This is a genomic window from Neptunicella marina (assembly GCF_014270035.1).
GTDB lineage: Bacteria > Pseudomonadota > Gammaproteobacteria > Enterobacterales > Alteromonadaceae > Neptunicella > Neptunicella marina.
Genome location: NZ_JACNEP010000014.1, coordinates 1 through 57,671 on the forward strand (window position 1 = coordinate 1; position 57,671 = coordinate 57,671).

The 57,671-nt window shown below is 44.5% G+C and carries 49 protein-coding genes and 5 tRNA genes (1 of these 54 running past the window's edge); 25 read left to right on the forward strand and 29 right to left on the reverse strand.

Translation table 11 applies throughout. The features are described 5' to 3' along the window. The 3 genes from H8B19_RS14790 to gltX form a co-directional block, all read right to left on the reverse strand. A tRNA-Glu gene (locus tag H8B19_RS14790) sits at window positions 1-76 on the reverse strand. Window positions 77-161: 85 nt separating this feature from the next. Continuing rightward, window positions 162-237: transfer RNA gene (locus H8B19_RS14795), tRNA-Ala, on the reverse strand. Window positions 238-344: 107 nt separating this feature from the next. After that, window positions 345-1,751, reverse strand: coding sequence for a glutamate--tRNA ligase (gene gltX / locus H8B19_RS14800; protein WP_186507669.1), 1,407 nt, complete (start codon window positions 1,749-1,751; stop codon window positions 345-347). Between the two features lie 164 nt (window positions 1,752-1,915). On the opposite strand from gltX, the gene H8B19_RS14805 reads away from it, so the two are divergent. From H8B19_RS14805 to H8B19_RS19260, 10 genes are all read left to right on the forward strand, one after another. Continuing rightward, a complete protein-coding gene (locus tag H8B19_RS14805) occupies window positions 1,916-2,638 on the forward strand; it encodes an AzlC family ABC transporter permease (protein ID WP_186507670.1) in 723 nt (240 codons plus the stop codon). Further along, the gene (locus tag H8B19_RS14810) at window positions 2,631-2,945 is read left to right on the forward strand and encodes an AzlD domain-containing protein (protein ID WP_186507671.1); all 315 of its coding nucleotides are present in this window, start codon (window positions 2,631-2,633) and stop codon (window positions 2,943-2,945) included. Before H8B19_RS14805 ends, H8B19_RS14810 begins: the two co-directional genes overlap by 8 nt. A gap of 160 nt (window positions 2,946-3,105) precedes the next feature. Beyond that, window positions 3,106-3,181, forward strand: a tRNA-Val gene (locus tag H8B19_RS14815). 25 nt (window positions 3,182-3,206) lie between these two features. Continuing rightward, window positions 3,207-3,282, forward strand: a tRNA-Val gene (locus tag H8B19_RS14820). 22 nt (window positions 3,283-3,304) lie between these two features. Next, a tRNA-Val gene (locus H8B19_RS14825) sits at window positions 3,305-3,380 on the forward strand. Between the two features lie 155 nt (window positions 3,381-3,535). Next, window positions 3,536-5,158: a response regulator gene (locus H8B19_RS14830; RefSeq protein WP_186507672.1), complete on the forward strand. Its 1,623-nt coding sequence runs from the start codon at window positions 3,536-3,538 to the stop codon at window positions 5,156-5,158. 84 nt (window positions 5,159-5,242) lie between these two features. Further along, on the forward strand, window positions 5,243-7,030 hold the full coding sequence (locus H8B19_RS14835; protein WP_186507673.1) for an ABCB family ABC transporter ATP-binding protein/permease: 1,788 nt from the start codon (window positions 5,243-5,245) through the stop codon (window positions 7,028-7,030). Continuing rightward, complete coding sequence (locus tag H8B19_RS14840; protein WP_186507674.1) at window positions 7,023-7,235, forward strand: DUF3820 family protein; 213 nt, start codon at window positions 7,023-7,025, stop codon at window positions 7,233-7,235. Before H8B19_RS14835 ends, H8B19_RS14840 begins: the two co-directional genes overlap by 8 nt. A 192-nt stretch (window positions 7,236-7,427) precedes the next feature. After that, window positions 7,428-8,963, forward strand: coding sequence for a bifunctional metallophosphatase/5'-nucleotidase (locus tag H8B19_RS14845; protein ID WP_186507675.1), 1,536 nt, complete (start codon window positions 7,428-7,430; stop codon window positions 8,961-8,963). Beyond that, on the forward strand, window positions 8,953-10,611 hold the full coding sequence (locus H8B19_RS19260; RefSeq protein WP_186507676.1) for a diguanylate cyclase domain-containing protein: 1,659 nt from the start codon (window positions 8,953-8,955) through the stop codon (window positions 10,609-10,611). The genes H8B19_RS14845 and H8B19_RS19260 overlap by 11 nt, the downstream gene beginning before the upstream one ends. Here H8B19_RS19260 and H8B19_RS14855 read toward each other — a convergent pair whose 3' ends face one another. From H8B19_RS14855 to H8B19_RS14870, 4 genes are all read right to left on the reverse strand, one after another. Continuing rightward, entirely contained in the window at window positions 10,612-11,613 is a 1,002-nt protein-coding gene (locus tag H8B19_RS14855) for a LacI family DNA-binding transcriptional regulator (protein WP_186507677.1), read from the reverse strand. A 24-nt stretch (window positions 11,614-11,637) separates the two neighbouring features. After that, entirely contained in the window at window positions 11,638-12,978 is a 1,341-nt protein-coding gene (locus tag H8B19_RS14860) for a glycoside-pentoside-hexuronide (GPH):cation symporter (protein ID WP_186507678.1), read from the reverse strand. A 27-nt stretch (window positions 12,979-13,005) separates the two neighbouring features. Continuing rightward, window positions 13,006-14,337 carry a GH1 family beta-glucosidase gene (locus H8B19_RS14865; protein WP_186507679.1) on the reverse strand — a complete coding sequence of 444 codons (1,332 nt, stop codon included), beginning with the start codon at window positions 14,335-14,337 and terminating at the stop codon, window positions 13,006-13,008. A 158-nt stretch (window positions 14,338-14,495) separates the two neighbouring features. Next, window positions 14,496-15,341, reverse strand: coding sequence for a polysaccharide deacetylase family protein (locus tag H8B19_RS14870; RefSeq protein WP_186507680.1), 846 nt, complete (start codon window positions 15,339-15,341; stop codon window positions 14,496-14,498). 428 nt (window positions 15,342-15,769) lie between these two features. Between H8B19_RS14870 and H8B19_RS14875 the strand changes: the two genes are divergently transcribed. Further along, window positions 15,770-18,292: a glycoside hydrolase family 3 protein gene (locus H8B19_RS14875; protein ID WP_186507681.1), complete on the forward strand. Its 2,523-nt coding sequence runs from the start codon at window positions 15,770-15,772 to the stop codon at window positions 18,290-18,292. A 76-nt stretch (window positions 18,293-18,368) separates the two neighbouring features. Here the strand turns inward: H8B19_RS14875 and H8B19_RS14880 are convergent, their stop codons facing one another. Further along, window positions 18,369-19,106: a MauE/DoxX family redox-associated membrane protein gene (locus H8B19_RS14880; RefSeq protein ID WP_186507682.1), complete on the reverse strand. Its 738-nt coding sequence runs from the start codon at window positions 19,104-19,106 to the stop codon at window positions 18,369-18,371. 160 nt (window positions 19,107-19,266) lie between these two features. Here H8B19_RS14880 and H8B19_RS14885 point away from each other — a divergent pair, with 160 nt between their 5' ends. Further along, the gene (locus H8B19_RS14885) at window positions 19,267-20,106 is read left to right on the forward strand and encodes a DUF2797 domain-containing protein (protein ID WP_241737629.1); all 840 of its coding nucleotides are present in this window, start codon (window positions 19,267-19,269) and stop codon (window positions 20,104-20,106) included. Window positions 20,107-20,111: 5 nt separating this feature from the next. Here H8B19_RS14885 and H8B19_RS14890 read toward each other — a convergent pair whose 3' ends face one another. The 3 genes from H8B19_RS14890 to H8B19_RS14900 form a co-directional block, all read right to left on the reverse strand. Then, the gene (locus H8B19_RS14890) at window positions 20,112-23,975 is read right to left on the reverse strand and encodes a zinc-dependent metalloprotease family protein (RefSeq protein WP_186507683.1); all 3,864 of its coding nucleotides are present in this window, start codon (window positions 23,973-23,975) and stop codon (window positions 20,112-20,114) included. An 89-nt stretch (window positions 23,976-24,064) separates the two neighbouring features. Continuing rightward, window positions 24,065-24,577, reverse strand: a complete 513-nt coding sequence (locus H8B19_RS14895; RefSeq protein ID WP_186507684.1) for a hypothetical protein — start codon at window positions 24,575-24,577, stop codon at window positions 24,065-24,067. A 139-nt stretch (window positions 24,578-24,716) separates the two neighbouring features. After that, the gene (locus tag H8B19_RS14900) at window positions 24,717-26,189 is read right to left on the reverse strand and encodes a glycoside hydrolase family 30 protein (protein ID WP_186507685.1); all 1,473 of its coding nucleotides are present in this window, start codon (window positions 26,187-26,189) and stop codon (window positions 24,717-24,719) included. A 286-nt stretch (window positions 26,190-26,475) separates the two neighbouring features. On the opposite strand from H8B19_RS14900, the gene H8B19_RS14905 reads away from it, so the two are divergent. From H8B19_RS14905 to H8B19_RS14915, 3 genes are all read left to right on the forward strand, one after another. Further along, window positions 26,476-27,402: an ATP-binding cassette domain-containing protein gene (locus H8B19_RS14905; protein ID WP_186507686.1), complete on the forward strand. Its 927-nt coding sequence runs from the start codon at window positions 26,476-26,478 to the stop codon at window positions 27,400-27,402. After that, a complete protein-coding gene (locus H8B19_RS14910; RefSeq protein WP_186507687.1) occupies window positions 27,399-28,160 on the forward strand; it encodes an ABC transporter permease in 762 nt (253 codons plus the stop codon). The genes H8B19_RS14905 and H8B19_RS14910 overlap by 4 nt, the downstream gene beginning before the upstream one ends. A gap of 186 nt (window positions 28,161-28,346) precedes the next feature. Then, window positions 28,347-29,639 (forward strand): NAD(P)/FAD-dependent oxidoreductase, encoded by a 1,293-nt coding sequence (locus H8B19_RS14915; protein ID WP_186507688.1) that lies wholly within the window; start codon window positions 28,347-28,349, stop codon window positions 29,637-29,639. Window positions 29,640-29,724: 85 nt separating this feature from the next. Here H8B19_RS14915 and prpF read toward each other — a convergent pair whose 3' ends face one another. The 5 genes from prpF to H8B19_RS14940 all read right to left on the reverse strand — a co-directional run bounded on the left by prpF (window position 29,725) and on the right by H8B19_RS14940 (window position 36,574). Beyond that, on the reverse strand, window positions 29,725-30,903 hold the full coding sequence (gene prpF, locus H8B19_RS14920; RefSeq protein WP_186507689.1) for a 2-methylaconitate cis-trans isomerase PrpF: 1,179 nt from the start codon (window positions 30,901-30,903) through the stop codon (window positions 29,725-29,727). A gap of 259 nt (window positions 30,904-31,162) precedes the next feature. Continuing rightward, window positions 31,163-33,754: a Fe/S-dependent 2-methylisocitrate dehydratase AcnD gene (gene acnD / locus H8B19_RS14925; RefSeq protein ID WP_186507690.1), complete on the reverse strand. Its 2,592-nt coding sequence runs from the start codon at window positions 33,752-33,754 to the stop codon at window positions 31,163-31,165. Window positions 33,755-33,758: 4 nt separating this feature from the next. After that, window positions 33,759-34,883 carry a bifunctional 2-methylcitrate synthase/citrate synthase gene (gene prpC, locus H8B19_RS14930; RefSeq protein WP_186507691.1) on the reverse strand — a complete coding sequence of 375 codons (1,125 nt, stop codon included), beginning with the start codon at window positions 34,881-34,883 and terminating at the stop codon, window positions 33,759-33,761. 122 nt (window positions 34,884-35,005) lie between these two features. After that, a complete protein-coding gene (prpB, locus tag H8B19_RS14935; RefSeq protein ID WP_186507692.1) occupies window positions 35,006-35,884 on the reverse strand; it encodes a methylisocitrate lyase in 879 nt (292 codons plus the stop codon). 18 nt (window positions 35,885-35,902) lie between these two features. Further along, window positions 35,903-36,574: a GntR family transcriptional regulator gene (locus tag H8B19_RS14940; RefSeq protein ID WP_186507693.1), complete on the reverse strand. Its 672-nt coding sequence runs from the start codon at window positions 36,572-36,574 to the stop codon at window positions 35,903-35,905. 228 nt (window positions 36,575-36,802) lie between these two features. On the opposite strand from H8B19_RS14940, the gene H8B19_RS14945 reads away from it, so the two are divergent. From H8B19_RS14945 to H8B19_RS14980, 8 genes are all read left to right on the forward strand, one after another. Then, window positions 36,803-37,681 (forward strand): 3-keto-disaccharide hydrolase, encoded by an 879-nt coding sequence (locus H8B19_RS14945; RefSeq protein WP_186507694.1) that lies wholly within the window; start codon window positions 36,803-36,805, stop codon window positions 37,679-37,681. Window positions 37,682-38,095: 414 nt separating this feature from the next. Then, complete coding sequence (locus H8B19_RS14950; RefSeq protein WP_186507695.1) at window positions 38,096-39,814, forward strand: ATP-dependent nuclease; 1,719 nt, start codon at window positions 38,096-38,098, stop codon at window positions 39,812-39,814. Window positions 39,815-39,838: 24 nt separating this feature from the next. After that, complete coding sequence (locus H8B19_RS14955; protein ID WP_186507696.1) at window positions 39,839-40,348, forward strand: hypothetical protein; 510 nt, start codon at window positions 39,839-39,841, stop codon at window positions 40,346-40,348. A gap of 123 nt (window positions 40,349-40,471) precedes the next feature. Continuing rightward, the gene (locus H8B19_RS14960) at window positions 40,472-40,660 is read left to right on the forward strand and encodes a hypothetical protein (RefSeq protein ID WP_186507697.1); all 189 of its coding nucleotides are present in this window, start codon (window positions 40,472-40,474) and stop codon (window positions 40,658-40,660) included. A 202-nt stretch (window positions 40,661-40,862) separates the two neighbouring features. Further along, complete coding sequence (locus H8B19_RS14965; RefSeq protein ID WP_186507698.1) at window positions 40,863-41,270, forward strand: hypothetical protein; 408 nt, start codon at window positions 40,863-40,865, stop codon at window positions 41,268-41,270. A gap of 63 nt (window positions 41,271-41,333) precedes the next feature. Continuing rightward, a complete protein-coding gene (locus H8B19_RS14970) occupies window positions 41,334-41,789 on the forward strand; it encodes a GNAT family N-acetyltransferase (RefSeq protein WP_186507699.1) in 456 nt (151 codons plus the stop codon). A 119-nt stretch (window positions 41,790-41,908) separates the two neighbouring features. Continuing rightward, window positions 41,909-43,174 carry a hypothetical protein gene (locus tag H8B19_RS14975; RefSeq protein ID WP_186507700.1) on the forward strand — a complete coding sequence of 422 codons (1,266 nt, stop codon included), beginning with the start codon at window positions 41,909-41,911 and terminating at the stop codon, window positions 43,172-43,174. Window positions 43,175-43,355: 181 nt separating this feature from the next. Continuing rightward, window positions 43,356-43,850, forward strand: a complete 495-nt coding sequence (locus H8B19_RS14980) for a nuclear transport factor 2 family protein (RefSeq protein ID WP_186507701.1) — start codon at window positions 43,356-43,358, stop codon at window positions 43,848-43,850. 31 nt (window positions 43,851-43,881) lie between these two features. Here H8B19_RS14980 and H8B19_RS14985 read toward each other — a convergent pair whose 3' ends face one another. The 10 genes from H8B19_RS14985 to H8B19_RS15030 all read right to left on the reverse strand — a co-directional run bounded on the left by H8B19_RS14985 (window position 43,882) and on the right by H8B19_RS15030 (window position 51,271). Further along, window positions 43,882-44,904 carry a hypothetical protein gene (locus H8B19_RS14985; RefSeq protein WP_186507702.1) on the reverse strand — a complete coding sequence of 341 codons (1,023 nt, stop codon included), beginning with the start codon at window positions 44,902-44,904 and terminating at the stop codon, window positions 43,882-43,884. A gap of 24 nt (window positions 44,905-44,928) precedes the next feature. Then, window positions 44,929-45,393, reverse strand: coding sequence for a DoxX family protein (locus H8B19_RS14990; protein ID WP_186507703.1), 465 nt, complete (start codon window positions 45,391-45,393; stop codon window positions 44,929-44,931). Window positions 45,394-45,788: 395 nt separating this feature from the next. Next, window positions 45,789-46,583, reverse strand: coding sequence for an HvfC/BufC N-terminal domain-containing protein (locus H8B19_RS14995; protein WP_186507704.1), 795 nt, complete (start codon window positions 46,581-46,583; stop codon window positions 45,789-45,791). Beyond that, window positions 46,580-47,479, reverse strand: coding sequence for an MNIO family bufferin maturase (bufB, locus tag H8B19_RS15000; protein WP_186507705.1), 900 nt, complete (start codon window positions 47,477-47,479; stop codon window positions 46,580-46,582). The genes H8B19_RS14995 and bufB overlap by 4 nt, the downstream gene beginning before the upstream one ends. 15 nt (window positions 47,480-47,494) lie before the next feature. Then, entirely contained in the window at window positions 47,495-47,779 is a 285-nt protein-coding gene (locus H8B19_RS15005) for a BufA1 family periplasmic bufferin-type metallophore (RefSeq protein WP_186507706.1), read from the reverse strand. A 39-nt stretch (window positions 47,780-47,818) separates the two neighbouring features. Then, the gene (locus H8B19_RS15010; protein ID WP_186507707.1) at window positions 47,819-48,298 is read right to left on the reverse strand and encodes a YHS domain-containing (seleno)protein; all 480 of its coding nucleotides are present in this window, start codon (window positions 48,296-48,298) and stop codon (window positions 47,819-47,821) included. 287 nt (window positions 48,299-48,585) lie between these two features. After that, the gene (locus H8B19_RS15015) at window positions 48,586-49,062 is read right to left on the reverse strand and encodes a VOC family protein (RefSeq protein ID WP_206683198.1); all 477 of its coding nucleotides are present in this window, start codon (window positions 49,060-49,062) and stop codon (window positions 48,586-48,588) included. A 38-nt stretch (window positions 49,063-49,100) separates the two neighbouring features. Further along, window positions 49,101-49,652, reverse strand: coding sequence for an acyloxyacyl hydrolase (locus tag H8B19_RS15020; protein ID WP_241737630.1), 552 nt, complete (start codon window positions 49,650-49,652; stop codon window positions 49,101-49,103). 162 nt (window positions 49,653-49,814) lie between these two features. Continuing rightward, on the reverse strand, window positions 49,815-50,663 hold the full coding sequence (locus tag H8B19_RS15025; RefSeq protein WP_186507708.1) for an AraC family transcriptional regulator: 849 nt from the start codon (window positions 50,661-50,663) through the stop codon (window positions 49,815-49,817). 35 nt (window positions 50,664-50,698) lie between these two features. Then, a complete protein-coding gene (locus H8B19_RS15030; RefSeq protein ID WP_186507709.1) occupies window positions 50,699-51,271 on the reverse strand; it encodes a TetR/AcrR family transcriptional regulator in 573 nt (190 codons plus the stop codon). Window positions 51,272-51,647: 376 nt separating this feature from the next. On the opposite strand from H8B19_RS15030, the gene rimO reads away from it, so the two are divergent. Further along, on the forward strand, window positions 51,648-53,078 hold the full coding sequence (gene rimO / locus H8B19_RS15035) for a 30S ribosomal protein S12 methylthiotransferase RimO (protein ID WP_186507710.1): 1,431 nt from the start codon (window positions 51,648-51,650) through the stop codon (window positions 53,076-53,078). Window positions 53,079-53,148: 70 nt separating this feature from the next. On the opposite strand, the gene dnaJ is transcribed toward rimO, so the two are convergent. The 3 genes from dnaJ to grpE form a co-directional block, all read right to left on the reverse strand. Continuing rightward, the gene (gene dnaJ / locus H8B19_RS15040) at window positions 53,149-54,279 is read right to left on the reverse strand and encodes a molecular chaperone DnaJ (protein WP_186507711.1); all 1,131 of its coding nucleotides are present in this window, start codon (window positions 54,277-54,279) and stop codon (window positions 53,149-53,151) included. Window positions 54,280-54,363: 84 nt separating this feature from the next. Further along, complete coding sequence (dnaK, locus tag H8B19_RS15045; protein WP_186507712.1) at window positions 54,364-56,301, reverse strand: molecular chaperone DnaK; 1,938 nt, start codon at window positions 56,299-56,301, stop codon at window positions 54,364-54,366. Between the two features lie 106 nt (window positions 56,302-56,407). Next, window positions 56,408-57,022, reverse strand: a complete 615-nt coding sequence (grpE, locus tag H8B19_RS15050; protein WP_186507737.1) for a nucleotide exchange factor GrpE — start codon at window positions 57,020-57,022, stop codon at window positions 56,408-56,410. A gap of 267 nt (window positions 57,023-57,289) precedes the next feature. On the opposite strand from grpE, the gene nadK reads away from it, so the two are divergent. Then, a protein-coding gene (nadK, locus tag H8B19_RS15055) for an NAD(+) kinase (protein ID WP_186507713.1) crosses the window boundary here: on the forward strand, window positions 57,290-57,671 show its start. Its footprint extends 497 nt past the window's final position; the window shows 382 of its 879 coding nt (coding positions 1-382); it begins with the start codon at window positions 57,290-57,292; the stop codon falls past the right edge of the window.

Here is a 57,671-nt window from a genome sequence, read left to right on the forward strand (position 1 = left end):
TGGCGTCCCCTAGGGGATTCGAACCCCTGTTACCGCCGTGAAAGGGCGGTGTCCTAGGCCTCTAGACGAAGGGGACAGAAAACGGTTACCAGCCGCATTCCGCAGAGACAAAACGTCTGTCTCTACTTCGCCACATCCCGCATTGCGTGATGTGAGAAACTTGGTGGAGCTAGGCGGGATCGAACCGCCGACCTCTTGCATGCCATGCAAGCGCTCTCCCAGCTGAGCTATAGCCCCAAGCTTAATCACTTAAGCTCAAAGCTAGGCCTTTGCCTTAAGTGCTGCTGTTCCCTGACAGCGGGGCGCATTCTAGGCATCCGACCTTTTTATGTCAACGCTTTTTTTCAGGAATTTGCTCTGTTTGATATATATTTCAACGCTTTGTCTATTCGTTGTGCAACTTGCTCAAAACTTAACAATTCCAGAGTGACATCCAGTGATGGCGAATTACCCGATCCGGTGGCAGCAACACGCAGTGGCATACCAATTTTACCCATGCCCACTTCCAGTTGTTCAGCGGTTGCGTTGATTGCCGCATGAATATTCACTGCATTCCAGTCACTAATGGCGGCCAAATTGGCTTTTACCGCTTCAAGTGGTTGTTGTGCTACCGGACGTAAATGCTTTTTAGCCGCGTTTTCATCAAACTCGTTATAGTCTTCATAGAAATAACGGCTGATTTCTGCCAGCTCTTTCAGGGTTTTAACCCGGTCGGCCTGAATGTTAATCACCTGCTCCAGTGAAGGACCCTTGCTTAAATCAATGCCCTGCTGCTCAAAATGCCATTTAGCATATTCAGCCACCTCAGCTACCGGCATGGTTTTAATATAGTGCTGGTTTAACCAAATCAGTTTTTCGGTATTAAAGGCTGATGCCGACTGACCAATGCCATCCAGGCTAAAATGCTCCAGCATTTCATCCATGCTGAAAATTTCCTGATCGCCGTGTGACCAGCCTAAACGTACTAAATAGTTTAATAGTGCTTGTGGCAGGAAACCGTCATCACGGTATTGCATCACCCCAACCGCGCCATGACGCTTCGACAGTTTTTTACCATCATCACCTAAAATCATGGATACGTGGGCGTATTCTGGTACCGGCGCACCCAAGGCTTCTAAAATATTAATCTGACGCGGGGTGTTGTTAATATGGTCTTCACCACGTACTACGTGGGTAATGCCCATTTCCCAGTCATCAATAACAACACAGAAGTTATAGGTTGGTGTACCGTCGCTGCGCTGAATAATTAAATCGTCTAACTCGGCGTTAGCAATTTCGATTTTACCGCGAATATGATCGTTAATAACCACTTTACCCTCTGTTGGGTTTTTAAAGCGGATAACATAAGAGCCTTCCTGCTGTTCATGGCTGTGACGACATTTACCGTCGTATTTGGGTTTTTCACCATTGGCCATTTGGCTTTCACGCAATTCGTCCAGACGTTCACGCGAGCAATAACATTTATAGGCTTTGCCTTGTTCAAGTAATTGCGCTACATAATCTTTATAACGGTCGAAACGTTTGGTCTGGTAATAGGGACCTTCGTCCCAGGTTAAACCTAACCATTCCATACCTTCTAAAATGGCATCGATGGCGTCCTGAGTGGAACGTTCAATATCGGTATCTTCAATTCGCAGAACAAATTTGCCGCCTTGTGATTTGGCATAAAGCCATGAATAAAGCGCTGTACGCGCACCACCAACATGCAGATAACCAGTTGGGCTGGGGGCAAATCGAGTTACTACCGTCATAATTAATCTATCTCTGGATAAGTCAGTAAAAAAATTGGCGCTATTCTAGCGTAAAGCCATGCGCAATGCGACGTAACATAAAACGAAATAATCTGATTAGGCCAATTCCTTTTTATCGCGTCAGCAAGTAAGCTTTCGGCCTGTTTGTACAATCTTAAATTCTCGTGAAAAATCAATCATTACATGCATTTATGCAGGGCGCGAAAGACACCATGCCACTGATACTGGCCGCAATGCCATTTGGCGTTGTATTTGGTGCGATGGCCACCGCAGCCGGATTAAGCAGTTTATTTACCATGGCCATGTCGGTACTGGTGTTTGCCGGCTCATCTCAATTTATTGCGGTAGCGCTGATATCCGGTGGCTCGGCAGCGCTCATTATTATCGCCACCACCTTTATTGTTAACCTGCGCCAGTTATTGTATTCGATCAGTTTATTGCCTCATGTACGCAAAGTACCGCAGGCCATGCGTTTACCGCTGGGCTTTTTATTGACCGATGAAACCTTTGCCACCGTGGTTAACCGGCTGGCCCGTGAACCCGATTATCCGCACTGGGTGGCCTACTATCTTGGCTCTGGGCTATTTATGTATGGCTTTTGGTTAATGAGCACCGCAGTGGGTGTCATCGCGGGTAACGCCTTCCCGGCCCTGACCGAATTTGGATTAGATATCGCTATGGTAGTGGCGTTTGTCGGCATAGTTATCGCCAATTTAAAAATGCCAAGCCACTATATATGTGCACTGGTAGCAGGTGTAAGCGGCTTATTAACCTATCACTGGCCACATCAAAGCGGATTGTTATTTTCGGCCTTTATTGCCATTGCCTGCGGGGTTATTGCCGAACAAAAGTTAACTAAAACTACAAAAGGAGGCGGTGATGAATAACGGGTGGATTATTGTTGGTATGGTGATTGTAACTTTTATTCCGCGTTATTTGCCTTTAGCCATGGCAAACCGGGTGCATTTGTCGCCCACCTTAATTAAAGCCTTGTCCTATGTGCCGATTGCGGTACTGACGGTCATTATCAGCCAGACAGTTTTTTATCAGCATGGTCAGTTAAATACCCAGTGGAATAATCCCTATTTATTAGGAGCACTGGCGTCGGCTATATGTGCCTTTATGCAGCCACGTTTGTTAATTAGCATTGTGGTGGGCATGCTGGTGTATGGTGTGGCGCGCTTTTATTTTTAACCTTGCGGTGTTTAATGCGTAAGCAGAGTGTTTAAATTGCTAGCAATTTGAACATATGTTGCACATTTAAATCAGTTTTTTAGAAATAGTATTGACAGTCAAATCTGCCTCACTATAATGGCGCTCCACTTGAGGGCAACAGCCTTCAGACGGAAAAATCGGACGCTTAGCTCAGTTGGGAGAGCATCGCCCTTACAAGGCGAGGGTCACTGGTTCAAGTCCAGTAGCGTCCACCACTTTTTCCGTGCAATAACACAATTTGGACGCTTAGCTCAGTTGGGAGAGCATCGCCCTTACAAGGCGAGGGTCACTGGTTCAAGTCCAGTAGCGTCCACCATTTTCGTGCTAAAGTCCAAAATGGACGCTTAGCTCAGTTGGGAGAGCATCGCCCTTACAAGGCGAGGGTCACTGGTTCAAGTCCAGTAGCGTCCACCACTCTTTATTGAAAAATTCCCTTTATAGTTAATACCAATACCCGCTCATCGTGATGATTGCTGTATTTTATACTTAAGCATTTTTTCAAATAGTGACTCATGCTTTTTATCTGCGATACGATAAACTAATTATTCAACTCAACATACGTTATCGCTATGGATCGCAATCTCGCCAAAAACAGTAATGTACTGATCATCGATGAGCAGGTTCTTGCCCAGGGTTATATGAAGTATGCGCTGCAGGAATTGGGTTTCGAAAAAATCTCCTATGTTGAGCAAGCCGACAAAGCGCTAAACCGCATTCAGGCCGAAGAATTTGATCTGATCATCTGCTCCTATCATTTAAAAAAGGAACAGGAAGGTTACAGTCTTTACGAATATTTAATTAGCGAACGCATCATTCCCGAGTCTACCGCGTTTGTATTTATCAGCAGTGAAACCAATGCCGACATAGTGCAAAGCATTATTGAGCTGCAACCGGATGAGTTTTTAGTTAAACCCTTCACCGTTAACGATATCAGTCGCCGTTTAACCCGTATTTTAAAACGCAAAAAAGTCTTAAAAGACATTTATCAGTTAATGCACAAGGATTTAAACGAACAGGCGCTGGATGCCGTTGAAACCTTTTTAACCTCGCCGGATAAATCTGAATTTTTCCCCATCGCATTAAAACTGAAAGGCGAGTTATTGTTATTGTGTGAACAATACGAACAAGCCAAAGAGTTTTATCAGGCCATTATCAACGTACAGAATTTTGCCTGGGCGCAACTGGGCATGGTCAAATCCCTGATGGCGCTTGATCAGGATGACGAAGCTGAAAAACTATTACTGCGCCTGGCCTTTAAAGCGGACGCTCAGGTTAAAGCCTTTGATTTACTGGCAGATATTCAAATCAAACAAAAAGATTTTGATATGGCGCTGGAAAGCACCCTGCTGGCGGCAGAATTATCACCACGTAATATCAAACGTCATCAGTATGCCATGCAGTTGTCACGTTTAACCCACGATCATCAAACCTTGTTTGAAATTTCAAAAAAAGTGGTACGTTATGCGCGTAATTCTGTGTATGAACAACCGCAAATCTATTTAAATGCCGCGCGCGCGGGTATCGACTATGCGATGACCGCCGGGCCTGAACAGTGCAACCTGTTACTTAAGCAGTGCAACGAATACCTAAAACGCTTTAATAAAACCTTCCCCAAGGCGCAAATGAGTGAGCCTTTAAAGGTTATTCATGCACGCATGCATTATTTACAGGATGAAAAGCATAAAGCGGAAGCCTTATTGAACCAGCTGGATGATAACAACTGGTCGCGCGACAGCATGGAAGATTTACTCGATAAAGCCAAAGCGTTCCACGAAATTGGTTTGTATGAAAAATCCATGCGTTTATTGAATGAAATTGAACGTCGCTGTCGCCAGTATCCTGATCAGGGCAAAATATTCCTGCGTTATATTTTGCAGGAAAAACAGGAACGCCATGCCATTCGTTACAGCCCCAAAGAGCTTAATAATGCAGGTGTAAGCTTTTATCAGACCGGTGATATTCACGGTGCGATGAAAATATTCCGCCAGGCATTTCGCGTGATGCCGAAAAACCCGGCGATTGCGCTTAATTTATTGCAGGCCATAGCTCTTCGTTTGCGCGAGCAGTCTTTAACCGACAATATTCGCTCCACCATGAAGCGCTGTATCTATACCATTGAAAACAGCAACCTGACGCAGGATCAGGAAGAACGATACCAAAAGGTCACCCGCTTTTTTGAAGAGGTTGCCTAAGGCGCAACCTCAGTTTAACTGCATTTAGTTTCAATGCCTTAGCTGCTACTATTGTCGCCCTACTCTGTTTGCTTGCTGTAACCTATGCGACGTTTAAAAAACTCTCCGGAACATGATGGCCCGGTAAACTGGCATGTATTAACACGCCTGTGGCCGTATTTGCTTGAACATAAAATCCGCGTCGGCCTGGCACTGGCCTGTTTGATCCTGGCCAAAATAGCCAGTGTCGGTTTGCCCTTTGTGCTTAAACATATTGTTGACGGGCTGAATATTCCAGCCGACAAACTCACCACTGCTACTTTTCCCATCGCCCTGATTGTGGCGTACGGAGTGGTGCGTTTGTCTAACGTATTATTTGGTGAAATTCGCGATACTTTATTTGGCCGGGTAACTGAGCGCGCCATGCGCCGTATCGGCTTAAGCGTGTTTAAACATCTGCACCAACTGGAACTGGCCTTTCATTTAAACCGTCAGACCGGTGGATTATCCCGGGACATTGAGCGCGGCACCACTGGTATCAGCTTTTTGATGCGTTTTATGGTGTTTAATATCGTGCCTACCCTGCTGGAAATTGTGCTGGTAGCCGCCATTTTACTGGTTAATTATGGCTGGGGGTTTGGCTTGATTGTATTACTGTCAGTTATCGCCTATGTGGCCTTTTCGGTTAAAGCCACCGACTGGCGGACCCGCTACGTGCGTGAAATGAATAAGGCCGATTCCACCACCAATACCCGCGCGATTGACAGCCTGCTTAATTTTGAAACCGTGCGTTATTTTGCCAATGAGCAATACGAAGCGCGTTTGTACGATGACAATCTGGCCCAGTGGGAAACCGCACGTCGTAACAACAGGTTGTCTTTATTTGCCTTAAATGGTGGTCAGGCGTTTATTATTGCCGCCTCTATGACCGCTATGATGTTGCTGGCCGCCCATCATGTCAGCGAAGGCACAATGACCATAGGTGATTTTGTGCTGATCAACGCCTTTACCATGCAGATTTTTATGCCACTTAACTTTTTGGGTTTTGTGTACCGTGAAATTCGTAACGCCATGGCCAATATTGAAAACTTATTTACCCTGCTGGATACCAGACCAAAAGTTAACGATAAAGTCGATGCCACAACACTTGAGGTATCACAGGGTGCGATTTGTTTTGATAAGGTGAAATTCCAGTACCAGCCTGAACGCCCGATTTTAAATGAGATTAGTTTTAAGGTCGAAGCCGGACAAAAAGTGGCGATTGTCGGTGAAAGTGGCTCGGGTAAATCCACCATCAGTAAACTGCTGTTTCGTTTGTACGATATTGATGGCGGCGAAATTAGTATTGATGGTCAGGCCATAGACGCTGTCACTCAGCAATCCTTGCGCCAGCAACTGGCGATTGTGCCGCAGGATACGGTGTTATTTAATGATACTATCGCTGCCAATATCCGTTACGGTCAGCCTGATGCCAGTGACGAACAACTGCAGCAGGCGATTAAACTGGCGCATTTAGGTAAATTTATCGATTCACTGCCCGATGGGCTTAATACCCAGGTGGGCGAACGCGGCCTCAAACTATCCGGCGGCGAAAAACAACGGGTAGCCATTGCCAGAGCCATTTTAAAAGGCTGCAATATAATTGTGTTTGATGAAGCCACCTCGTCGTTGGATAGTCATTCAGAACAAGCCATATTAGAGGCAATTCGTGAGGTGTCCAGCGGACACACCAGTTTGATTATCGCCCATCGTTTATCCACTATCGTTGATGCGGATTGTATTTTAGTGATGCAACAAGGCGCGATTGCCGAACAAGGCACGCATCAACAACTTTTAGCTAAACAGGGCGTTTATGCCGCGCTGTGGCAGACTCAGTTAAAACAACATGCTTGATCCACAACAGTTAATCGATACCATCAACCAGCCCATGCCTTTTGGTAAATACAAGGGCATGAAGCTAATTCATTTGCCCGAACCCTATTTGGTGTGGTTTCACAAACAAGGGTTTCCTGACGGCAAATTAGGCCAGCAATTAGCGCTAATGTATGAAATAAAACTCAACGGACTTGAGAAAAATTTGACAGATTTAGTGAAATAATCCGGTCTGATTAACGGGTTGTTGCACTCCACTGGTGTTTTTTAGTGGTAAACAGCTCACATTCTACAATAAATCTATATAATTCAAATAATTGACGATATATAATCTGTACCACAAAATACACTTATTACGGCTATAGTTGTAGTATCCGGTTAACACATCAATAAGCTAAATTTAGGCGAGGGACACTGTATGCTGTTTATACAATATGTCGCAACACGTCTGTTTATGTCGTGTGTTATATGCTGCATCAGCTTTTATTCATTTGCTCAGATAAAACAGGCCACCATTGTTTTCACTGAAAACATGTCGGAAATAAGCCAGCACAATTACGGTGGTTATGCCGAGCTGGCGACATTGCTCAAACAACAACGTAAACAAAAACATAACGTCTTTTTCCTGTTTGGAGGATCAAGCATCGGTCCCAGTAGTTTATCCTCACTGGATAAAGGTGCACATATTATTGATCTGCTAAACAGTATTGGCCCTGATGCCATGGGCGTGGCTAAAAAGGATTTTAGCTATCTGGAAGATCAATTATCCCTGCGCTCCTATGAAGCAGCCTTTCCTATGGTCAGCAGCAATATATATGATCCATTATCTGACGGTATACTTGATGGGCTGGTATCCAGCACCATTGCGCATCAGGGTCAGGTCAATATCGGTGTATTATCAGTGCTTCACCAAACAGTATTATCCGAATATGCGTTAGAACGCCTTGAAGTCAGGGATCCCGCTACCGCCATTAGAGAACAAGCAGCCATTCTGCGTCGCAATAACGTTGATTTGATTGTTTTAATGTACAGTTTTGGACTGGATGATATTCAGCAATTACTTGATGAACGGGTGATTGATTTAAGCCTGCATAAAGACAATTATTTTCAGCAACGACAACTTAAACCACCGCAAATTCACGCCAGAGACATTTTTGTTACCATTCCCGGCAGTGCTGGCGTGATTGATTTAAGCTGGAATAACAATCAACCCGAGACACTTGCCTTCGACTGGCGACAGGTTCTGCTTTCGGACATGATTGCTGACCCCGATTTAAAAAAGCAGGTCGACAGTTACAGCAGCAGAGTGAATCGCCTGTTTAATCAGCCTATTGGTGAATTACTGACACATATAGATACACGCCGCCATGCTTTGCGTGTAAAGGAAAACGCGTTTGCCAACTATGTAACAGATGCGCTGGTAAAGTATTCTGGTGCTGAAATCGGACTATTAAACAGCGGCACAATACGTGGCGACAAAGTCATGAAACCGGGCGATTTCATCACACGTAAGGACATTTCACAAATGCTGCCTTATCGTAATGAAGTGGTAACCATGCAAGTACCCGGAAGCGATATTATTCTGGCGTTGGAAAATGGTTTTAAATTTATTGATGAAGCCAGAGGGCGTTATCTGCAGGTGTCGGGGTTAAATGTCACCTACAACAGCCAGTTCCCTCCCGATAAACGGGTTATTTCGGTTAAGGTACATGGCAAGCCCATCGTTAAAGATAAAATATACAGTGTTGTAACCAGTAATTATCTGGCAAAAGGCGGCGATGCATTCACTATGTTTGCGGACAAAAAGATAGTGAATTTAACCCATAAAATGACACGTTTATTAGCAGATGTGGTAGTTGACCAGATACTAACGGATAAGCAAATTGCCCCTAAAGAACAGAACAGATTAACCGATATAACCCTGGTGCCCTGTAAGGAAAATAGTGACTGTTAATAAAAAAAATAAACGCGTATGGCGCTTATATTCGCTTAACACCTTTTTTGTATCCTTACTTATTTTTGTATCGGTACTCCTGGCGGCGATCGCAACGCTGGTATATGAGCGCCTGAAAGAATTCGACGTTATCCTTGATGAAATCAGCACCGAGTCGATCCCCGCAGCTTTGCACAGTAACCGGGTAAATAGTCAGGTGAACAGCCTGACATACCTGATCGACGGTCTTGCCCAGTCATCAACTCAGGCATCGCGGCGTATCGCCAATCGTGAAGTCTCGGCCAAAGTAAGTGAGATCATGGCCATGATTGAACAACATGGCAAAGACGAATATCTGGCCATGCACATTCAATCAATGAAAGACGAACTGGAGCATCTCAACAGATTGATTGACCAGCGCTTATTGCTCGATGACACCATTAATAAACGCAAAACGGCTTTGTACAAATCCTACAACAAAATTATGGACTTTATGCTATCGCCTAATCATCGCTCAAATTTGTCCCCAACCAGCTTTTTATGGACGATTGAGCTGGCCGATATTGTCGCTACAGCTTCTGAATCACTTACCAGTGAACGGATAAATCAGGTTCGGCAAATTAATGAACTGGTAGATACGTTACTCAGCAAACAATACCAGTCCATCGATAATTTACCGGAAAAAATGAAAACCAAAGCCACTCAGGTAACGGTTGAATTACAACGATTACTGTTAGGTGAAAGTGGCATGATAAATCTGCGTTCCGAGCAATTACGCTTAATGGGTCGCTCAATTGGCCGTGGTCATTTTGTACGCAATCTGGTGACGGATATTGCCAATTTATCGGAGTTTCGTTCCTACGAGCTGAATAACAGCATACAACTGGAAACATTAAAAACATCACAACGCATTAAACAGCAGATTAAATTGCTCGGTTTATTATCAGCATCAGCAGTACTCGGTTTATTGATTGCGGTATATATGATCCGCCACCGGGTGGTTAATCGCCTGAATAAATTGAATAAAAAAATTCAGTCGCACATTGATGGTGAACCGTTACAGGTTGATATTCGTGGCCAGGATGAAATTGCTGATATTGCCCGGTCTTTTCGTTATTTCACCCGCACAATTGAAATTCAGCAACAGCAGTTACAGGAGTTATCTTTAACAGATGGGTTAACTGGTATTGCCAACCGCCGGGCTTTGGATGAACATTTGCCAACCTATCTGCAGTCGGCTATCCGCCACCACTGGCCGGTATCGTTACTACTGATGGACGTGGATTATTTTAAACCATACAACGATAATTACGGCCACAATAAGGGAGACGAATGTCTGCAACAGATCGCCAAAATACTCACCCGATGTAAAAGACGGGATGAAGATTTTGTAGCGCGTTATGGTGGTGAGGAGTTTGTTTTTGTTTTACCACAAAGCGATAACAGAGGCGCCGAGCTTGTTGCTACCTTATTGCAACAGGCAATTGAAGAACAGCGCATCCCCCATGAGCACAGCCTTGTCGCAGATCATGTCACTATGAGTATCGGTATTGCAACCTTCCATTACGACGATCCTATATCAGCCGATCAGCTGTTAAAAAATGCCGACACAGCCTTATATGAAGCCAAAAATCTTGGCCGAAATCGCTTTGTTAGTTTTATAGAATAATTAGCCGCCAGCGTCACATACACTTTCACGTTCGATTAAGTGTGGTGACAATACATGTTGCAACTGCATTGAGCTGTTTTCATAGGCCCGGTTTAAGATCCAGCGCGCGGCCATCTGGCCAATTTCTTTCATCGGATAGCGGATCGTAGTTAGGCGGGGGGTCAGGTAATTACTGAATTCCACGTCATCGAATCCAACAACAGACACACTTTCCGGTACCTTTAAGCCCGCGTCACGCAAAGCACCGATGGCACCCGATGCCATTTCGTCGTTACCACATGCTACAGCGCTGAATTTTTTACCGGCGTTTAACAGGGTTTCAATGCCTTCTACCCCTGAATGAACCTGAAAGTCACCTTCATAAATCAGTGATTCATCATACGCAATATTCGCCTCTGCCAGCGCTTCTTTATGCCCCTGCAAACGTTCTATTGCATCCGATTTCCACAACGAACCGGCGATATAAGCAATGTCACGATGGCCTTTATCGATCAACGCTTTACTGGCGAGATATCCACCAAAATGGTTATCGAGGCTGATGCAGTTATCTTCTATCGCTTCAATAACCCGGTTAACCAGCACAAAAGGCACTTTTTGTTTGGCAAGTTCAATCAGATATTCATCACTGGTAGACTCAAGATGCAAAATAAGCGCATCGCAACGGCGCATAAGTAACGCTTCAATCGCACTCTTTTCATCTTTTTCATTACTGTGTCCGGTCATAATAAACATATGTTTATTGGCGCGGCGTAATACTTCTTCCGAACCGGACATCATAATACCAAAGGAGCCGTACAGCTGAGGAACCACATACCCTACCGTGTTGGTTTTGTTTGAGGCGAGGGACTGGGCAATAGAATTGGGTCGGTAACCCAATTCTTTCATTGCCGCTTCCACCAGTTTACGGGTTTCAAGTTTAACTGAGTCGGCGTTGTTAATAACGCGCGACACCGTAGCCGATGACACCTTTGCCAACTCAGAAACTTGTTTGATGGTTACCATGTAAGCGTACTTCCTTTGTTATTATCAGGCTGTTGTCTGGCGGTTGATCCCCGTCTCAGCCTGCAGGTTGGCCAGAACCTGATTATTTAGCTTGTAATTGCGCATCACCAGGGCGACCAGAACCGAGCCAACTGCCGGGAATATGGTAAATGACAGTAATATTCCCATTTTTGTCTCTTCTGTTTGGGCTATTTCAGCCTGATATCCGTAATAAGCCAGTAACCAACCAGCAATAGCACCACCCAGTGCGACCCCCAGTTTAATAAAAAATACCACTGAGGAATAGGTCATTCCGGTAATTCTTACCCCGGTTTTCCATTCACCATAATCGACACTGTCGGCAATTTTTGCCCATAACAAAGGCGTGGCCATTTGCAGAAACATACCCCACAGGAAATACAGCACAAATGCCAGTGCAATTTGTTCTGCACCAACAAAAAAGCTCACAACACAAATAAATGCCGCAATCAGCTGTAATCCGATATAAGCCTTAATTTTGCTGACTCGTTTCGCCAGCGGTTGCGCCAGCGCACAGCCGATCATATTACCTATCATGCCAACCGTAACAAAAGTGGTAATCAGGTCTTCACGCAACAGGTAGTATTTAATGTAATAAATGGCGAGTGTGGTCCTAAGAACCATACCCGTTAATAAAAATACTGCGGCAATGCACAGAATTCGCCATTGATCATTTTGCCACAGAGATGCAGCTTCTTTAGCAAAACTCACCTTCGTATCATTTACCGGAGCAACCCGCTCCCTGGTGCCAAAGAAACAAATCAGAAATAACACAACGCCAACAATACTCATGGCCATCATGGCTCGCTGATAACCAATCGCAGGATTACCGTTTCCAAAGTAATCAACCATTGGCAGTGTTAGTGAGCTCACCAGTAACCCACCTGTCATGCCTAATACAAAGCGATAACTTTGCACTGATACACGTTCATCCACATCAGCAGTTAACACGCCACCCAGCGCTGAATAAGGAATATTAATTGCGGTATAAGCCAGCATTAACAAACCATAAGTTAAATAGGCATAAATGATTTTATTTTCAGCACTTAAATCCGGCGTGGTAAAAGCAATGACACTGCATATGCCAAAAGGAATGGCTAAAAATAACAGATAAGGGCGGAATTTACCCCAGCGCGATTTAGTACGGTCGGCTAAAGACCCCATAACCGGGTCAGTTACTGCATCAAAAATACGTACCACCAAAAACATGGTACCGGCCACCGCTGGCGACAAACCAAAAATGTCAGTATAAAAATAGGTTTGAAACAACATAATGGTCTGGAAAATGAAGTTACTGGCCGTGTCCCCCAACCCATAAGCAATTTTTTCTCTGATTGAAACTTTCATCTTATTGTTATTCCTAAACTAACCGCGTTAACCACGGTTACTGATCAGATCCCGGTAAGCATATGCACTGGCTTTGGGTGTGCGTTTTTGTGTTTGATAATCCACATAAACGATGCCAAAACGTTTAACGTATCCTTCCGCCCACTCAAAGTTGTCCATTAAACTCCAGACAAAATATCCGGTAATATTGACGCCGGCTTCAATAGCATCATTCACCGCATTGATATGACTATTCAGGTAACGTAAACGTTGTTCATCATAAACCTGATCATTTTCAATTTTATCTACCGTGGCAGCGCCGTTTTCGGTGATCATCATCGGCGGCAAGCTGTATTTTTGATGCAGTGACACTAATAAATCAGTGAAAGCTGATGGACATACCTCCCAGCCCATATCCGTCAGTTCGACATTTTCGGGCATAATTTGCTCAAACCAGTTCCCGGCATGAGCCTGATAAATCGCGCGGGTGTAATAATTAATACCAAGGAAATCAATCTTCTGACTGATGATATCCATATCGCCATCGACGATATCCGGTTGCTGTTCAGTCGGCAATAAATTTATAACATCCGGATAACAACCATCCATAATAGGTTTGATGTACCACTGATTAAGGTATTCATCTGCGATGTCGGTGGCTCGTTTATCGGCATCACTGTCCGTTAACGAATAACAAGGCGTAAAATTCAGCACAATTCCATTTACTGTATCCGGACTGTTTTTATCTAACACCTGCATAGCCAGACCATGCGCCAACAGAAGGTGATGTGCCGCTTTCCGCCCTTTGTCCCTGCCAGTTAAACCGGGCGCATGAACACCAATTTCATAGCCTAAATAAGCACTGCAGAATGGTTCGTTGAGGGTAGCGTAAGAATACACACGGTCACCAAATGCCTGGCTGATTTTGTCAGCATAGTCTGCAAACTGGTACGCAGTATCACGATTTAACCAGCCACCTTTATCTTCGAGATGCTGAGGCAGATCCCAGTGATATAAGGTGACATAAGGTTTAATGCCCGCTTCATTAAGTGCATCAAGTAATTGTACGTAAAAATCTACGCCGGTCTGATTTAACTCACCATTTTCTTTGATCACCCGTGGCCACGACACCGAAAAACGATAGGCATCAACACCAAGTGATTTGATCAACTCCACATCCTGTTGCCAGTGTTTGATATGTTCACAGGCGTATTCTCCATTGGAGTTATCCGCTATTTTGCCCGGTGTTGCGCAAAAAGTGTCCCAGATACAGGGTAAACGTGAATCTTTGGCACCCTCAATCTGAAAAGATGCAGTGGCAGTGCCAAAGGTAAATTCCGGACTCAGCATATTGCTGTTAGTCGGTAGAGATATTTTCATTCCAGCTCTCTTAATCAGCTTATTTTATTTATTTAAATTTGTTGCTGCAGTTAGCTTTCCCGCTTCTTCACAACAACACACATGTAAACGCTTACAAAACATTCCAATTTAAAACCGCCAGTGTAAATGACCTGTCTGTCTTACACAGGCGGTTTAATTTATCTGTTATTTTTTGTTTGGGTTTGCTGTTGTCGTACATAACGACTGATATCAGCAAACGTTGCCACCCAATAGTCCTGCTTATGTTTGGCCAGGTAGGCTAACAAAGCTTCGTGTGCCTCGGCACTGTTGCTCAGATAATCCCCTCCAATACCGTGGAAAGTAAAATTTGCCATGGTGCCCTTTTCTCTGGCTTTTTTTACGAAGGCAATCAACTGCTCTGCACTTTGCTCAGCGGGCGCCCATACACCGGTATTACCCATATCATAACCTTGCATGGTATCCGGCACATCACCACCAACTACTTTTATGCCTAAAAATTTATCTTTAATTCCAATGACATAGTCTTTACCGTCAGCCAGTATATCACCACAAGGCAAAGTGTAGGTGCGTTCAGTTTTGCCGTCTATCGCGTGTAATAAGGTATTGGCCAGATCGATCTCCTGATGGATTTCATCAAGTTTGTAACTATCCAAATCATGATAAGGAATCACCCAGTCACGATTAGGTTTTGAACCACGACATGGATGATAAATTGTATGATTACCCAATTCATGGCCGTTGGCAGCGGCTTTACGCCATTCTCTTAAACGGGTTTTGAGTGTTGGAGCATCCAAACGCAGATAAAAAGAACCTTTAAAACCATACTTATCCAACTGGGGGATCGCTGTATCTAACTGACTATTTAATGAATCGTCATAAGCCAGGTTAACCGCAGCTTTTGCCCCGTTTGGCCACACAAAACCACCTTCTGTACTGGCTTGAGCATAATGAGTGGTCAGTAACATAAAACTGGTGATAGCCAGAATATGACGCGTATTTTGTTTTATTAATCTAACTAACATGTAACACCTTAAAATAAGCCTGAATGTGTTTTATTCACCGGACATCCTTGCCACAATGACACTGAAGTTTGATTTGGCTAAGTGGAGATTCATTTATTTGCTTTTTCTGTACCTGATAAAACATTGCAAACAAGGTCAGTTATCAGGAATCCCACTACATTCCAAATTACATTTATTTAACATTCAAACTTACAATAAAATAAATTATTGAAATTCATTAGCGCGTTGTGAATATGCGGTAAATCAGGCGTTAAAGCCGCTAAATACATAATATCTGCCCACAAAAACAAAAAAAACATTGCAATAAAATCAAAAAACTGCAAATGTAAGCGCTTACATAAGTAGAGTATAATTCTAACATTAGGTCAACATTTTTTAATCAATTTTGTCCTGATGGACAAGTAAACAACAAAGAGGGTTCCAACCCAATGAACAAAAATCTACGACTTTCAGCCGTGGGATTAACCATCGCCCTGACACTTCAGGCGTGTGGAAGCGATAATGCCTCAACCACGAATAACGCTGCTGAACCAGCAAAAACGCCGCAAATCTGGCCAAAGCTGGATATTAAAGTCAAACAGGATCCACAGGTTGAAAAACGGGTTAGTGATATTCTGGCAGGCATGACAGTTGAACAAAAAGTCGCACAAACCATTCAGCCAGAAATCCGTGATATTAGTGTTGAAGACATGCGCCAGTATGGTTTTGGCTCTTATCTTAATGGTGGAGGCTCATTTCCCAATGGGGATAAACATGCCAGTGTTGAAGATTGGGTTAAATTAGCCGAATCCATGTATCAGGCATCAATAGACGATTCACTGGATGGAACCAGCATCCCAACCATGTGGGGAACCGACGCGGTGCATGGTCATAACAATGTTATTGGCGCTACCCTGTTCCCGCATAACATTGGCTTAGGTGCAGCGCATAATCCTGATTTGATCAGAAAGGTGGCACAGGCAACAGCAGAAGAAGTAATGGCAACCGGAATCGACTGGGTGTTCGCCCCCACCGTAGCAGTTGTACGTGATGACCGCTGGGGTCGCACATATGAAGGTTACTCAGAAGATCCGGAGATAGTAAAACAATATGCAGCTTCCATCGTAGAAGGATTACAGGGTGAACCCGGTAAGGATTTCCTTAATCAGTATCATGTTATCAGCACCACAAAACACTTCCTGGGTGATGGTGGCACTGAAAAAGGTGATGATCAGGGCGATAACCTGGCCTCAGAACAGGAATTGCTTGATATTCACGCACAGGGCTATGTAAGCGGTCTGGAAGCCGGTTCTCAAAGTGTAATGGCGTCATTTAACAGCTGGCATGGCGTAAAAAATCACGGCAATAAATACCTGTTAACCGACGTCCTAAAAGAGCAAATGGGCTTTGATGGTTTTGTTGTAGGTGACTGGAATGGTCACGGACAAATCCCGGGCTGTAGCAATGAAAACTGTCCCCAGGCACTGAACGCAGGGCTGGATGTATATATGGTGCCCACGCAGGCATGGAAACCTTTATACGAAAATACCGTTAAGCAGGTCAAAAACGGTGAGATCCCTATGTCACGCCTCGACGATGCTGTCAGCCGTATTTTGCGGGTAAAAGTGCGGGCAGGATTATTTGACAAACCTTCACCTGCGAATCGCCCCCTGGCTGCCAAAGCGGAATTAATTGGTTCAGATAAACACCGTGCAATCGCTAAGGATGCAGTACGTCAGTCACTGGTATTACTTAAAAATGCCGGGCAAATTCTGCCACTTGCGCCTCAAAGCCGCATATTAGTGGCTGGTGATGGTGCGGATAATATAGGCAAACAAAGTGGTGGCTGGACGATTACCTGGCAGGGTACAGGCAATCAAAACAGTGACTTCCCGGGTGCCACGTCAATTTGGGATGGTATTAAAAAACATGTGGAGCAAGCGGGTGGCCAGGCAGTATTAAGCGAACATGGTGATTATCAGCAAAAACCGGATGTGGCCATTGTGGTATTTGGTGAGAACCCCTATGCCGAAGGCAATGGCGATTTGGATAACCTCGAATATCAGCGTGGCAATAAAACCGATCTGGCGCTGCTTAAAAAGCTTAAAGACGCAGGGATTCCGGTAGTAAGTGTGTTTATTTCTGGACGTCCTATGTGGGTAAATCCTGAATTAAATGCATCGAATGCCTTTGTTGCCGCCTGGTTACCTGGATCTGAAGGTGACGCTGTCGCCGACGTTTTATTCAAAACGGCCAACAATGAAGTAAATTATGATTTCAGTGGTAAATTGTCATATAGCTGGCCAGCCAGTCCGTCACAAACAGTCAACCGCAATGATGCAACTTACAACCCGTTACTTCCTTACGGTTTCGGCCTGCATTATGGAGATAACGAGGTACTTGCGGCTGATTTAAATGAAAACAGCAATACCAATGCAAGTGCACTTGCGCCACTTAAACTTTATCAATTAACCTTCCAGCCACCATGGCAGTTACGTGTTATCACCAATGGTCAAATGGCAGCGATGAACTCCAATGTGTTAAATACCGAACAGGTATCTATCCGCACCACGGATTATCACTTACAGGAAGATTCACTTAAAATTCAGTGGCTGGATAAAGGTCAGGCAACAGTGACATTTGCGGATAACTTCCCTAAAGATTTGCGCCCTTATCAGGAACAAAATGCTGCTATTAGTTTTGATATAAAAGTAAATCATGCGGCTGATGCAGCTGTGGCGCTAAGCATGGCATGCGAAGGGGGCTGTCAGGATCGTTTCGACATCAGCGATAAACTGAACGCATTGCCGTTAAACGAATGGCAGACTATGCGCATAGATTTGAACTGCTTTAGCGGTGTGGATTTCGCTAAAATTTATAGTCCTTTCGCTTTAACCTCAAGCGGTAAACTGGATATTACCATCAGTAATCTGATGCTGGCTCCTAATAAAGCCAGCGACCAGTGCCAGTAACCTGTAGTTCAAAATAGTGACAAAAAAGCGCCCCAGGGCGCTTTTTTTTATGGCATTCCTACCTGGTTCTACAAGCCTATAGATTGTAAACCAGCATTAAAACAGCACCGAGGATCATCACCAAATTTTCGGTGAGTGATACAAATCCAAGGGGAACGTCACTATCACCGCCGACACAGGCACATTTAAGTTGTCGCTCATCAATATAAACGGCTTTATAAACTGAAACAGCGCCTACTGTGCCAATAAACAAAGCAAATAACGCTGTAATCCATACCGGTTGCAGTAACAACATGCTGAGTCCGGCAATCAGTTCAATAAAAGGATAAATTTTGGCATAACGCAGGTAGCGCATTGCCAGTAAATCATAGGTAATAAACATGGTGGTAAAAGCACGAATATCCTGTACTTTTTGCAACGCCAGCAACACCATACTAAAGCCGATAAAATGCATCAGGGTATTGACCCCAATTATCGGCACCGAAAGGTAAGTACTAAGGATAAGACTAAGTAGTGCTGCAATTGAAAATATCATTGCAACAGGGGTATAAGGCCATTTGGTGTCTTGTTCAGCCGGTTTATCAAAATAAGCACGCAGCTCACTGTAGCCCCCTACCCGTTTGTTACCTATAAATACCTGAGGCGTGGTATCTACATCATGTTGCTGTTTAAATTTATCGGTTTGATCGCGATTAGCGAGCTGATGGTCTTCAACTTCATAGCCTTGTCTCTCGAGTAAATCTTTTGCTTTGAGACCAAAAGGACAAATATGTTCTTTACTCACCATGCGATATAAAACAGCTGTCTGGCTCATGATTTCTCCTGACTTTTATGATTAAAAACAAGGTACTTAATTAAAACACTTGGGGTGGTCAGGCATAAAGTCAATGGTAACTGCGAATTGCATCGCTATAATATGCGCCTTCAACGCCCGGTTGACGGGACGACTCCAGAATTAAAAAACAGGTAATTACATGCAGTATCAAGGCAATATCCGCAAAATGAGAGCCACCGCGAAAATTGGCGACATCACTCAATATCAACTGCCGATTGGCGATAATTTAGTGGATATGAATGCGCTGATCAGTTCTCAGATTTCGTTTAAGTTCAATGAAGTGATTAACTGTGTGCATTGTGATCGTATAACCAAAAAGTCTTTTAATCAGGGATATTGTTACCCTTGCCTGACCAAACTGGCTCAGTGTGATACCTGTATTATTAAACCGGAATTGTGCCATTACGATCAGGGCACGTGCCGTGAGCCAGCCTGGGGAGAAGCTCACTGTCTGACCGACCATTTTGTCTATTTGTCCAATACAGGCACCATTAAAGTCGGTATTACCCGCCATGTCACTGACGGTATCTCCAGCCGTTGGTTAGATCAGGGCGCCACACAGGCGTTGCCAATATTAAGAGTCAAAAACCGTTTAATCAGTGGTCAGGTGGAAACCCTGCTCAAAGAGCATATCGCAGATAAAACCAACTGGCGCACCATGTTAAAAAGCGTTCCCGACCAAGTGGATCTGCTTGCACTAAAACATGAATTGTTGGAGAAAATCAGTGAGGGCAGCAAAAAAATTCAACAACAGCATGGTTTGCAAGCTATCACGGAAGTGGAGTCATCCCCCCTTTCGATTACTTACCCTGTTGAACAATACCCGGTAAAAATCAAATCAATCAATCTGGATAAAGAACTGGCATTTAATGGCGTACTGCAAGGCATTAAAGGTCAGTATTTAATGCTGGATGGCGACAGAGTGATTAATTTGCGTAAGTACGCCGGTTATCAGATGACGCTGACAACCGACGCTTAGTTCATTCAGTAACAGTCGTGTGAAGACGACACCCGTTTACCACACCGGGCTACACGCGTCATAGTCAACAACATCAGCGCGAGCATGATACCTAAATCCATACTGCCACCTCCGGATACGGTGGGTGGTGGTACCGGGTTACGACCGGTTATTGTGGCATCCAGTGGTGCAGGATCGCTGGCATCTGTCACGCCATCATTATCATCATCCGGATCCTCAGCATTATCTATCCCGTCATTATCCGTATCATAAGGATGGGCATCGGCTACATCACTGATACCATCACTGTCATCATCGCTGTCGAGATAATCGCGTACACCATCACTATCGGTATCGTCAGTGCCCAGTTCTTTTGCACTCAATGCGCTAATTTGCCGGGGATTCCAGACTATATCGTCAATTTTACCTAACCCCAGCAGCGGCGACGCTTGCCATCCTGAACGAGGCCGATCGTCTTCTAAAATGATAAAACCGTTAAATTCGGCACCGGCACTCCATAATGAGCCATCGGCGCGTAATGCAAACATAATGTCAGATGTCGGCATAAATACACTTAACCAGTCATTATAATCTCCTACCCGATCACGATATAAATCCGGGGCTTCACCTCTGGCTAAGTGGGCGTATAACGCATTAAAGGGCATATCCGAATAAGCCCAGCTATACAGACTGCCTTCTATTACAGCTGCAAAACCACTGATATCGCTGCTGACAGATTGCCATGTAGCAGTATCAATTAAATGTGGTAAATTTTGCTGCGCGGTTTCACCGTTAAAGTAATACAAGCCTTCACCCCAACCGTATGTCATGTTGTGATACATCACCAGGCCACCGTTATGAGTGAGCTGAACTGAGGCAGCTAGTGTCGGCACATCAAGTTTGGCTAGTTCGGCAATATCACGTTCACGGCCAGGTGGTTGTGCACCATTAAGCGCAAAACTCCACACTTCATTTTTATCGTTACTCAACAAACCTCCGTTTTGATTGAGCGATAATTGTTGCCAGCCATATAAAGCGTTCGCCTGAGTGAAAAAATGTTGTAATCCCGCTGCATTTTCATCCCGGGACACCAGCGTATCCATTTGCCATAAACTGCCATCCTGTCTGATTAACCAGCACTGATTGTTATGACATTCGATGGATTGCCAGTCATGTGCATCACCAACCCGCAGCAATTTATCCACATAGTGCCATTCGCTGCCATCGTGATACTGGCCCATATACCACAGAGTGCCATCCTGCTTAATGTAATAAGTCACCTCGGAAGTACCAATATCTGCAATAGCGGATAACTCTGTTTTTACCGGTTGCCAGTCAGCAATGCTGTTCCGCCCCCGCCCAGCGGTATTAACCTCATTTTTCCCCCAACTCCAGACATTGCCTTCGTGCGTTAACAACATAACATTACCCGCCGAAGCAAGGATTTTTTGTCTGGGCGCGACTCGTTTTGACAAGGTATTGTCATCAGCATTGATAGTGACAGTTACTTCGTTGCTATTTCCATCAAAGGGGTCGACTGCATAGAAACTGAAAGAATCACTCGTTTCAAAACTGCGGTCGGCAATATATTCAAAGTCAGCCCCTTTTAATAAGTCCAGCTGACCGTGCTGAGGCTGTGCGGTGATAACAACCTCAAGGCGGTCATTATCCGGATCAAATAGCGGTAGTTTTCTAAATACTTTTCCATCATCACCAAGTGTAAACTGCATATCCCGTACAATTGGTGCACGATAACGTTCGCGCTCATACGTCAGCATAAAACTGGTTGAAACATCCTGTTCACTATTTCCGGTAACCAGGGTTATTTTTGCAGTACCAGCCTGAATGGTATCGCGCTCAATTTTAAGGGAGTATTGTCCATCACCTAAGTCGGTTAATTGCATTTGTTCTGGTCGCACAATATCGTAATTGTCTGAATACACACGTAGTGGCGTAAGATAACTACTGTCCCAGTACGACAAACTCAGCGTCAGCGTAAAAGGCTGATCCTGTTCAATACTGTAATCCTGTATGGCCTCAAATTGCGGTAGTTGTTGGTGTGAGGTGAAATAACTGACAGTAAATACTTCGCTATAGTCCCCGGTTGAAACCATTAGCCGTGCATTACCAGATTGATTCTGTAAATTATTGATTTTAAGAATGATATCATCGCCTGACCGCGTGAACTCTGTTGACAGTGAACCTTCAAAACTCTGCTGCTCCACAGCAACACTAAGTGTTTTGATATCGGTATTGGCATCGACTGGAATGATAATATTTGCCTGCTCACTGGCCTTGAGCTGTATATCGGCTATTTTCCCAATCAACGCCCCCTTACCATCAGTAATGTAACCGGTATCCGCAAAGGTATCAGGTGAGGTTTGAGCCCCCTGCAATAACTTGCTGTTTTTAGCCTGTAACCAGTAACAATAATGTTGTGCGCTTGTCACATCCGTATCCTGATATTGCGTCCCTTTTACTTCGAAGGTTTGCATAACAGACACAAATCCGGGAATACAGCGTGCACTGCCGTCACTTTCCCTGAGCGCAGTTAAGCGGGTTAACAGATATGCATCAGCGCCCGGATACGCATCCCAGCGGATATCAATTGAATGTTGCAGTCCATTGCTCACCACAAATCCTTTAGGCTGGGTTGGACCACTAAAGTTAGCCAGTGTATTAGCAGACAACGCCAGCATACTGCTATTATCCGCAGAGTCCGCAGTGTGCTGCGCAATACCAATAATATTGCCTTCTGGTTGTAAATCTGGCGTGGAAAAATAATCGATTTGCTGGCAACTTACTCCTGCATCGCTGCAAGCATCGTTATAGGACATAACCGTGCGCACACCAGCGTCAAGGTTAACGTAACCGTAGTTAGCATAGGTCGGATCGCCACCATTTTGCTCAAACCTGTCGTGTCTGGCGCCCAGATTGTGGCCAATTTCATGCGCAAAGGTCAGCCCACCCGCACATTGTAACGACGTCACCCCCACACCGCTTTGTGACGATGCACTACCACCTGGAAACGCAGCATAGTTGGCATAACCACAATAGGCTCGCGAGCCACCGATAGTAATAATGTCCGGACTGTAAAAGTGCACCAAATCAGCCTGATATTTTTCGCGCACCCGCTCCATATGGGTAAAAGGTCCGGTGCGACTTTGCATTTTACTGAGAATATTATCGGTATCAGCAATATCCAGAGCCAGCATGGCTGTCACTTCCAGACGCAGTGCCAGATTATTATTTTCAAATACCTGATTGGCTCTGGCCACATCCAGTTCAATTAAATCAGTGACATTAGGTCTGTCGATCAGTGCATCAGATGGATAATAAACCAGTAAGCGAATAATTTGCTGATCAGTAAAACCAATATCGACCTGAGAAGGCGTTATCTCAAGTTGATTTACCTTAGTGCTTAACACGGTATCTCTGGCCGCTTTTTGCGCCACATTTTGGGGTGCAGAATCAATATCCAGTTGCGTAAAGCGGCTATTGTCACTTAACACATAATGCTCATTGCTATCTTGTGTGAGTTGATACAATTTGTCGTCAAAAGACACGGTTGCGCTAAGAGATTCCCCGACAACAATCCCCACATAGCTATGGGGTTTAGTGGCAATATGCCCTAACCAAATCCACTGGCCCTTGCTGTTTTTAAAATATTTGTCACGTGTCACTTGCAACAACTGATCAGCCAGCTCAATTGTCAGGCTTTTAGCAAGTTGTGTTTTGCCAGAATCAATCCAGAATGGGTCCAGCCGCACCGTGACTGCACCACTATTGTTATTTTGTGTTGTTGAAACAGACGGCTTAATACTGAAAAGAGGCTGTTTGGCCAGTGTTACGCTACTAATGCATAACAACAGCGCGCAAATATATCGCATAGTTCCTGTCGCTCTAAGTTAGGTCTGAGCGTGTTATACATATTTAGAAATACAGAAACTGTTACAAAGTGTACTCAATGTTTAAGCAATTATTGCCTGAAACGTGAAAAGTGCGTACCCGAACCGCCTTTGCCCCTTATTTGATTTTGTTCATCATCAAATGGCTGAGGCTTTTGTGCTGTGTCATGACCTTTTTTCAGCCACAAATTGCCATTGGCTTCATTTAACAGCAATAATAACTGACCATCATAATAAAGTGTGCCGCTTATTCTTTGTCCATCAAGCACTAAACCAACGGAACTCTCAGGTTTACCATTAACGACACCTGTCCAGACTAATTTCCCTGCCTGATTAAAATAAAAACTCTCACGGTTAAGTTCCAGTGTCTGACCTTTTATTTCCATAAGTAAGGTTTTACTTGGAATTTTTTCCGCTTCATCAAGCCAAAACGCCGATAAATTCAAGCCCATCGCCATCATGCCATTGGAACTTTCAGCATAGGTCATTGACTGATTCTCAGATTTTTTGGGTGCAACAAACACAATGGCAGACATTGCCTGAAAGCACGTTAAAAAACCGACAACCAATATTACCTTGCGCATTCCGGACTTATCCATTTTGACCATATGTGTAAACTTATACGTCGATTACCCGGTGAACACCACGGTCAAAATGTATCAGTGTGTTAACACTGACATAAAAAAGCCGCCGCTGGCGGCCTTTTGTAACATTTTAAATAACTTAATACACCAGTGTTTGCATCGCTCTGGCAGGAATGGTTAATGTCACTTCCTGACGATTAACAAAGAAATTGTATTCAACCGGTTTATCAGTTTTGTTCATTACCACAGACACGCGCGAGTTGTCCGGATTTATAAAAGAGGTTGATAACAAGGTACTGCGACTACTCGAGGTACTTACACGCTTAGCGCCCGGACGAACAAACTTAGAAAAGTGACCAATATAATAATAGGTCGGTGTGTAAATCAGCTCACCGCTTGAAGTATCACCGTGAATCGGTGAGAAACAGAAATTACCCACATGGTTTGGCCCGCCGTGTTGATCCAGCAATATATTCCAGTCGGTCCATGCCGCGGTGCCGCGATTAAAATCATTAATCATCGAATCACCATAACGCTCGGCATTTGGCCAGTATTGATATTTTTCCTGAGTAAAACGCTCATTGGTGCCTTCAGTAAAAATGAGCGCTTTATCGGGATAGGATTCATGTACCAACGACAGATTGTCATATTTAGGATCGCCACCAGTCCAGGTTTCATACCAGTGAAAACCTATACCCCAAACATATTTGGCAGCCTCAGGATCGCCCAGAATGGTATTAGCGCGCTCAACAATTAAATCGCGGTTATGATCCCAGGCAATCAGCTTTTTATCGTCGTATCCCGCATTATGCAGCGCCGGGCCTAAGTGATCTTTGATGAAGTCACGTTCCATTTCTGCGGTATAAATCATCGATTCCCAGGTTTGAGTGGCCATAGGTTCGTTTTGAACTGAAATACCCCAGATTGGAATGCCTTCCTCTTCATAGGCTTTAATAAACCGGGTGTAATACTTTGCCCAGCTATCAGCATATTCAGGTAACAAATGCCCGCCTTTAAGCATATTGTTGCTGTCTTTCATAAAGGCTGGCGCGCTCCATGGGCTGGCAAACAGGGTTAAATGGCCCCCTGCGGCATCAATCACTTTTTTAATCAAAGGAATGCGAAATTGTCTGTCATGCTCAATAGAGAAAGACTTAAGCTCGGCGTCACCTTCATCAATATAGGTGTAGCTGCCGCTACTAAAGTCAGAGCTGTGAATGGTCGTACGACCAAAGCTATAGCCAATACCCTGATCTTTGTCGTAATAGGCTGTTAAAAGCTCTTGTTGCTTGTCAGCCGGTAATTTGGCGAACACCTCGGCAGACGCATCGGTAATCGCACCACCAATGCCAATAATTTCCTGAAAGGTCACTTGTGGATTAACAAAAATGGAAATTTCACCTTCACTTGGCTGAGAGCCATCGGCAAACTGACGATTATCGGTTTTGCTTAAGCGTAAATCGGTGTCTTTGGCCGTGGTATAAACCTCTAAGCCAGACACATTAACTGGCTCAGGTTTTACTGCAGCGTTCTGCGATGCGGGTTTGCTTGATGCACACCCTGCGGTAATCAGCGCAGCACTGACCAAAGCCGACACTATTTTTGTATTCATGCTAATCCCCTGTTATCAAAAAGGCAGCGCCTACGTTTATATGTATTGTTCACCTCATAATGTAAGCGCTTTCAAAGAAGTGATACTCTACTCAACTTTCGCTTTGTTAATCAATAGAAACATTTTTGTTAAGCTGTATTTACCATTTAACCTAAACGTGGCCTTCGCTATTCATCACTATTCGTGATAAGGCATATATCGAGATATCAATGGTTTAGTTTTGCTCAATTGCTTATGATTAACCCGCAATTGCTTTTTTAAATTTCCGATCCAAAAAGGAACATTCGTGTCTTCCATTATCAGCATTCAGCAACTTAACAAAGTCTATGACTCGGGCTTTGTGGCGTTAAAAGACGTTAATCTCGAGATCAAGAAAGGCGAAATTTTCGCGCTGCTCGGCCCCAATGGTGCCGGTAAAACCACCCTTATCAGCACCATTTGCGGTATCGTTAATCCCAGTGGCGGCACCATTACCGCTGGTGGCCATAATGTGGTCACTCAATACCGTGCAGCACGCAATATTATTGGTTTGGTACCACAGGAAATCAGCACCGATTCATTTGAAACCGTTGAAGCCACCGTCGCTTTTAGCCGTGGTTTATTCGGAAAGCCGGCTAATCCACAATATGTGGAAAAAATCCTGCGCCAGTTATCCTTATGGGAAAAGCGCAATAGCAAAATTATGGCGCTATCCGGCGGTATGAAACGTCGCGTGATGATAGCCAAAGCCTTATCACACGAACCTGACATTCTGTTTTTAGATGAACCAACTGCCGGCGTAGACGTGGATTTACGCCGCGATATGTGGGAAATGGTGCGAGGTCTGCGTGAAAACGGCGCCACCATTATACTCACCACTCACTACATTGAAGAAGCCGAAGAAATGGCCGACCGCATTGGCGTGATCAACAAAGGTCAAATTGTATTGGTTGAAGAAAAAGACGCCTTAATGCAAAAGCTGGGTAAACGTGAACTCACCCTGCAATTACAAACGCCTCTTACTGAACTGCCAGCCGAACTAAACGGTTTTGCACTTGAACTGGCTAAAGACGGCCACGAACTGGTGTACCGATTTGATAGTCAAAGCGAACATACCGGCATTGCTGAGCTGTTAAAACAGTTAGGCCAGCAGGGTATCGACTTTAAAGATTTAAGTACCAGCCAGAGCTCGCTGGAGGAAATATTTGTTAATCTGGTGAGGGACAGCAAATGAATTTTTACGCCATAAAAGCCATTTATAAATTCGAAATGGCCAGAACATTTCGTACCTTAATGCAAAGTATCGCCTCGCCGGTATTATCCACCTCCTTGTATTTTATAGTGTTTGGTGCCGCCATTGGTTCACGTATGGGCGACATAGACGGTGTTAGCTACGGGGCCTTTATTATCCCTGGTCTGATGATGCTGGCGCTACTGAGCGAAAGTGTGTCTAACGCCGCCTTTGGTATCTTCTTCCCCAAGTTTTCCGGCACCATTTATGAGGTGTTATCTGCGCCGGTTTCCTTTGTGGAAGTGGTATGTGGATATGTAGGCGCCGCGGCCAGCAAATCGATTATGCTCGGTATATTGATTCTGATCACCGCACGCTTTTTTGTCGATTATGAAATTCTGCATCCAATCTGGATGTTATCGTTTTTGGTGTTAACCGCCGTCACTTTTAGTTTGTTTGGTTTTATTCTGGGGATCTTGTCGAATAACTTCCAGCAGCTACAGGTGGTGCCGTTATTAGTGATCACGCCGCTTACCTTTTTAGGTGGCAGTTTCTATTCGATCAGCATGCTGCCACCGCTGTGGCAAACCATCACGCTGTTTAATCCTGTGGTATACCTAATTAGCGGTTTCCGCTGGAGTTTTTACGGTGTATCTGATGTAAATATTGGCATGAGTGTAGGGATGACGCTGTTATTTATGTTAATCTGTATCTCAATTATCTGGTGGATATTTAAAACAGGTTATCGCCTACGTCAGTAATATTTCCACCTCAACTGGCCGGCATGCATTCCGGCCAGCTTTGCGCATTTTTCAGGAGCCAAATGACGCGTTTATCGACAATCCGGCCGCTTCTCTTCCTCTCGCAATCCTTGCTGCGATGGCCTTATATTGTTGTCATTTATCTGCTCTGCTGCCCGGTTTCTCATAAACTTTTAAGGACTCATCATGAAACGTATCGTCGTGGTCGGCGGTGGCGCAGGTGGTTTCGAGCTGGTCACTCAGCTCAGCCGTTATGCGCGCAAGCACAAAAATATCGAAGTGATTCTGGTTGATAAGGTACGTACCCATATCTGGAAACCTTTGATGCACGAAGTGGCAGCCGGGGTAATTAACAAAAGCTCCGATGGTGTGGATTACCGCATGCATGCCAGCCGCCATAATTATGAATTCCAACAAGGTACCCTGATTGGCGTTGATGCCGATAAACAAACCATTTCGCTACAGGCATATCATGACGAAAATGACGATTTGATATTGCCGGAACGCCAAATTCAGTACGATATTCTGGTGTTAGGCATTGGCAGCGTCAGCAATGACTTTGGTACGCCGGGGGTTAAAGAGTACAGCTATTTCCTCGACTCATTAGCACAAGCCGAACGATTCCACCGTGCGCTGATTAATCAACTATTACGTATTAACCAGCCGGAAACCGAGCAAAATATTCTGAAAATCTCGATTGTTGGTGCGGGCGCCACCGGCACCGAGTTAGCCGCACAGCTTTACCATGTAGCCAATCTGTCCAAAGCCTATGGTATGCCGCATATGTCGGCTAAACGCCTGCAAATCAATATTATTGAAGCAGGTCAGCGCATCTTACCTGCTCTGCCCGATCGTATTGCCTTGGCAGCTCGTAAAGCGCTGTTAAAACTCAACGTGAATATTCTGGAAAATACCCGTATTACCCAGGCCACCAAAGATGGTTTTATTACCAGCGAAGACAATCTGATAGAAAGCGATTTAATGGTGTGGGCAGCGGGTGTTAAAGCGCCGGATATTATTAAGGATACCGGCTTGTTTGAGTTAAACCGCGCGCAACAGATAGTGGTAAAACCTACCCTGCAAACTAAAGAATTCGACAATATTTATGTGATTGGCGATAGCGCCGCTTGTGAGCAGGCTGATGGCAGCTGGGTACCGCCCCGCGCACAGTCTGCCCACCAAATGGCAACCCTGGCCCATAAAAACATACTGGCAGCACTAAAAGGTCAGCCACTAAAAGATTACGTGTATAACGATTACGGTTCACTGATTCATTTAAGCAAATACAGTACAGTGGGCAGTTTGATGGGTAACTTGTCCAACTCCAGCATGTTTATTGAAGGGCGTTTAGCAAGGCTGGTTTATACCTCGCTGTACAGCATGCACCAGATTGCAGTACATGGCTGGCTAAAAGGCGTATTGGGTATGTTAAGCCGTAAGGTCGGCAATATGGTGGGTGATAAGGTGAAGTTGCACTAATCGCCATTAATCCTCAGCTATAAAAAAGGTCACCTTTGTTAACACATTCGGTGACCTTTTTATTATTCAGAAAAAATTAAACTCGCTACTCAATCGACTCAGCCGGAATGCGAATAAAACCTTCCATTAGCGTACGTGCACTGCGGCTCATGGTGGCTTTTTGCACCTGATAGTTTTCACCTTGCTGTTTAATCACCGCCCCGACTTTTAACGTGCCGGAGGGATGACCAAAAGTGACATCGGTGCGTTCTATACCGCCTGCGGCCTGATTAACTGTGGTACCCGGTATCGCTGCTGCCACACCAATCGCCACTGCGGCAGTACCCATCATCGCATGGTGTAATTTCCCCATAGATAAAGCGCGCACTAACACATCGATATCAGTGGCCTTAACCGCTTTACCGCTCGATGCAGTGTAATCTTTAGCGGGCGCTACAAAGGCTACTTTAGGCGTGTGCTGACGGGTTGCCGCTTGCTCAAGCGAGTCTATCAGCCCCATTTTAAGCGCACCGGCTGCACGGATTTTCTCAAATTTAGCCAGCGCTGCTTCGTCGGAATTAATATCACTTTGCAGCTCAGTACCTAAGTAACCCAGCTCTTCGGCTTTCACAAAAATGGTTGGGATACCGGCTGTGATCATGGTCACGCTAAAATCACCGACGCCTTCAACCGATAAGGTCTCGCAGGCTTTGCCGGTTGGGAACAAGGATTCACCGGCGTCGACCGGATCAACAAATTCCAGAACCACTTCCGCTGCCGGGAAGGTCACGCCATCCAGTTCAAAATCACCGGTTTCCTGAACTTCGCCATTGGTAATGGGCACCCGCGAAATAATGGTTTTACTGGTATTTTGTTGCCAGATACGCACTTCACAAATACCGTTTTGCGGAATACGTGATGCATCCACCAAGCCCTGCTGAATCGCCACAGTACCTACTGCCGCAGTTAAATTACCGCAGTTACCGCTCCAGTCGACTAAATCATCCTCAATACCAATCTGGCCATACAGATAATTCACATCATGCTCAGGCACATCGCTTTTACTTAAAATCACGGTTTTACTGGTGCTGGACGTGGCACCGCCCATGCCATCGGTATGTTTGGCATAAGGATCAGGACTGCCAATCACCCGTTGCAAAAAACGGTCACGCACTTCACCCGGCTGCTGCACCGCCTCGGGTAAATCATGCAGCACAAAAAACACGCCCTTAGACGTTCCGCCACGCATATAAGTAGCAGGAATACGTAATTGAGGTTTAAACATACAATGCTCCATAATATGAAGACAAAATTAACTAATTAAGATCGCATTGAGCTACGAGCTACGAGCTACGAGCTACGAGCTACGAGCTACGAGCTACGAGCTACGAGCTACGCAGAATTATCGGTTTGAGATATTCTGCTTGCTACTCAAAACCTATCAATAAAAATGTGATGGCTGAACTTAGGCCGCGGAGGCAGCGCGCAGCGTATAAAACATACATGAGCACTGCCGACAAAGGCATAAGTTCAGCCAGCCATTTTTAAGCCGTAGCAAGGAAGTCCTGTGCAAAACGCTGCAACACCCCACCCGCTGCATAAATTGATACTTCCTCGGCGGTATCCAAACGGCATTTCACCTTAGCTTTAGCAACGCTGCCATCCTTACGCTGGATAACTAACGTCAGCTCAGCGCCGCTTTGTGGCTCGCCTTCAATATCAAAGGTTTCGGTACCGTCAATCTGGTAAGTATGACGGTTTTCACCGTTGATAAATTCCACCGGCAATACACCCATACCAATTAAATTGGTACGGTGGATGCGTTCAAAACCTTCAGCGACAATGACTTGTACACCGGCCAGTCGCACCCCTTTGGCCGCCCAGTCTCGCGATGATCCCTGACCATAATCGGCACCGGCCACAATAATCAGCGGCTGTTTGCGCTGCATATAGGTTTCGATGGTTTCCCACATGCGCATCACTTTGCCTTCTGGCTCCAAACGCGCCAGCGAGCCTTGTTTAACCTTGCCGTTTTCTTTGACCATTTCATTAAACAGTTTAGGGTTAGCAAAGGTTGCACGCTGCGCGGTTAAGTGATCACCGCGATGGGTGGCGTAAGAGTTAAAATCTTCTTCCGGCAGCCCCATTTTCGCCAGATATTCACCGGCGGCGCTGCTGGCCATAATCGCGTTTGAAGGCGATAAATGGTCGGTAGTGATGTTATCACCCAGCACTGCCAGCGGTCGCATACCTTTTAAACTGCGCTCACCGGCTAAGGCGCCTTCCCAGTATGGAGGACGACGAATGTAGGTGCTCATTTCACGCCAGTTGTACAAGGGTTCGCTGGCTGCGCCATCATCCAGCTTTTGCATAAACATAGGTTCGTAAACGTCGCGGAACTGTTGCGGTTTAACATGTTTGGCAATAATTGCATCAATCTCGGCATCGCTTGGCCAGATATCCTGCAAGGTTACAGGATTGCCATGTTGATCCTGCCCCAGTACGCCTTTTTCGATGTCAAAACGAATGGTACCGGCAATCGCATACGCCACCACTAAAGCCGGTGAAGCCAAAAACGCCTGTTTGGCATAAGGATGAATACGACCATCAAAGTTACGGTTGCCAGATAATACGGCGGTAGCGTACAAATCGCGTTCAACCACTTCCTGCTGAATAACCGGGTCGAGCGCACCGCTCATACCGTTACAGGATGTACAGGCAAACCCTACTACGCCAAAACCTAATTGCTCCAGCTCGGGCAATAAATTGGCGTCTTTTAAATACAGTTCCACCGCTTTAGAACCAGGTGCCAGTGATGATTTCACCCAGGGTTTACGGCTTAATCCTTTGGCATTGGCGTTTTTCGCCAACAAGGCGGCGGCAATGACATTGCGCGGATTACTGGTATTGGTACAACTGGTAATGGCCGCAATAATTACTGCGCCATCCGGCATGGCGGCATTGGCATCGGCCGCATCTGTGGTATTAGCAATGCCTTTGGCGGCTAAATCGCTGGCTGCCACACGTGCATGCGGATTGGATGGCCCGGCTAAATTACGCACCACGGAGGATAAATCAAAACTCAGCACCCGCTCGTATTCGGCATCGACTAAATCATCGGCCCACAAACCGGTGGTTTTAGCGTAGGTTTCCACCAGTTTAACCTGCTCGGCATCACGGCCGGTTAAGGTTAAATAATCCAGAGTTTGCTGGTCGATATAAAACATCGCCGCGCTGGCACCGTATTCCGGTGTCATATTAGAAATAGTCGCACGATCGCCCAGGGTTAAATACTTAGTACCTTCACCGTAGAATTCCAGATAACTGGATACCACTTTTTGCTGGCGCAAAAATTCGGTTAGCTGCAATACAATATCGGTAGCAGTAATACCCGGCTGCGGTTTACCGGTAAGCTCTACCCCAACAATATCCGGCAAGCGTAAATAGGACGCCCGGCCTAACATTACGCTTTCAGCTTCCAGCCCACCTACCCCAAGCGCAATAACGCCGAGAGCATCCACATGCGGGGTGTGGCTGTCGGTGCCCACTAAGGTATCGGGGAAGGCTACGCCATCCTGTTTGTAGATAACCGGCGACATTCGCTCAAGGTTAATCTGGTGCATAATGCCGTTACCCGGCGGGATCACATCCACGTTTTTAAACGCGGTTTTACACCAGTTAATAAAGTGGAACCTGTCTTCGTTGCGTCGGTCTTCAATCGCACGGTTTTTATCAAAGGCGTCTTTTTCAAAACCACCGTGTTCAACCGCTAACGAGTGATCCACAATCAACTGAGTGGGCACCACCGGATTAACTTTGGCCGGGTCGCCGCCTTTTTCGGCGATAGCATCACGCAAGCCAGCTAAATCAACTAAGGCGGTCTGGCCTAAAATATCGTGGCACACCACCCGCGCCGGAAACCACGGAAAATCACGTTCGCGTTTACGCTCGATAATCTGCAATAAACATTCATCCAGTTCATCGGCAGGTGCACGGCGCACCAGATTTTCGGCCAGTACTCTTGAGGTATAAGGCAAGCCCGCATAAGCGCCGGGCTTTAATTTATCCACTGCCTCGCGGGTATCGAAATAATCAATACCGGCACCAGGCAAGGGTTTGCGATAGTTGTAGTTCATGTTGTTATCCGCGCTGGCTGATTGGGGTAACCGCACGTAATTCTTCACCGGTGTATTCGGCCGATGGACGAATAATACGGTTATCTGCACGCTGCTCCATCACATGTGCGGCCCAGCCGGTTAAACGCGACATCACAAAAATTGGCGTGAATAACTTGGTTGGAATACCCATAAAGTGATAAGCCGATGCATGGAAAAAGTCAGCATTACAGAACAGGCCTTTTTCGCGTTTCATCACTTCTTCACAGCGCACTGATACCGGATACAACACGGTGTCGCCCACATCGGCAGCCAGTTTTTCCGACCAGCCTTTAATAATCTCGTTACGTGGATCAGATTCAGAATAAATCGCGTGGCCAAAGCCCATGATTTTTTCTTTACGTTCCAGCTTGCCCATCATTTCCTGCTCAGCGTGATCGGCCGAGGTAAAACCTTCAATCATTTCCATCGCCGCTTCATTGGCACCACCATGCAGTGGGCCGCGCAATGAACCAATCGCACCCGTGATACAGGAATGCATATCAGACAAGGTCGAAGCACACACGCGCGCAGTAAAGGTTGATGCGTTAAATTCATGCTCTGCATACAAAATCAGTGATACATGCATCACCTGTTCGTGCAGCTCACGCGGTACACTGCCAAGTAACATATGCAGGAAATGTCCGCCGATTGAATCGTCATCGGTTTCCACCTCAATGCGCTCGCCATCATGCGAAAAGCGATACCAGTAACAAATAATACTGGGGAAACAGGCCAGCATACGCTCAGTCACTTCCTGCTGCTGCTCAAAACTCATTTCCTGCTCAAGGTTACCCAGCATGGAACAACCTGTACGTAATACATCCATCGGATGAGCATCGGCCGGAATACGTTCCAGCACATCTTTAAGCGCCTGGGGTAATCCACGCAAGGTCTTAAGGCGGGCTTTATAGGCGTTTAATTCTGCCTGAGTTGGCAACTTGCCACGTAAAATTAAATAAGCCACTTCCTCAAACTGGCAGTTTTGTGCCAAATCTTTTACATCGTAACCACGGTAAGTTAAACCCGAACCCGATTTACCTACGGTAGACAGTGCGGTTTTGCCAGCAACCTGTCCGCGTAATCCTGCGCCACTTAATACTTTTGCCATCAGATATTCTCCTGAATCAATTTTGTAGAATACTTTAATAAGAGCAACACGCTCTCCACGCTCCCGGCGCCTGTTTGCGCCTTTAAAAATGGCAGGGTTACCCTGCCACGCTACTATTCAATTTATTTGTTTTTACCTTCGGCAAACAATGCATCCAGCTTTTGCTCATAATGGTGATAACCGAGGTAGTCGTATAGTTCAGCACGGGTTTGCATGGTATCCAGTACCGATTTCTGGTCACCTTCATTTAAAATGGTTTGGTACACCAGCTCAGCCGCTTTGTTCATGGCGCGGAAGGCACTTAACGGATAAAGCACCATATCCACGCCCCACTGCCCTAACAGTTCACGGTTCCATAATTCGGTTTTACCAAACTCGGTAATGTTGGCCAGAATCGGCACATCCAGGGCTTCGGCGAAAGCACGATAATGCTCTTCGGTTTGGATTGCCTCAGCAAAAATGCCATCGGCACCGGCAGCCACATAGGCTTTAGCGCGCTCAATTGAGGCTTCTAACCCTTCCTGTGCAAACGCATCGGTACGCGCCATAATGAAAAAATCAGGATCAGTACGCGCATCCACCGCGGCTTTAATGCGATCGACCATTTCATCAGTGCTAACAATCTCTTTATTCGGGCGATGGCCACAACGTTTTTGCGCCACCTGATCTTCCATATGCACTGCGGCGACACCGGCTTTTTCCATATCACGGATGGTTTTAGCAATGTTAAAGGCGCCACCCCAGCCGGTATCAATATCCACCATCAACGGCAAATCACAGGCCGCCGTAATGCGGTAACAATCGGCCAGTACATCGTTTAATGAGGTCATGCCCAAATCTGGCAAACCGTACGAGGCGTTAGCCACACCACCACCGGATAAATAAATCGCCTGATGACCAATTTGTTTGGCCATCACGGCGCTATAGGCGTTAATAGTGCCAACAATTTGCAAAGGTTTGTTGTTGGCCAGTGCCTGACGGAATTTTTTACCTGCGCTCATGAGATCTCCTGTGTAGGGTTAACTGGCGTTATCTGCGGCCAGTTTGCGGGCGATATTGTTTTTGGAATACAAAATATGACGACGCATCAGCATTTCTGCCAATTCCTCATCACGATTAGAAATAGCCTGAACGATATGTTTATGTTCATCAAACGCAGTGGTCACACGCGGACCAGCCATACCAAGCTGTACCCGATACATACGCACCAGATGATACAGGCCGTTTAATAACATATTAATTAAATGCTGATTTTTGCTGCCAATGATAATGCGGTAGTGAAAATCCACATCGCCGGCTTCCTGATAATAATTCTGACCTTGCTGCACCGATTCACTGTGTGAGGCCAGCAGCTGATTAAGCTCGTCAATTTCCTGCTGCGACATATTTTGCGCGGCCAAACGCGCGGCCATGCCTTCCAGCGATTCGCGTACCTGATACAACTCAAGCAAACCTTCCGGCGTTAATGCCACCACTCGCGCACCAATGTTGGCCTTACGCTCCACCAGATTGCAGCTTTCCAAACGATTTATGGCTTCACGGATCACCGCGCGGCTCACAGCATATTTTGTCGACAATTCGGTTTCACTGAGTTTGCTGCCTGCTGCAATATTGCCTTCCACAATATCGCGCCTAAGCTGGTAAAAGGTTTTATCCCCGGATGTTACCGCCTGCTCAGCAAAAAAAGTCATAGATGCATTACACTGTCGTTCAATAATTTGTCGACAATGTAGACTATAAAACACCATTAATCAAGTTGAGCACCATTATATTGTCGACAATTTATCCATAAATGTGATCTTAATTAAATAATGTGAAATTTCATAAAACAGAATGTGTTTTGCCCTTTAGCCAAGCAGTGTTATAAAAAATTCAAACAAGGATTAAGCCAGTAAACAATGGATATACACAACACGCCTATGAAACGAACAGTCTTTTTGCTCTCCACATTTTTTAGCTCATTTGTTTTTACCCCACTGACCTATGCGGAGCAATGGCAAACCTTGCTGGATAAAAACCTCAGCCAGTGGGATACCTACTTAAGTTACAAACATAAAAAATCCTATGATGGTTCTGTACCCAAAGATGCCGATGGCAACCCCATTGCGCCCATCGGCTTAAATACCGGTAACGACATCTACAGGGTCTTCACGGTAGCTGAGCACAACGGTGAACCGGTGCTGCGCATTTCGGGAGAGGTTTACGGCGCGATTACCAGTAAAGCGGTTTATCGTAATTACCACTTGTTGGCGCAATTTCGCTGGGGCGGGAAAAAATGGCCACCACGTTTAGATTTACTGCGCGACAGCGGCATTTTGTATCACGCGATTGGTGAAAACGGACAAGAACATTTTCGTACATGGATGCTGTCGCAGGAATTCCAGATAATGCATGGCCATGTGGGTGACTACTGGAATCAAATTACCTCAGCAATGGACGTGCGTGCGTTTACGCCGGAATACATCATGAACCCCATTGCCGACGAGTCGCAGCCTTTTCTAAAAGTGGGTTACGGTGAAAATATAAAGGGTTTGGTATTACGCAAAGAAAACGCCGAAAAACCGCTGGGTGAATGGAATACGGTAGAGCTGATTTGTTTTGAAGGCCAGAGCTTACATATCGTAAACGGTAAACTGGTAATGGTGCTGAAAAACTCCCGTTACAACAAAGATGGCGTTACCCTGCCACTGGATGAAGGCAAAATCCAAATTCAAAGCGAAGCCGCCGAAGTGTTTTATAAAAACATAAAGATTAAACAGCTGGATCAGATGCCAGAACAATATCGCCAGTACTTTTAATCAATCAGCAGCTCATCTAAACCAATTTAATTTAAAGGTAAGTTTGCGCCCCCCTTAAAATACAGGTTTTATATACAGGTATAATTTAAAAGGGTGAAAATGGCGTAAATTAAAAAATTTGGTAGGACCATATCTAGCTCCATTACTACAAAGTGAATTTTGTAAGCTATTGAATTTGCGTGCAAATCATAAATCTAAAAATATTTATAGAGACCAACATCAGGCTCGTTTTCAACAAGTCTGCTTTTCTCCAAACATAAAATCACACTTAACGGCAAAGACAAAAACCTAAAGTATTGGTTTTATTGAAATAAAGGGATAAGGTAAGGAAAAATTTTGGAAAAGCCGTTCCGGACTTATACGGAAATCGTGCTAATACACTGTTAGTTTCTATGGTGATGAACAAGGATTTGTATGAATTTTGATAGTCTGAGAATTAGAAATTTCCGCACTTTAGGAAGTGAACAATTTGTTGATTTAAAAAAAGGTCTAACAATTGTTGGTCCCAACAGTAGTGGAAAGACTAATATCCTGAAAGCCATAGAAATGATATTTACTGGCTATGACAATGTGTTGCAGTATGAATCGAAGCGCGATCTTACATTTGGAGTAACTTCAGGGCAAACAAGTCTTATCGCAGGCTTTACTGGTGATAGAGAAGCAGATAAAGAATTTTTTGAGTTATATGATGAATTAAACTTAATGCTGGAAGAGCCAAAAGAATCGAGCTCCAGTTTTTCATTATATTTGTCATTTGCTAAATCCGGAAAACCGCTATACCGATTTTTCTCTAATGAAAAGATGAAGAAAGAGTTTCAGGCGCAGTTTTCAAGAAAACAAATCATAGCTGTAAACATCTTATTGGAAGCTTTTGTTTGTCATTATGTTCCATCTTCAAAAAGTATTGGTGATTTATATTCGACACTACTCCTTCCATTTATTAAACGCTCAGTAACTCGTGTTTTGTCGGATAAAGTTACTGAGATTAATAGTAATCTTTCAGAAATATCAAAAGCTCTTGATTCGCAATTAGAAATAGCTGGTCTTTCACATATTAAATCTCAATTTAGTTTGCCAAATAATTCAATTGAACAGCTAATTGACAGGTTTGAATTTCATCTATCAGACCCTAATAAAACTAGTATTGATAGAAAAGGCATGGGCATTCAAGCATCTGCAATACTAGCGTCCTTTTTATGGATAACGAAAGAAGAGTTGAAGCTTAAAAAAAGGACAATTTGGCTTATTGAGGAACCGGAATCTTATCTCCACCCTCAATTAGCAGAATCATGTCATAGAATGCTTGAAAAATTACGTAGTGAATCACTTTTGGTAACGACAACACATTCCTTAGGTTTCGTTGCACAAGATCCAAGAAAAGTTGTTGGAACAGAACTTAGCAAAGATCACACTCGGATTATCCAGTATAGCTCTTACGTTGAAGCGACTTCTTCAATTCGAAATGCTTTAGGAGTTAGGTTTAGCGACTACTATAATTTGGGGCTACTAAATGTTTTTGTAGAGGGGAAATCTGACAGAGAAACATTTCAATGGTTCTTGGATTTAGTTAAGCCGGATTTTGATGGCAACTATAAATGGCCTTGTGTAAGAAGTTCAGAGTTTTTAGATTTCACTGGCGTTTCTGGTATGGAAGGCTTTATGAAGGCTACATATGAGTTTATTGCAAACGAACGACCAGTTGTAACTATTTTGGATGGCGATCCAGCAGGGGATAAAACAAGAAGAGCATTACAAGGATATCTTGGTAACAAAAAGATACAGTTTCATGCAAATAAGGATTTCATAAGTCTTCATACCGGCTTTTCACTTGAAGGGCTTTTCCCACATGAATGGATTGTTGAAGCACATGATAACAACCCAGATTGGTTTGGGGATGATTACGCCGTTGATGTCGAAGGCAAACTACAACCATTCAGTATGAAGAACGAGAAAAGCAAAATTCAACTTAGGACCTATCTAATAGAAAAGGCAAGCGAACAACAAGAGCTAGACTGGATTGCTAGGTTTAAACAGGTTTTCGATATGCTTGAGCATGCCCTTTCAGAAAGCTATAAGAGAGTCTACGGTCAAGAATTTGAAACTAACAAGTCAATGCAACCGACCGCTGATTGAAGCGTTATACACCAAGGAAGATTCGTGATTAAAACTAGACTATTTGTAATTCTTTGTATCTTCAATATATTCACATCAAATTCAGCTAGTGCACTTGAAAAGCTGACTGAAGCTACTATCAACAAAATTAACGACGACTTAGCTCATGCCACTAGTAATTGTGATTTTGACCAATCTACGAAATATTATTACGAACAAACTAAGTTCTTTAACTACAGCATTGTAGATAATGTTAATACAGTGCAAGAGCAAGACTATAGCGAAGCAATATCTGATTTTAAAGCTGCAATGGAGTTATGCTATATATCCCTTGCTAAGGACGTACCTGTATCAGAAGCAATAAATATTTCCAGTTCGGGACAAGATGCCACTTTTATTTATGAAGCATTCCATTACTTAAAATCTACCGATGGACGATTTTTTGAGAGCCATAATAAAGGAAAGACTCTATTTAGACTCATTAATGGAGAGGTAAAAATAATAGAAACACATTACACAGGCATTTCCTTTCAAGAGTTAGAAAAGCTGCCATAGGTGTATAACAAGCCAATTAAGTGCGGGGCTGCTAAAGTTTGGCTTGGTTCCGCTTTGATACACAGTTCAACCAAGCATTCTCAGCCCTTTATGGGGACGTTATAAGCACACGGAGGTTTGAGTATGAAAAAATATCTAACTAAAAATTTTAGCCTAGCTATGGGTGTAGGAGCAGGAACTGCAATTTATCAATATTTTGTTAATTCCACAGATGCATTCGATTTTTATAAACCCGTTTTTATTGCTTTAGTCACATTTGTTCTTTTATCTATTTATAGCGCTGTAAAATATCAAAAACAAAATTCACAATGAGTTCACCTAACTGACTATGTAATAAATCAATGCGGCAGGACAGGTGTTTTGCCGACCTGTTTTTACCAGCCAACCTATACACCCAGCTCTATTTTAACTCACACAGCATATTGTTTTTATTAAAGATAATTAGCTAAGACAAACAACAACAGAGATTCGTGACTTGTAAGGAATTTACGCGAAAATATCGTTAGGAGTAAAAATGACCTCAAAAATAATGATCACCTTTGGAGTCCTGGTTTATGCGGTGCTTATTCCATTTCTCGAAATCAATGCTTCACACGTGTTTAACGATACGTGGTTGCCTCATGCCCGGCTTCATGAGGTATGGCAGCTCACTACTAATAGCGCGATAGGTTTGTTTGCACTATGGCTGACCTGGCGCAAAGGAGAAATACGAGTTGCGAGCATCCTGAACATTGCAGTAATGGGTGGTGTTTTGGTCGCACATGCATTGAGCGATTCATACGGAGGCTCCATTATGTCTGGTAATATTGAAAAAAACGTTTTGGGTATAGAATTGGCAGCGTTTGCCGCTGGCGTGGTGGTGATTATGGCTGGCGTAGCCTTCTTTTTGGCAAATCGACTGTCACAGGAAGTAAGGTTTTGAGTCAATACAGGTTAAGTCACGCCATAAACGATTGAATCGGACTCAGAAGTAAAAAGGAAATCTATGGAATTAGTGTACCGTTCGGCCACAGTTGAAGATTTGCAAGAGCTAGTCGCCCTATTGTCAAACGATCCTCTCGGTAACCAAAGGGAGGACCCTGCAGCTCCACTAAATGATGCATATATCAACGCATTTGACGCGATTAATCATGACCCGAACAACCAATTGATTGTCGTTGAGCTTAACGATTGTTTAGTGGGTATGTTACAAATTACCTTTATTCCTTATCTTACTCACATTGGTAGTTGGCGTTGCCTTATAGAGGGCGTCAGAATTCACAGTCACTTTCGTGGTCAGGGTGTTGGTGAAAAAATGTTACAACACGCTATTCAGTTAGCTAAAAATAAAGGTTGTAATATGGTTCAGCTTACCAGCGATAAGCAGCGCACAGATGCAATTAGATTCTATGAAAAGCTGGGGTTTAAAGCGACACATGAAGGATTCAAACTGGCCTTGTAAGCATGATAAAAGCACTTAAAGCTAGTTATACCTGCTTACATTTTGACTGCCGATACGGGTTGAAGCAATTAGCCTAAAAACGCAATAATTACCTATCTAAACAAATAGTTAATGTCACTATGTACAAGTCTGCACTGTTTTTATTAATGACTACTTTGGGGTTATCGGGCACCGCCTTTGCCAATCAGGTAAATACCCATATTGAAAAACACAATAATGGAACCTGGACGGTAGCGTACCGTACTGATGAGCCAGTCACTCAGCTATCATTTAATCGCAGTCCTAACAATGCAAGACGCACACGATGGTTGCCGGTGTCACAGGATTTTGAAATTGCATATCAGGATGAAGTAGAAAGCATCCAGCGCAAAGATGGCAAAACGTTCAATCAGGTGCAATTTAACCTGACTGCCACCTACATTCCTTTACCCAAAGATTACGCGCCCTTCTCTCCTTTTTCCGATGGTGGCATGTTATTCCACTCCGGTCGCTTTTTTGTTTGTATTGATAAATGTGAAGCAGATAATAACAGCTGGTCAATCAGCGTCAGCGCACCTAACAATCAGCATATTATCGTTAATGGACAGGTTTATGCTCAGCAAGCAAGCTGGATAGATCAAGATAGCGGTCAGAAAGTGTATGTGGGCGATGCGTTACCCATTGCCGATAAGCATTTTGTCAGTATCATCGACCAGCAATTACCCCAGCAGTTAAGTGACGATATAAAAAACCAGTTACCCGGCTTAATGGATTTTTATAGCCAAAAGCTGGGAGAACTGGATTTTCGCCCATCTCTGTATGCGTCCTATCACGATAGTAGCAACGGCGGTTATGGCCATCAGGGCGGTACCCTGCCCGGTCAGGTTTTTATGCATTGGTATGGCAAACCGGCAATTGAAAACTTAAATACCGATGCGACTTACTGGTTTTTTGCTCACGAACTGGGGCATATATTTCAGCGTGATGCACAATATATTGAAAATCCTCAACAAGCCTGGATCCATGAAGGTGCTGCCGAGTTTTTTGCCGGGCAAGCCGCCAGGGCAGACTATTTTAATAAAAAACTAATACAAGCCAGACAAGACTGCTTAGCCGGATTAAAAGACAATCACAATTACCTTGCGGCCTCTGCCAACAACTTCCGCCTGCATTATTCCTGTGGCCTGGTATTGATAAACACTATCAACCAGCAACTGACTGAACAGACAAATATGGATATGTTTATGATTTGGCGTGATTTTAATAAAAAAGTTGCTCATGGTGACAAGGCCGGTGCAGATACCTTTTTAAGCAGTTTAAAAGCGCATCTCCCTGCTGACTATTTTACCCAATTGCAGCAGTTTGCCAGCAGTACAGAATTTAACGCTTATGATTTCTTTCAGTGATAACTTTGATTTTTTAAAGTAACGGCTGTAAGTCCTGCAACCAACTTCAATTAAAGCCAGATATAAACGAGAGAGCCGTTAATTCGGCTCTTATCTTAACCGCAAACAATGTTACAAAATCAGGCTTTTCACCTGCTGTCAGTTTGTTATATCTGTAACATCTAAACAGCAAGGAAAGATCATGTCGATCAAACAAAAACAAGTAATAACCACTCTGGCAACAGGCATATTCACACTTCTTAGCTTTTCAGTTACCGCGCAAGGTGAACAGCTGAGTGATCAACAAAATGCCAATTTAAAAAAAGCGATTTATTGCATGGAGATTATGGAAAATCGGCCTGATTTATCCGCTGATAAAAAAATCGATATATTACGCAATGAGTGTTTTGCCGAAGACTATATTCAACATTCCCCCCATGTAGCTGACGGGCGCGATGCGGTGCTGGCGTTATTTGCCAAACGCTTTAAACGAAACAGTCAGATCACGACATCCATAAAACGTTCTGCCAGTCAGGGAGATCTGGTCTGGTTGCATCAGCATGTGCAACGTTCACCCGAAGACAAAGGCAATGCGGTAGTGAATATTTTCCGCATGCAAAATGGCAAGTTTGCTGAGCACTGGAATGTCGTTCAGGCTGTTCCCGATACAGCTAAAAACAACAACACCATGTTTTAACCTGTCCGGCCAATATAAACGATGGGTAATGTTACTGGTGTTTTAGCTCAGGCAAAACACCATCTAACGGACCAAATTCGCTTAGCACCTGTTGTACTTTTTGTGCGATAACCGGATGTTGTACAACCGGTATACGCCCCCTGTCCACCTCATAATTGGCCGAGGTTAAACGTTGTAAAAATTCAGGCGTATCGATATGCGCCGTATTGCGGGTATCCACCGACAGCTCGGCGATGGCAAACACATCTACCTGTTGGCTAAAGCGTTTAAATCCGCGATAGGTAAAGGTTTCGCTCACCGTCTCATCACTTAAACGCAGTAATTCATCCATTAACTGATGTAAAAACTGATTCAGCGTTAGCTGGCGCAATATCAGGGTTATTTGATAACCCGATATATCAATTAACTGAGATTTATCCGTGGGATTAATTGATAAATCAATAATTAATTGCCCACTGTCACGGCATTCCAGATGCTTTAGTACAAAACCTGCGTGGTCAAATTCCAGCAAAGGCAACAGTTTTTGTAGCTCGCCAATAAAACTATCAAGCGGTAACGCCTGGCTTTGACTCGTCATGCCGGATGCGTGACGCGCCATCAGCGGCAGGTCATGGTGGCAACTAAAAGGCGCAGACGTACCACTAAAACAGCGTAAACGCAGTAATTCTCTGACTTCATGTTCACGCGCTTTTTTTAGAGCCAGATAAACGGTTTGAATCAATTCCGACGTGGGGAAATTTGATTCGATACGCCATTTTCGTCCATAAACAATTTTACGCTGCGGCTGTTTTGCGAGCTCCCGGTAATTGTCGTAACCAATAATGCCCACCTGAATATACAATCCACCGTCATCACTGCCGGCAAAGACCGGAAAGCGTTTATCAAATTCACAATCCAGCACCACCTGCTGAATGGTGCTAATTGTGTGCTGATAATGCAGAAAATGTTGCGGAATACAGCTATTACCACTTTTTAACTGAATTAACGGCGCGCCTTCTAAAGGCTGCTCACCATTAAGAGTGACATGTGATGATTCCGCTGATTTGTTTTGCATAGACAAATGACTCAACTTACAAAATTACTCAGATACAGGCTGCTTATGCCATTTGTGTTTTATCAGGTTATCCAGCGACAATTTACCTGCGCCCCATATAACCACTAACGCCAGTAATAATCCCCAAATAACATGCCCATATAAAGCTGCGGGGGCAATGTCTTCCAGGCTAATTACCGCTACCACATTCACAATACTTAAACCAATGGCACTGATACGGCTGGCTAAACCAAAGGAAAGTAAAACAGGTAACAATATTTCACCTGCGGTTGCTAAATAAGCGGCTAACACAAAATTTAATACTGGCACCATGTATTCGTATTCAAACAATAATAATGTTGATTCCCAGTCATCCAGTTTGGTTAAGCCCGATGCAAAAAATACCCAGGCCACATACAAACGCGCCAGTAAAATCGCGACTGGCTGCAAATAATTCAGATACTTTGAAAATACATTTGCCGCAGCAAATGCATTAAGCGCAATACTCATAACACTCTCCTATTACGATTAGGTTAAATAAATGGAGTGCCTAATTTAGCAGTGAGTTACAGAGACAAGGCGCCTGTTCGTCCGGGCGATGAACCCAATCGTCCGTAATTTTGAAATGCATTTATTAACTACCGTTTAAATAAAAAAGCCCGGTATTAACAATGCAGAATACCGGGCAATACACTCTCAAAGGGAAAACACTGTTTACATACATCGAAACAGAACTTAAGCATAACAAGCAGTAAAACATGGCAGGCAACCAAACGGCTGAATAACGAAACCATACGTCCAATCCTGATTATCCTGTTCCACAAAAAAGGCCCGGCAAGGTAACCAAGAACACATGCCGGGCAAAAGCTCCGTGGAGAGGAGATGGAGATAACTCGTTAAATCATTTAATTAATTTTGGTAAAGGCGTAGATTAAGTTGTGTTTAATCGCCTGTGTTAACCAGCTATCGAAAGCAAAATCCGGCTTATCCAATAGTTCAAGTGCGGTGCCAATACTGTAACCACGCTTTAACAGGCGGAAAAACTGATAGTCATCAGCCGACAATTCCAGTACGTCAGGTTTATAACCCACCCGGTACACAGCCAGATATTGCTGAAACTGTTCACTGGCAATGCGTTGTTTAAACTCGTCGATATAACCTTCAGGCTCACTGGCGTGATTGGCTTTCCACGCCTGATAAACCGGATAATCACTGGTCAGTATCTGAGTACAGTCAGATTGCGATATAAACAGTTTGTCCAGCTCGACATCCTGTAATAAACGAATACTGGTCATCTTAAACTGGCAATCGCGAGCCCGGCTAACCTGATGTATCGCCCAGTCAAGACGGGCACTATCCGGGACATAAACAAAACCGTCTAACGCCTCAATCGATTCAAGTACAGCAGGAAGTTGTTCTCCCCACATTGCCCAGTCACCTTTATCTGGTGGCGCCACTTTGAGCAATTGCAAAGCAGCAAAACGAAACACATCTTCACCGACCAGCTTCTGAACTGTTGGAAAACTAATCCCCAGTGCTCTGACAGCAGTCTCCAGCAGATTATTGCGGTAAATTGCGATACCTCTGGCGTCAAACTTACTGCCTGAGGTTAAATTCTGTTCAGAAAAAATCAGCTTTATAAGCTGTTGTTGCTCACGCATTAGCGCAGGAGGCATAATTTGAGTCACTGCAATATTCATAGTGCAGCTATCCGTTGTGGCATAACGCGATCGGCGACAATACGTGCTTTTTTAACTTCATCGATTAATACATCCCAATCAGGAAGCTGGTTATCCCACTCAATCAGCGTAGGAACCGCGCCAAAGCGTTTTAAAGCACAAAAATAGAGCTGCCAGCCATTGGATGACACAGGCTGGCTGTGATCATCAATTGCCAGCTCACCAAAGGTAACCGTACTAAAACCGGCAAGGTGAATTTCCCCAACCACATGACTGGGGATCTGATTGATCCATTGAGTGGCGTAATGCATGGGGTCATTAGCTAACTGATTATGCGCATTGACCAGAATATTATTTAAATCCAGTAATAAGCCACAGCCACTAAGCTCGGTTAATCGCACCAGAAACTCGGTTTCACTCATACTGTTGTAGTCAAACTGAATGTAAGCAGATAAGTTTTCAATTAATAACTGTCGCCCCAGGAACTGTTGCACCTGATCGACATTATTAGCCAGGGTTTTTAATGACTCTTCGGTAAAACTAATCGGCAGAAGATCGCCTGCATGCACAGACTGCTGTTGCCAGCTACCCCAGCTAAAACAGGCATGATCAGATACCAGAACCGGTTTAATTTGATTAACCAGTGATTTAAGTTTTTGCATATAGTGCGCAGGAATGGTGCCGGCAGACCCCAACCCTAATGCGGTTGAATGCAAACTTACCGGATATTTTTGTGCGATTTCACGCAATACAGCTAAGGTCGCACCACCTTCAGCAAAATAATTTTCAGAATGGACTTCGACAAAATCCACCGGGGCGACCGATGCAAGCGCATCGGAAAAATGAGGATGCCTTAAGCCAACCCCTACCAACGGCGCAAATGAATTATTTGCATGGTATTTTTCGAACGCTTGCATTGCCATCCACCTCACTTACGCTTTTTTCTGCTGTTCTTTGTAGCGTTTCTTGGCTTCCGCCTTAGACATGCCACCCAGTTCTTCGCAGGTTCCTTTAGCCACTAATTTCCATTCACCCGGATCTTTATCCAAGGTCGACTGACCAGCACAAGAGTGGGTACCGGCCAAATTAGCGCAGTCGTTTTGACCGGCTTCAGCCACGCCATAACATTTTTCTTTACCACCAGCATGTGCAACGGGAGCCACAAAGGTAGAAATAACCGCAGCCAGTGCTGCACTTGCAATCAGATTCTTATTCATGATTTCACTCCAAAATAAATCAATAAGGGGGGCAAACGATTACTCGTCTGCCAGCTCGTCTGCAGATACAGCTTCAATACCATTCCAGTTGCGGTATGCCGTTTTTAAGTTACCAGGTACATCTTCCATCCATTTTTGCTGTACAGCTTTGTTCAGGTTTAAATACAACTTGTCACCTTTGATGTACCAGGCAGTTGGATCCACATCAAATTTCTTATTTAACGCAACACCCATTGCACAAAAACCACCAAACTGAGGAGCATAAGCCGCTGGATTAGCACGGAAGCGATCACGGTTTTCTTCACTGCTGAACTGATAAATCGCCCCTTTATAGGTTGCTGAATACATGCTCTTACCCATGGTTGGCTTTTGCATAGTGAAATAGCTAACCGGGTCATAACCGTGAATTGCCACATCGTTTGCATTAGCATTGATACCAATATCAGCAGCAAATGAAAGTGAACTAAATACCAGCGCAGATGCCAGCCCTAATGATTTAACTAAGTTAGAAAGTTTCATAAGTAATCCTTAAATTATTTGTTTAAAAAGCTGTTGCCCCACATTGCAGGGCAACAGAAGTCACACCAATCACAATCTGTAGAGATGAGGAAAACTCTACGGTGCTTAATGTAATGGTTTACCTAATAGCGCAGGCACCCAATCGTCCCCACTTTGAAACCGAATGTCCTAATATGCAGAAAAAACTTAAAAAACTTCGAAGGCGTGATTAAATAAGGCGATCAGCGAGAGACAAAAATAAAAAAGCAGCCACATTCGGCTGCTTTGACAACTAAATTGTTACCCACTCAGTTGGGTGAATGTTTAAACTCAAGACGGTTTCCACTGGGTTCGCGTACCATCATATGTTTTGCCGGTCCACCATAGGCAGGCTCAGGCGCAAACTCAATGACCACACCCGGCATGGTTTTAATACGCTGATACAAATTGTCCAGCTGTTCAAAACTGCTTACCCGGATGGCCAAATGATGTAGGCCCACATTATTTTTACGGTCAAAGGCAACGGGCTTGTCTGTTTTGGCCTGCCATAATGCAATCATCATATGACCATCACTCACAAAAGCAGCTGGGTAATCGCTATTACGGCCTAATAAACGCCACCCCAGTCCGTTTACAAAAAAGGCTGTGCTTTGTTCAAGTTGTGACACAGTTAGTCCAATATGGTCAAAGCCTTCAGTTGCCTGCATGGAATTTTCATCGGCATGCAATACATTTGCACTTAAGATTAATAGTGAACTTAAAATCAGTGTCAGATAGTTTTTCATATGAATTTCCTGTTGTTTCAATAGCTAATACAAACGGTTTAGAAATGACGACTAAAAGATAAACTAACAAAATCCAGCCCCGGATTTGGACGCTTAAAGCCCGCGTTGGAGTAATGTAAATAACGCAGCGCAACACGATATTGTTGTGCCTGACCAAATCGGTACACAATGCCGAGCCTGTCTTCAAACTGGTAATGGGTACTGACATTTTTACCCGCAAATTGGGTGTCATCTAATAGAGAAACACCAATACCAAACTCCACCAACACAGGATTATGATTCCAGCGAGACACTTCGTATTGAATGACCGGCGAGATGGCTAAAACAAAATTAGTATCATGCTGATTGTTATCACCGTACTGCCAAAAATTAACACTGCTCTCAAAATACAAATCGAGCAACGGCGAAAAACGCTGCAATACATCACTGTGACGTTGATAGGCCAATTTGATGCCATCAACACCGCCTTCTCCATGAATATAATCAATTGCAACAGCATGACCTGCCGCCTTCGCCTGCCACACCAACAGCACATTTATCAAAGTAATCATCACCAAAAGCATATGGCTTAGGGTGCGCGAACGTTTCATACAATCATCCTCACCAAATAAGTAAAAAAGCCAGCGTCACCGCCGGCAATGGGAACAAATCAGGAGGAGAATTTTATGGAGTTTGGCAGTACAAAAAGTCGCCAAAGGTCTACATTTGAAAACCGGTCGTCCAGAAATACACAACCGGTTGCCGATACAATATTATGAGGCGCGTTTAACCGGACGAATAGTTTGCAGCCACTCTTTGGGAGAAAGTCCGAGCTTTTTACGAAAAATACGCGCTAACGCCGAACCATGTTCGTAACCGACTTCGGTAGCAACAATATTCACCGGTTTATCATTGCGCAACAGCTTTTGCGCCATAGCCAGACGCAAACCGGTTACATAATCGTTGGGTGTTTGTCCAACCGTGCTTTTAAATACCGCCGCAAACTTGGAACGTGACATGGCAGCAACATCGGCCATTTCTTCCAGTGTCCAGGCATATTGCGGTTTGTCGTGAATGGCATTTAACACCTTAGATAACTGCGGATGCACCATAGCTGACAATACGCCTTGCAGTATCACCCCCTGCTCCATCACATGGCGCAGCAGTTGCAGCAAAAAGATATCGCTTAATTTATCCAGCATGGCCTGACGACCTAAGCGTTCGTTAAAAGCCTCTTCAAATAACCACTGTACCGTACTGCCCGCTTGTCCGCGTGATTCAATATTGAAATAGACAAACTGTGGTAATGAGTTCACCAGCGAGTCTTTATTGGCCGCGTCAAACTTTACTGTTGAACACACCAGCTTAGCATTCTGTGATTCACTGGAAATAATACGGTGCACTGCATCACCGGGAATAAAGATCACCGACGGTTTATTCATAATCACTTTATGGCCGTCATCGGTCAAAATAGTAAGCGTACCGGATTCGAGTAAATGTAAATGTCCGGCGCCATTGCCCCCCAAAGTTTGCACACCACACAAGTTACCACTGTAAAACACTTCAGTACTGAAACTGATGCGATTTAAAATTTCACTTAAATTATCCTGAACATTTTGCATTCTGAATTTCCAGATTAAACGGCGACAATCGCACTTTATTGCTGATAAATATGCAGTAACTGCTGGGCTGACATTTTTGCCAGTTTGGCTGCATCCATTTGATTGGCAGTATGGGCGTTAACAATCGCACCATCAGTTAATATTGCCATTTGCACCGCCACTTTATGGCTGTCGGCCAGTTGAAACGGCACTAACAATTGCTCGATAAACTGAATCACCAGCATTTTATGACTGGCACAGATAGCGTGGATCGGATCGGATTTACGCGGAAACTCCGCAGAGGCATTAATAAACATGCAACCACAAAACTTATCTGAATTTATCCATTCATCTATTGCGTCAAAATAAGCCCACAGGCCAGCATGAGTTGCACCATCGTATTTTTGTTTAAGCAACCTCGGCACAGCCGTTTTCAACATAGTCATAAATTCTTTATCACGACGCTGTAGCGCCGCCACAATCAATTCATCTTTACTTTTAAAATGGTTATACAGAGTGCGTTTAGATACGCCGGACTGCGCCAGTATCTTGTCGATCCCCGTTGCGGTGATGCCTTGTTTGTAAAACAACTGCTGCGCCACGCTAACCAACTGCTCCCGCTTATCCATTTTTATCCCCTTACAGGTATCTGCTGTTCACGGTTCATTTGTAATTAATAGTGTTGAAACAAAATTAATTAACAAATAAAACCAAAAGTACACAGATCTGTATACTAATAACAGATATTAAATCCCGCAAGATATTTTTGCGCATTTTTTACACTACAATCCAAATCCCTTTAAAAATGGTATTTAAAAATCAAATAAACCAAGCCCCTTACGATATTCTTACAATGACATAAACCGATCTGTTTCATTTAAAGCAAGTAAACTTAACCATTCGCATAACACTAGAAAGCCATTTGCATAATATTCTTTCATCAACATTTAGCCCGATTACGCTTTAGTGATATAATTTGCCTATCAAATATCATGTAGTTAAAAAATGTCTGTAGAAACCTTTAATCCCAAACAAACCACCACGCTGGAAACCCCGGTAAAAACCATTGAAGCCAATAAATCGACGACTCCGTCGAATGGCAATCGCATTGGTTTTGTCTCACTAGGCTGCCCTAAAAACCTGGTGGATTCTGAACGCATCCTTACCCAGTTACGTACTGAGGGTTACGATGTGGTGCCCAGTTATGATGATGCTGATCTGGTGATCGTTAACACCTGTGGTTTTATCGATACTGCGGTGCAGGAATCGCTGGATACCATTGGTGAAGCACTGGCTGAAAACGGCAAAGTGATTGTTACCGGCTGTTTAGGGGTTAAAGAAGACGAAATTCGTGAAGTACATCCAAACGTACTTGCAATTACCGGCCCGCACGCCTATGAAACTGTGGTTGAGCAGGTACACGATCATTTACCGCAGCCGGTGCACAATCCGTATCAGGATTTGGTGCCGGATATCGGCGTAAAATTAACCCCGCGTCATTATGCCTATTTAAAAATATCTGAAGGCTGTAACCACCGTTGTACCTTCTGCATTATTCCATCAATGCGTGGTGATTTGGTCAGCCGTCCTATTGGTGAAATTCTGGATGAAGCGCAGCGCTTAAAAAATGCGGGCGTAAAAGAATTACTGATCATTTCCCAGGATACCAGTGCCTACGGTGTGGATGTAAAACATCAGACCGGCTTCTGGAATGGCATGCCGGTTAAAACCGATATGCTGGGTTTATGTAAAAAACTCGGTGAAATGGGCATGTGGGTGCGGCTGCATTACGTTTACCCCTATCCATCGGTGGATAAAGTTATTCCACTGATGAACGAAGGCAAAGTACTGCCTTATCTGGATATTCCGTTCCAGCACGCCAGCCCGCGTATATTAAAACTGATGAAACGTCCTGCTGCGGCAGAACGCACCATGGATCGAATTAAGGCCTGGAAAGAAATCTGCCCCGAATTAGTGATCCGCTCTACCTTTATTGTCGGCTTCCCGGGTGAAACCGAGGAAGACTTCCAGATGCTGCTCGACTTTTTGGATGAAGCCCAGCTCGACCGCGTTGGTTGTTTTATGTATTCCGATGTGGAAGGCGCTAAAGCTAACGATTTACCCGATCCGGTGCCAGAAGAAATCAAGCAACAACGCCTTGAGCGTTTTATGTTGAAACAGCAGGCCATTAGCGCGGCTAAATTACAGGCACGTATTGGTCTGGAATATCAGGTGATTATCGACGAGGTCACTCCTGAGGGTGCGGTTGGCCGTTGTTATACCGATGCACCGGAAATTGACGGCAAAGTGTATTTAACCGATGAGTTTAATGTGCAGCCTGGTGATCTGGTGTGGGTGGAAATGATGCACGCCGATGAATACGATTTATGGGGTCGTGTGGTTGAAGATGATGAAGACAGCATCGACGCCGAATAACCCGGTTTGATGATCAATCAGCATTAAAAAAGCCCGCAATTGCGGGCTTTTTATTCAGCACTTCAGATGATTAATTGGTTAAATCATCAAAGAATTTTTTCACACCATCAAAGAAACTGGTTTCTTTTGGACGATGTTTGGCTGTGTCTTTACCGGTCCCCATGGATTTATCCAGCTCTTCCAGCAACTCTTTCTGCTTGGCACTTAAGTTAACCGGGGTTTCCACCACCACTTTACACATTAAGTCACCTGTTGCGCCGCTGCGTACCGATTTAACCCCTTTACCACGTAAACGGAACATACGTCCGGTTTGAGTTTCAGGATTAATCTTCAGTTTTACTTTGCCATCCAGGGTAGGTACTTCAATTTCGCCGCCTAATGCTGCACGGGTAAAGCTCAGAGGCACTTCGCAATACAGGTTGTTACCGTCACGCTGGAAAATATCATGTTCACGAATATGTACCTGAACATATAAATCTCCCGCTGGTGCACCCTGCTCACCCGCTTCACCTTCACCGGATAAGCGGATCCGGTCGCCGGTATCCACACCCGCCGGGATTTTAACCGACAAGGTTTTGGTTTTTTCTACGCGGCCCTGTCCATGACATTTACGGCAAGGATCACTGATAATATTGCCACGACCGGAACAGGTTGGACAGGTTTGCTGTACCGCAAAAAAGCCCTGACGCATCTGTACCTGACCCTGACCATGACAGGTAGGACAGGTGGTTGGTTTAGACCCTTTTTTGGCGCCTGAACCGTCGCATTCGTCACAGCTTTGCAAGGTAGGCACACGGATTTCAACGTCTTTACCGCGTACAGCTTCTTCTAAGCTTAATTCAAGGTTGTAACGCAAATCGGCACCACGACGTACACGCTGGCCACCACCACGGCGTCCTCCACCGAAAATGTCACCAAATACGTCACCGAAAATGTCACCAAAATCAGCGCCACCGCCACCACCGCCGCGGTTTGGATCGACGCCGGCATGACCATACTGATCATAAGCTGCACGCTTTTGATCATCCGTCAGGATTTCATAAGCTTCCTGAACTTCTTTAAATTTTTCTTCCAGCTCTTTATCGCCTTTGGTGCGATCCGGGTGATATTTCATGGCTAACCGTTTGTAAGCCTTTTTAATATCACGCTCAGAGGCATCTTTGGCTACGCCAAGAACTTCGTAATAATCACGTTTCGACATACTAATTCTGTGTCTCCAATATAGATAAATGGGGAGCGCGAAGACGACTCCCCATTTCTATCCACTTATGACTTGTGACAGAAATTATTTCTTGTCGTCGTCTTTTACTTCTTCAAACTCAGCGTCTACAACATCATCGTCAGCATTGTTAGATGATGATGCCTGCTGCTCAGCGCCTTCACCGCCTGCAGCCTGTTGAGCTGCAGCTTGTTGCTGGGCAATTTCCATCAGCTTGCTGGAAGCCTCGATAACAGCCTGGATTTTCGCTTCAATGGCGGCTTTGTCGTCGCCTTTGTAAACGTCTTCCAGCTCTTTTACTGCTGCTTCGATTTTTTCTTTCTCATCAGCGGGTAATGCATCACCGGCTTCTTCAACCTGCTTACGGGTACCGTGGATGATGCCGTCTGCCTGGTTACGTACCTGAACTAACTCCTCGAATTTCTTATCCGCTTCTGCATTCATTTCTGCATCACGAACCATTTTTTCGATTTCGTTTTCGTCCAGACCTGAAGACGCCTGAATGGTGATCTTCTGCTCTTTACCTGTGTCTTTATCTTTAGCAGATACGTGCAGGATACCGTCGGCATCGATATCGAAGGTGACTTCGATTTGAGGCTGACCGCGCATCGCCGGACGAATACCTTCTAAGTTAAACTGACCCAGAGATTTGTTACCAGAAGCCTGTTTACGCTCACCCTGTAATACGTGAACGGTTACCGCTGACTGGTTATCTTCTGCGGTTGAGAAGGTCTGCGACTTCTTAGTTGGGATAGTCGTGTTTTTCTCAATCAGGTTAGTCATTACGCCGCCCATGGTTTCAATACCCAAAGACAGAGGTGTAACGTCTAACAACAGTACGTCTTTTACGTCACCGGCTAATACACCGCCCTGAATTGCAGCACCTACTGCTACCGCTTCATCCGGGTTAACGTCTTTACGTGGCTCTTTACCAAAGAACTCAGTCACGTATTTTTGTACCAGTGGCATACGGGTCTGACCGCCCACCAGAATGATATCCTGTACATCAGATACCGACAGGTCTGCATCTGCCAGCGCCTGTTTAACCGGCTCAAGTGATTGCTTAACCATATCTTCAACCAGAGACTCTAACTTGGCACGGGTGACTTTGATGGTTAAGTGCTTAGGACCAGAGGCATCTGCTGTAATATACGGCAGGTTTACTTCGGTTTGCTGCGCAGAAGACAATTCAATCTTGGCTTTTTCGCCCGCTTCTTTTAAGCGCTGCATCGCCAGAGGATCTTTACGCAGGTCCATACCTGAGTCTTTTTTGAACTCATCAACCAAATAGGTGATTAAACGGTTATCGAAGTCTTCACCACCTAAGTGAGTGTCACCGTTGGTCGCTAATACTTCAAAAGTGTGCTCGCCTTCTACTTCATCGATTTCGATGATAGAGATATCGAAGGTACCACCACCTAAGTCGTATACCGCAACCACGCGGTCACCCGACTTTTTGTCCATACCGTAGGCTAATGCTGCAGCAGTTGGCTCGTTGATAATACGTTTAACTTCTAAACCCGCGATACGACCGGCATCTTTAGTTGCCTGACGCTGAGCATCGTTGAAGTAAGCAGGTACAGTGATTACGGCTTCAGTGACTTTTTCACCTAAGTAATCTTCTGCAGTTTTCTTCATTTTTTTCAGCACTTCAGCAGAAACCTGTGGTGGCGCCATTTTCTCGCCTTTGGCTTCTACCCATGCATCACCATTATCCGCTTTAGCGATAGTGAATGGCATGATGTCGATGTCACGCTGAACTTCTTTATCTTCGAAGCGACGACCGATTAAACGTTTGATCGCAAACAAAGTGTTGTTAGGGTTAGTTACCGCCTGACGTTTAGCCGGTTGACCCACTAAGGTCTCACCGTCCTGAGTGTAAGCGATAATGGAAGGAGTGGTACGATCCCCTTCTGCGTTTTCGATAACTTTGGCTTTACCGCCATCCAGTACTGCTACACATGAGTTAGTAGTACCTAAGTCAATACCAATGATTTTACCCATCAGTTACTCTCCAAATTAAACTTTAAAAATACTTGTTGATTTAGTGGGGTTATTCGCGTTTGTTTTCAACTGCTAGTTGTCATCTTTTTTGCGAATACCAGAAGTCTTAAGCTTCTGTATCAACCCCGTCGGTTGCCGCGCGCGATACCACTACCATGGCTGGACGCAATAAACGGCCATTTAATTCATATCCTTTTTGCATCACTGCCAGCACGGTATTGGCTGGGTGTTCTGCACTTTCCTGCATGCTCATTGCCTGATGCAGTTCAGGGTTAAAGCTTTCACCGGTTGGGTCAATTAACTTCACACCAAATTTTTCAATGGTGGAGATAAAAGACTTAAAGGTTAGTTCTACGCCATCCAGTAACGGTTTTACGGCTTCGTTGCTGGTATCACCGGCCTGCATTGCGCGCTCCAGGTTATCTGCCACTGGCAATAACTCGTTGGCAAAACGCTCTAAAGCAAACTTACGTGCTTTATCAATTTCACCTTCCGCACGACGGCTGGTGTTTTCTGCATTTGCAATGGCCCGTAGTACTGAATCTTTTTGCTCTTCAAGCTTGTTTTCCGCTGCTGCCAGCGCTTTTTCAAGCTCTTCGATGCGTTGTTGCTCAGGGCTTTGAATGTCCCCTTCAACGGCTTCAACGGCGTCCGCTTCAGGTTGTTCCACCTGTTCAGCCGCCTCTTCTACCGGCTCTTGCGGTTGTTGCTCTTTGGTCATGCCAAATCTCCAGTTAACAATATCAAAATACTCAAATATTGGATTGCTTGGTAAAATGGGGATCAAGCATCACCTTTCAAGTAAAACACCTAAAAAAATTACGTTTTTTTTAAGCTTTTATGATTTGTGCATATGTACCCTCTCATTTGCACACAAAATCCATATCTTTCTCATCGGATTTTTTGCTATCAAATAATTGAAAAATCATGATTTTCGACAACAGTCATGATACATAGGATGCCATTATCCAAATGATCAATACGCAATATGACAAGCTTCAACACCATAGGCCTGATTGGCAAACCTGACGCGCCAGATGCAAATCAATGCTTAAAATCGGTTTTAACCTTTTTGCAGCATCGTGGTTGCCGGGTATTGCTTGAGAAAAATACCGCTAAACAATTGACAGACAACAGCTGTGACGTAGCCGATTTGGCTGGCATTGGTGAACAGGCCGATTTGGCCATAGTGGTAGGCGGCGACGGCAGTATGCTGGGTGCGGCACGTGAATTGTCAAAATACAATGTGTCTGTGGTAGGTGTTAACCGTGGCAACTTAGGTTTTTTAACCGACATTGACCCCGAAGACGTCGAACCACAACTGGAGCAGATTTTTCAGGGAAATTACAAAACTGAGCAACGCTTTTTAA

Coding starts and splice junctions, on each gene's coding strand:
- gltX (WP_186507669.1), bottom strand. CDS start 1,751: ATGACGGTAGTAACTCGATTTGCCCCCAGCCCAACTGGTTATCTGCAT.
- H8B19_RS14810 (WP_186507671.1), top strand. CDS start 2,631: ATGAATAACGGGTGGATTATTGTTGGTATGGTGATTGTAACTTTTATT.
- H8B19_RS14830 (WP_186507672.1), top strand. CDS start 3,536: ATGGATCGCAATCTCGCCAAAAACAGTAATGTACTGATCATCGATGAG.
- H8B19_RS14835 (WP_186507673.1), top strand. CDS start 5,243: ATGCGACGTTTAAAAAACTCTCCGGAACATGATGGCCCGGTAAACTGG.
- H8B19_RS14840 (WP_186507674.1), top strand. CDS start 7,023: ATGCTTGATCCACAACAGTTAATCGATACCATCAACCAGCCCATGCCT.
- H8B19_RS14845 (WP_186507675.1), top strand. CDS start 7,428: ATGCTGTTTATACAATATGTCGCAACACGTCTGTTTATGTCGTGTGTT.
- H8B19_RS14855 (WP_186507677.1), bottom strand. CDS start 11,613: ATGGTAACCATCAAACAAGTTTCTGAGTTGGCAAAGGTGTCATCGGCT.
- H8B19_RS14860 (WP_186507678.1), bottom strand. CDS start 12,978: ATGAAAGTTTCAATCAGAGAAAAAATTGCTTATGGGTTGGGGGACACG.
- H8B19_RS14865 (WP_186507679.1), bottom strand. CDS start 14,337: ATGAAAATATCTCTACCGACTAACAGCAATATGCTGAGTCCGGAATTT.
- H8B19_RS14870 (WP_186507680.1), bottom strand. CDS start 15,341: ATGTTAGTTAGATTAATAAAACAAAATACGCGTCATATTCTGGCTATC.
- H8B19_RS14875 (WP_186507681.1), top strand. CDS start 15,770: ATGAACAAAAATCTACGACTTTCAGCCGTGGGATTAACCATCGCCCTG.
- H8B19_RS14880 (WP_186507682.1), bottom strand. CDS start 19,106: ATGAGCCAGACAGCTGTTTTATATCGCATGGTGAGTAAAGAACATATT.
- H8B19_RS14885 (WP_241737629.1), top strand. CDS start 19,267: ATGCAGTATCAAGGCAATATCCGCAAAATGAGAGCCACCGCGAAAATT.
- H8B19_RS14890 (WP_186507683.1), bottom strand. CDS start 23,975: ATGCGATATATTTGCGCGCTGTTGTTATGCATTAGTAGCGTAACACTG.
- H8B19_RS14895 (WP_186507684.1), bottom strand. CDS start 24,577: ATGCGCAAGGTAATATTGGTTGTCGGTTTTTTAACGTGCTTTCAGGCA.
- H8B19_RS14900 (WP_186507685.1), bottom strand. CDS start 26,189: ATGAATACAAAAATAGTGTCGGCTTTGGTCAGTGCTGCGCTGATTACC.
- H8B19_RS14910 (WP_186507687.1), top strand. CDS start 27,399: ATGAATTTTTACGCCATAAAAGCCATTTATAAATTCGAAATGGCCAGA.
- H8B19_RS14915 (WP_186507688.1), top strand. CDS start 28,347: ATGAAACGTATCGTCGTGGTCGGCGGTGGCGCAGGTGGTTTCGAGCTG.
- prpF (WP_186507689.1), bottom strand. CDS start 30,903: ATGTTTAAACCTCAATTACGTATTCCTGCTACTTATATGCGTGGCGGA.
- acnD (WP_186507690.1), bottom strand. CDS start 33,754: ATGAACTACAACTATCGCAAACCCTTGCCTGGTGCCGGTATTGATTAT.
- prpC (WP_186507691.1), bottom strand. CDS start 34,883: ATGGCAAAAGTATTAAGTGGCGCAGGATTACGCGGACAGGTTGCTGGC.
- prpB (WP_186507692.1), bottom strand. CDS start 35,884: ATGAGCGCAGGTAAAAAATTCCGTCAGGCACTGGCCAACAACAAACCT.
- H8B19_RS14940 (WP_186507693.1), bottom strand. CDS start 36,574: ATGACTTTTTTTGCTGAGCAGGCGGTAACATCCGGGGATAAAACCTTT.
- H8B19_RS14945 (WP_186507694.1), top strand. CDS start 36,803: ATGAAACGAACAGTCTTTTTGCTCTCCACATTTTTTAGCTCATTTGTT.
- H8B19_RS14950 (WP_186507695.1), top strand. CDS start 38,096: ATGAATTTTGATAGTCTGAGAATTAGAAATTTCCGCACTTTAGGAAGT.
- H8B19_RS14960 (WP_186507697.1), top strand. CDS start 40,472: ATGAAAAAATATCTAACTAAAAATTTTAGCCTAGCTATGGGTGTAGGA.
- H8B19_RS14965 (WP_186507698.1), top strand. CDS start 40,863: ATGACCTCAAAAATAATGATCACCTTTGGAGTCCTGGTTTATGCGGTG.
- H8B19_RS14970 (WP_186507699.1), top strand. CDS start 41,334: ATGGAATTAGTGTACCGTTCGGCCACAGTTGAAGATTTGCAAGAGCTA.
- H8B19_RS14975 (WP_186507700.1), top strand. CDS start 41,909: ATGTACAAGTCTGCACTGTTTTTATTAATGACTACTTTGGGGTTATCG.
- H8B19_RS14980 (WP_186507701.1), top strand. CDS start 43,356: ATGTCGATCAAACAAAAACAAGTAATAACCACTCTGGCAACAGGCATA.
- H8B19_RS14985 (WP_186507702.1), bottom strand. CDS start 44,904: ATGCAAAACAAATCAGCGGAATCATCACATGTCACTCTTAATGGTGAG.
- H8B19_RS14990 (WP_186507703.1), bottom strand. CDS start 45,393: ATGAGTATTGCGCTTAATGCATTTGCTGCGGCAAATGTATTTTCAAAG.
- H8B19_RS14995 (WP_186507704.1), bottom strand. CDS start 46,583: ATGAATATTGCAGTGACTCAAATTATGCCTCCTGCGCTAATGCGTGAG.
- bufB (WP_186507705.1), bottom strand. CDS start 47,479: ATGCAAGCGTTCGAAAAATACCATGCAAATAATTCATTTGCGCCGTTG.
- H8B19_RS15005 (WP_186507706.1), bottom strand. CDS start 47,779: ATGAATAAGAATCTGATTGCAAGTGCAGCACTGGCTGCGGTTATTTCT.
- H8B19_RS15010 (WP_186507707.1), bottom strand. CDS start 48,298: ATGAAACTTTCTAACTTAGTTAAATCATTAGGGCTGGCATCTGCGCTG.
- H8B19_RS15015 (WP_206683198.1), bottom strand. CDS start 49,062: ATGAAAAACTATCTGACACTGATTTTAAGTTCACTATTAATCTTAAGT.
- H8B19_RS15020 (WP_241737630.1), bottom strand. CDS start 49,652: ATGAAACGTTCGCGCACCCTAAGCCATATGCTTTTGGTGATGATTACT.
- H8B19_RS15025 (WP_186507708.1), bottom strand. CDS start 50,663: ATGCAAAATGTTCAGGATAATTTAAGTGAAATTTTAAATCGCATCAGT.
- H8B19_RS15030 (WP_186507709.1), bottom strand. CDS start 51,271: ATGGATAAGCGGGAGCAGTTGGTTAGCGTGGCGCAGCAGTTGTTTTAC.
- rimO (WP_186507710.1), top strand. CDS start 51,648: ATGTCTGTAGAAACCTTTAATCCCAAACAAACCACCACGCTGGAAACC.
- dnaJ (WP_186507711.1), bottom strand. CDS start 54,279: ATGTCGAAACGTGATTATTACGAAGTTCTTGGCGTAGCCAAAGATGCC.
- dnaK (WP_186507712.1), bottom strand. CDS start 56,301: ATGGGTAAAATCATTGGTATTGACTTAGGTACTACTAACTCATGTGTA.
- grpE (WP_186507737.1), bottom strand. CDS start 57,022: ATGACCAAAGAGCAACAACCGCAAGAGCCGGTAGAAGAGGCGGCTGAA.